Below are 57,671 nucleotides of genomic sequence, written 5' to 3'. Positions count from 1 at the left end.
ATGAATTTCTTATCTGATGCACTATACATATTTGTACTTCTGCTTTGGGAAATACACTATTTATAGCCGCAGGAAAACTTTTTAGACCATCAACACATGCAATCAGAATATCCTCTACCCCTCTCTCTTTTAGGTCATTTAACACTCCTAACCAGAACTTCACTTTCGGCTAAATAAAAGCCTAGTACTTCTTTTCTGCCATTTTGATCTATGCCTAATATATTATACATGCATTTACTTACGCAATGCCCGTCCTCCTTGACTTTGAAAAACATGCCATCCATGAATACTATTGGATATACAGATTGCAGTGGACGACTGCGCCATTCATTGATTAACGGCAGTAATTTGTCGGTGATATTGGATATTTCTGCTGCAGATATTTTGTGGTCATAAATTTCCTCAACGTGTGACGCTATATCTCTATAGCTCATACCACTGGCAAATGTGCTCAAAATCTTCGTTTCAAGCTCTGGATGTAAGCTTGTTTGCCTTTTTTTCACTATTTGTGGTTCAAAACTTCCTTCTCTGTCTCTTGGTGTCAATAGTTCAAATGAACCTGCGCTTGTCTTCAAAGTCTTGCCATTCCTCCCGTTTCTACGATTGTTTTCTTCACTTCCAGCAGATAAATGATGTTCTATTTCACCCTCTAGACTAGCTTCAAGCAGCCTTTTTATAAATGGCGTTAATGCTCCCTCCTTTCCTGTCAACGGTCTTCCTTCTCGTATAGACGACAGGATATTTGTTTCCAACTCTTTATAATCTACCAATCCGTTAGTTCTGTTTACTATTTTCTGACTCATTTTCAAACCTCCATTTTTTTATATCAATTTATTACTTTTTTTCGATTTGACACACTTTTTTGAACATTCCCAGTGAGAACTTTAATCTTTAATCCTCTTTAAAAAGTTATCTGAAGAAACGACTTTCACACCTCTAGCTTTTTCAAATGCCTCTCTTGCTGTGCCTGCGTTCTTACCTCCTTCCTTTGCCGCTTCTAAATTTTTATTATAGCCCTGTGCATCTTTATCTTTTATTTCATCAATGGTAGCCTGTTCTCCTAGCATGTTAAAAATTAATTCAATTGGTGTCATATGGTCTCTTAGTGGTTGTTTCCTCAAGCCTTTTATTTCCTTATGATGCTTTGTTTTTACTCCAAACGTTCCCTCAGAAATTACGTCTGTCAATATTGCGTATTCCCTACCTTCAATATACTTATTATTGTGGTCAGATATATTTCTGTTACCCCATTCTTTTGTTAGTTGATTTCTGACAGCTATCGATTCTATTCTCTTTTGTATCCATTCCTGAGGGTACCCTTTTGCAGCATAATCGGCATAGATTCGTTTGAGTGCAAGCTCAGGATTTTCATATTCTTGTAGCCTTTCATACCCGACTTTTGCAAGCCAACGTTTAAATTGTTCAACTCTTTTGGAAGGAATAGACTGCAAAATACGAAACAACCCCTCAACATTTGTACAATTAACATTCTGTTTACCACCTTTTGTTTTAATTTCAAGGGGGGTGACAAATTGTCCCCATCCTTCAGAAAGCCCTATATCTCTGCTTTTTATCTTTTTTAGATAGTCAGATGGGTTCTTACTACCTGTCAGAAAAGCTATTACTTCTGTTATTACGTACCACCATTCTCCATCGTGTAATACTCTAGTAAAATTGCTATTATCAAAAGCAGTAGTTTCAATATCTCCCTCTTTTAAAGTTAAAGTATCAGTCATAAGCAACCTCTATAAGTTAAGAATAAACATAAAAACTAAAAAGACACTATTTTAAAGTCAGAAAAACCATGACTTACAATTTAATAATTTTCCAAAATCAATTATGTGTGAAAAGTAACCACTATCTATAACATCATCACTTACATCATTAACGTGGATAAGGACTGGACGACATGAAAAGCCTTTTGGACGATTTAGTGCATCTATTTTCTTTTGTACCTCTTGTATTATTGAATGACCAATTTTATCTTTTGAAAATTTGATTTCGCAAATGTAGAGAGTGTTAAACTTCGTTTGAATCATATAATCAATTTGACAACCTGCACTATTACGTGTTCTTTTCTGAAAAAATGGATTCTCGCTTATTATTCTATCAATTCCTAAGATATTATGTATACTCTTTCTATTGTTCAGCACCAAATTTTCAAATTGAAGCCCAATAATTGTATACCACTCTGGTAAGAACCCTATAGAATAGGTGTCACGACTAATTTTTCCTAGATCTTTTTCGATATATTTTAGATAAAACCTTAAATAATTATCTTGAAGTCTGTACCTCCTGAGTCGTGAATCAGTACCAGTTTTTATACTCCAAGTATGATCCTTTGCAATAAAACCAGCAAGCTCAAGTTCATATAGATACTCAGAAATGCGTCCATGTCTTACGATATTTAAAGTAGCACAAATTTCTTCTTGTTCTTTAGCTCCAGTAGAAAGAGCTCTGACTATTTGCTTATAAAAAGCCGTTTTTCGCATGAATAAATCTGAGAATATTTGATTAAATTCTTCAACTAAAAACCCACCTTTTGTAAAACAAAGCCTTTTAATATTTTCTTCAGCGCTATGTTTAAAATTTACCTCCTCTAAATACTTTGGAATTCCGCCAGTTACTGCAAGCACCTTAAATTTTTCATATGCTGAAATATTTTTCGGCCAAAATTCATTGCAATCAGAAAGTGATAATTCTCCGAGTGTTAAAGTTAACGATATTCTCCCTACGAAACCAGTGCTGCTAAGTATATTTTTCTCGATCCAGGATGAAGCTGATCCACAAACAACGAAAATTAACTTGTTATTATTTTTTAGCTGCGTATCCCAAAAATTTTTTATTTTGCCTAAAAAGGTTGGATCTTTTGAGCCCATCCAAGAAATTTCATCAAACAGCAATAATGTTTTTCCTGATAGTAGACGTTCACCAACTGCCCATAGTAAATCGCTCCAGTCATCATACCTAGCAAAAGATGTATTAAATTGTCTAGCAACTTGTCTAGAAAATTCATTAAGTTGGTAGGACATTGTAGTATGCTTTTCTGGTGGCAAACCTATAAAGGAGTAATATTGCTCGAAGTATTTACCAAACTCTTGAATTAAACGACTTTTTCCTATACGACGCCTTCCTTTGACTACTACAAAAGATGCAGTATTTTTTTCTGTAAGCTCCAGTAGTTGTTTTAACTCAGTTTTTCTACCAATAAATAATGGAGACATAAAACACAAAATATAAATCTTTGTCTCCATTATACGAGATAAAATTAGAGACGTAAATAAATAAATTTAGATCTTTGTCTCCATCTTGAATTATTGAGAGGGTTTTGTAGCTTATGTTTATGGCAAAACTTTTTTCCTTTAGCTTCATCTACAAATTATTTATACAGATTACCTAAAAACTCAACTTAAGAATTTTAGATAAAAGTCGTTATATTTCAATAAGACCTCCAAAACCAGCTCTTGTTTCACCGAAATTACAAAAACTGTTCACTTTTTTGAAAAAATATTTTACAAGGAATAAAAAACATAATAAAATTGAACAGGGCTCTTTCTAGTAAGTGAAAGTTTAAGGTAAAAGATAATTTAGAAGTACCTCATAATCGAGTTTTAAGCTACCCTATGTGAGTAACTTGGGTCTTGGTGGTATAGTTGTACCCTGAGGTTGTAGAATCGCTTTAAAACCCAATTACGGGTATCCGTTCAGAGGTGCGGCTTAAGAGACAATAGATAAAAGGTTTTGAAATGGATTTAACTTTTTTTTGTCTCCAAGTGAGATACAGAGAAATTATCCGCTCAAGGAATCTATTCCCTCGCTCTGACTGTGCAAAATATGAATTCTTACGATAGACAACATAACGCCGTATTTGTCGTTCAACATGATTATTCGTTAATGGAATATTCTTTGGGTCATCCAAAAATGTCCACATCATTGGCTCGGATTTTATAATACCCTTTACCGTTCGTGAAGCTCCTTTTGCTTCAAGTATATAAGATATTTTTATCATGCAGTACTGCATAAATCTTCGCAACTCTTTAGATTGCTTAGTGAACTTTGAAATACTAATTTCATTTTCTGACAAAGCATTTTTTAATGCAAATAATCCATTAGCTGCATCTTTTAAACAATTGCCAAGTCTCATTACTTCACTATTCCAGCTATGAGATAACCTCTCGAAATTTCTCAACAAGTGAGCCCAACAAATTTGTCGTTTTTCATCACTGAAGTAGTTGTAAACTGCATATCTGTCGGTAATTACACGATTTTTGTAATCACAAAATGCACTATTCTTTAAAAACCTCATTCCTCTTGTATCTGCTAACTTCATAAGACTTGCGTTATTGTTGGCAAACATCCAGCACCATCCCAACTTGCCTTTGTTGTAGTGACTGATTTCATCAATATGCAAAATTTCGCTTGCTTTCATTTCTTCCTCTATTTGTTCATAGACTTCTTTACATTTTGATGAGACCCTTGCTTCGCTGTTGGACACACTACCAACACTTATACTCATGTTAATGCTGGGGTTATAACATTTCTCATAATAGTCCGAACAGGTCATAGGAAGGCAGAATCAACAGCACGACGAAAGGATTCGAATAGAGGAATGTTTTTCCTGGCTCTGTTTTTTATAGCAAACCAATAATGCTCAATTTTGTTGAAATCTGGAGAATATGGAGGAAGATATAAAATTTCTGCACCAACTCCTTTAGCAAATCTTATTAGACTTATGAAAAGTAGCATTATCAAGGATAACAGTTTGTCCAGGTTCCAAAATCGGTGTCAGAAACTGCTCAAACCATTTATTAAAGATATCCATATTGCAGTGGCCTTTAAAGGTTAACGGAGCAATTATTTTTCTTCCACTTAAGGCTGCAACCATGCTAATTCGTTGAGTTTTCTTTCCAGATTTTAGGGCATAAAACCGCTGTCCTTTCTGGCAATACCCATAGGTTCAGTGTTATCAATGCCAGACTCATCTATATACACTAATTCTTTAGGTTCTTTTGTTGCTATAACCTTTGAAAATTGAGCTCGCTTTTCTTCATTTCTTTCTTGATATCCGTAGGTCTTTTTTTTCTTGTGAATCCTATATTTTTAAGTGCTCGATGAATTGTTTGTCTACTAATATTGCCCCAGCATCTCTGACTGAGTTTTGCCACCTTGCTCATTTGCAAATTCGGCAAATGCATTCCAGTCGGTAATTTTATGCCACGCTTCCAAGCTTTTTTGATTGAAAATCTCCCGTTTTCTCACGTCTTTTCTTCCACTCATATAAAGTTGTTTTTCCAATCTTAAATCTCTTGGCAACAGTTTCTCCACTCTCTCCTTCATCCAATGCTTCCATTACCTTTTTCCTTAAGTCATAACTATATGCTGCTGGCATGCTTACCATCACTACTATAAATCCATATCTTACCTTTTTTGGACTATTATGAGAAGTGCTATAACTTCTAAAGATGCTATCCTTTTTGGCTTGTTATCTCTAGCCGGAATTTCAACTTCTACTTTTCCAGTACAAGGAACCCTTTCTATAAATTGCCATAATTTTTCTTCTCGAGAATACCTAGATGTTTTATTTACGTTTCGGTTTCTACAAGCTCTTATCAAAACCGCTGAATTAAGACGGTAAGCAAGCTCAAAAAAATCATAAATATCTGCTTCTCTATCACATACCGTTATAGTTTCTGTTTGAGTTGAATCTATAATTTCATTTGTTTTCTTTAAACTTTCTAGCCACTTTATGCTTTCTTTATCTTCAATACTAACGTTTCTACAACGTCTTCTTTTTTCTAGCTCTTGGTCTTCTTTAGATATAGATGGTCTCGAGTAAAGCTTTTGGTCTAGTATTCCTAATGTCAAGCCTTCTGTACTAATCGCAAAAGCTGTGTGCATCATAATACCTTTACTTTGTTTTTTTGAAACAACTGCCAATCCTCTTATTTTTTCATGTCCCATATATGAAATGCAACTTGTATCCTGAATCACAAGAATCCTTTTATGAGTTTTTGTTCTTTCAACAGTTTTTGCAATATGCGATGTTAAGATATCACTTCCTTTTACATTCTCATTTTGAAAAAAACGATAAGCTGCTTTTGCTTCTGACCAACTTCCACATGCTTGATTGATTGAACTTTCAGGTAAACTTATTAAACTATCAGCAATATTTACTAATCGATCTGTCAGTCTTTTATCTCCAAGTGCAGCATCCCCCAATTCATTTCTAGCCCATTCATTACCCTTGTTTGCCATTTTTATACCCTCAATATTCACAAACTTTAATATTCTAATCCTTTATTTATAAGTCCATTTACATTTGTGGGTAATAGTAAGGGTATAGGGACATAGCATCGCATGTAGAGGAGATGTATGACCACAAAATATCTGCAGCAGAAATATCCAATATCACCGACAAATTACTGCCGTTAATCAATGAATGGCGCAGTCGTCCACTGCAATCTGTATATCCAATAGTATTCATGGATGGCATGTTTTTCAAAGTCAAGGAGGACGGGCATTGCGTAAGTAAATGCATGTATAATATATTAGGCATAGATCAAAATGGCAGAAAAGAAGTACTAGGCTTTTATTTAGCCGAAAGTGAAGTTCTGGTTAGGAGTGTTAAATGACCTAAAAGAGAGAGGGGTAGAGGATATTCTGATTGCATGTGTTGATGGTCTAAAAAGTTTTCCTGCGGCTATAAATAGTGTATTTCCCAAAGCAGAAGTACAAATATGTATAGTGCATCAGATAAGAAATTCATTGAAATATGTATCCAGCAAAGATGTGAAAATTTTCATGAATGATTTGAAAAAAATATATCGTGCTTCAAGTAAAGAAATCGCTGAAAATTATTTGCTTGAGCTGGAAGAAAAATGGGGTGAAAAATATCCTTTGGTCATAAAATCGTGGCAAAACAATTGGGAAAATTTGTCTGGTTATTTTAAGTATTCTGGCCCTGTTAGAAGGCTAATTTATACCACCAATCCAATTGAGGGGTTGCATAGATGAATCAGGAAATTCATTAAAACCAAGGGCTCATTTACCAGTACAAATGCCTTGTATAAGTTGGTATATTGTGCTATAAAAAAAGTGGAGCAAAAGTGGATTATGGCTCTCCCTAATTGGGCTTTAACTATGTCTCAACTTGACATCTTCTTTCCCAACAGATTGAAAATTGAGTTGAACTAAAAATGCGGCTTGACACACTTTTTTGAACATTCCCGCCTATTCGAATTTGCCTCGTAAATCCCTTACATCACACCTTCTCATTGGTAGCCATGCAACAAAGCCATCCAATATCTCCAACTAATACTGGATATCGATATTTTGTTATCCACACTATGTGATATATATACAGAGTGACTGCTTTTTCTATAATATTCCACATTCTTTGAGATTTTTCACCTTAAAATTATATTCTTAAAAGGATGGACTTTAAGTCCAGTGTTTTTCTCCTAAATTTGGGACAATAAAATCTAACGTGACTTCGCGCCAAATGTGATGCTGCTCAGCAGGTAAGCCAATTAACGGGCTACATTTATATACTGCACGCATTGCATTATCTGCTGCTGATCTAAAAAGAGGATTATTTTGATAAGAACTACTATCTGCTACGTTGGCTACAACGATCTCGCCTTTACTGGATAATAATAAGTTAATTTTTATACTAAAATTTTCTTTATAAACTATGCTCTCAGGAATGCTCCAACACTCTGTCAGTTTATCCCTTATAGAATTAATAATTTCTGTTACAGCCAATTCATCATCTTTGTTCTCAATATTTTTCTTATCTCTTATTTCATTTTTCACCTCTTTGATGTCTTCTCTTAGTTTTCTTTCTACACCCTTTTTTCTTTTGGGAATTGGAATACCCTCATCAATTTCCTGTATTTCAATAATTTGCCTCGGTTGTACTAACTCAACTAATTCTTTTTTTCTTTGTGGTATAGGAATAACTGACGAATCATCCGTTTGGGCTTTCATTGAAAAAAGCAAAAAACAACATAGAAACAAAAGAAGAGTATGATTAAAATAGAGAGGGCGCATATGTTAAGCAGCTTGTTTTACTGGTTTAAAGCTAATATTGCACATAAAGTCAATATATTTCAGTTGACTTAAACTCAAATTTGCTACACTAATTTTATTATCTCTATAATATCACATGGTCAATATACTCTGAATGAGATGGAAAGATGAAGGTGTTATTATAGCTGTTAAAAAATACGGTGATAAAAATTTAATTCTTTCTCTATTTACAAAAAATCATGGAAAGTGCAGAGGATTAACTAGGTTAACAAACAATAGCAATTATAAGTTTCAAATAAGTAATCTATTACATGCAGAATGGAGTGCTAAGCTACCTGAAAATCTAGGTTTTTTAAAGTGCGAATTGATTGAATCTCCATTTCATCATTTCTTTCAAGATAGGTTAAAAAGCATTGCTATTGTTTCTTTCTCGTCTATATTAGAAAAAGTGCTTCCAGAAAGTGAATCCTGCATCAAGTTATATGATAATTTTAGACACTTCATCGATGTAATAAAACATAATAGCCAGTTTTGGCAAAGTCATTACCTTAACTTAGAGCTTCTGCTTCTTACGCAACTTGGATTTAAGTTAGACCTATCAAAATGTGCTGTAACAGGTGTGAAAGAAAATCTACAATTTATTTCTCCAAAAACTGGTAGAGCAGTGTCAAAAAAAGTAGGTGACTGTTATGCAGATAAATTACTACCTTTTCCACAGATGTTGCATGATGTATACAATAACAACCTACAAAATAGCTACTCATATCAAGAATTCAGACTAGGGTTAAAAATTACAGGGTATTTTTTAAATAAATATCTATTTCTGCAGTTAAATGCGAAATTTCCGGAGTTGAGAAATTTTATGCTATCATTTGAATCTTAGTTACTACTTATTTGAAAGAACTTCAACCAGTAACCACTCTATTTCTACCACTGTTTTTTGCTTTATATAAATATTTGTCAGCACGTACTATAAATTTTTTAACATCATCAAGGTCAGATCTTTGCATTGCTGAAATTCCAATGCTCACAGTTACATTATGGGTTGTATTTTTACCCACAAGTATAAAAGGTTCTTTGGCAATAATTTTCCTTATTCTCTCTGCAATAGTATACGCATCTGATACATTGGTATCTGGCATTACAACAACAAATTCCTCACCACCAAACCTAGCTAATAAATCTGTCACTCTAATATTTTCAGAAATTCTTTTCTGTATTTCCTTTAAAAGTTCATCTCCAGCATTATGCCCAAAGTTATCATTCACCATCTTAAAATAATCTATATCAAGTATCATAAGAGATAAACTTCTATCTTTTTCCACAGAATCCTTAACAATATTTCTTAAGTGTGCATCAAAATATCTTCTATTATAACAGTTAGTTAATGGATCCTTTATAGACATTTCTACATTATTAAATAAATTCATTCTCAAGGCATCTTGATACCTTTTGCGTTTCACTTGCAAATTAACCCTAGCTATTAATTCACTCTCATCTAAAGGTACTGTTAAATAATCATTAGCACCTACATCAAGTGCCTTTACTAAATTGCTTTTATCATAATCTTCAGAAAGGATCAGAATTGGTGTATAACGTGTTTCTACTTTACTACGAAACTTAGAACACAACCGTAGGCCGTCAGTTTTTGAAAACTGCATGTCAGAAATAATCAGGTCGTAATTATCCTTAATACCAACCTTTAATGCTTCTTTTGGATCGTGCAGTATTTTAATTGATCTGAAGCGTTGCTTTAGAACATTGTGTATCTGCTCTGCTTGAAAGGTGTCCTCATCTACAACAAGTATGTTAGCATCAAAAATCTGATTAGAATAATCCATAATACTGCTTTCTGCTACTCCACCAATCTCAGCATTAGTTTCTCCTCTCAAGCACAACTCATCTATTATCATCTTTAAGCGCACAAGAGACTTAATTCTTGCAGATAAAGCAGTTTCATCTATCGGCTTAGTTAGAAAGTCATCCGCACCAGCATTAATTCCTTCCACTCTATCATGAGTGTCATGCAGCGCAGTTACCATAATGATTGGAATATAAGTCGTTAAGGGATCATTCTTTAGCTTCTTACAAACCTCAAAACCACTCATTTTTGGCATCATGACATCAAGTAAGATAATATCTGGCTGCTGTTCCGCTACTAAATCTATCGCCTCCTCGCCATCATAAGCTACAATAACTGTATAGTACTCTGCTTTTAGCTGAGCCTCCAAAAGCTTAACATTAGATGGTATATCATCTACTACTAGGATTTTTGCTGTCATTTTTTGTACTATCTACATTGTAAGTAGGATAAAGCTTGCCATCTTCACCAATTATGTAATTGACTTTTTCAACGTTATGCCCTTCATATAATTCTTTAATTCCGGTATCCTTCAACAATTTCCTAACTCTTGATTTTACAACCCAGAAATACCTATATATATTTTTAATAAGATTAAGAAATACAGGTACTTTACTTTTATCAAAAACAATTATACTCACTAAAGCTACAACTAAAATTTCTGAAAGACCTATATTAAACATTTTTCCTATGAAGCAAGTACTTTAATTCTCCTGATTATGAGTATTAATTTACTTAAATCAAGTTTAGAAGCAACCATCTCATCTAAAAAGCTATTGTAACGCTCTATATAATCCTTATCATTAAGAGCCCAAGTTTGAACCTTATCTATATGATTATCAGTAGCTTTTATAACTTTAACAGCTAGCTTATGATGATAATTGCTTAAATCATCTAATAAATCATTAATTAAGCTGCGATCCCAATAAGAAGAATGGCTTTTAATCTTGACAGCAATTGTTCTAATCATATCAAACCTTAGCAGCGACTTTAATTTAAAGTATATTCTACCAGCTTCAAAGATTGATAAAGATGTCTGTTCAGCAATAGATATAACGTCCAGCGCATAAATAAGAATACGTAAATCAGCAACCTTTTTTGCTAGATCTTTATTTATGTTAAGCTCTACCAAAGAGGTTAATCCATGATTATAGATCTTTAACAGGCGATCATCTAAAATATCATGGCCTAAAGTTTCAATTGCACCCCTAAATTTTGTAACACCATCTAGTTCTACAAGATTAAGCTTACCAAGATTTTTTACTAACCAAAATGATACCCTACCAATAAATTTTTGCACACTTCTCACTACTTGCAAATATGAATCAACATCAATTTTTCCATCCAATTCATCAATTTTCTGCCAAAGGCTACTTAAATTATATAGGTGATTAACAACGATATATATGTTAACTGCTTCATGTACTTTAATTCCAGTACTCTCAACCAAATTATTAATAAATATACAGCCCATCCTATTTACTACATCGTTTGTAATGCAAGTAGAAATAATTTCCCTACAAAGTTGGTGTTTCAATATGGAATCCTTGAACTCTGTTACCATCCTTTGTGGAAAGTAATTTAGTAAGTAATCACGGCACAAAAAATCTTTTTCAGGTAGCTCAGAGTGTATAACTTCATTTTTTATTGCTGTTCTTGCATAAGACATCAGAACAGAAAGCTGAGGAGAACAGAAACCTTCTCCATCAGTTAACATTCTTGCTACCTCTTCTTCAGCTGGAAGAAATTCTACATCTCGGTTTAGCAGCCCAAATTTCTCTAAACTGAGTAATAATTTATGGTGCTGCTCCAACTTTTCTTTAGCTTGCAAGCACTCAAGAAGCAATGCTTTTGTTTCAATCCTGTTATGGTTTTCAAGTACCTTAGATGCAACTTCATCTATCATGCTAGCCAGTATTTCATTCCTTTTTTCCAAGAAAATTCCCCCTTCTTTCATAATTGCAACAAAAGCAATCTTGATGTTAACTTCAAGATCAGAACATATTACTCCTGCTGAATTATCAATAAAATCTGCATTGATATACCCACCTATTTTAGCGTATTCTACCCTTCCAAGCTGCGTGCAACCAAGGTTGCCACCCTCTATAAACATAGAAGCTCTAATATCATGACCGTTTACTCTTAATTCATCATTTGCTTTATCGCCAACCATGCCATGGCTTTCACTTTTTGCCTTAACAAAGGTGCCAATTCCTCCATTCCATATGAAATCCACTTTTGCCTTGAGCAAATATCGAATCAAATCATTTGGAGATAATGTATCTTCCGTTATATCAAAGCACTTTTTCATTTCTTGAGAAATTTCTACTTGTTTGCTACTACGTTCAAATACCCCGCCACCATGAGAAATCAAATCTCTATTGTAATCCATCCAAGTGGAAAACGGTAATTCAAAGAGCCGTTTACGCTCCACGAAACTCTTTTCCGCATCAGGATTTGGATCAACAAAAATATGCATATGATTAAATGCTCCAATTAAACTCATATTTCTTGAAAGCAGCATGCCGTTCCCAAATAGATCGCCAGCCATATCTCCAATTCCAATAACAGTTGTATCCTGGTAAATATCCTTATTCATTCTCCAAAAATGGCGTTGTGCTGCAATCCATGCACCTCTTGCTGTAATACCCATCTTTTTGTGGTCATAACCTGCTGATCCACCAGATGCAAATGCATCTTCGAGCCAAAAGTTACATTCAGAGGATATTTCGTTTGCATAATCAGAAAATGAAGCAGTGCCTTTATCTGCTGCAACTACCAAATATGGATCATCTTCGTCATACCTAATCACATTTTCTGGTGGAGTTATTTTGCCATCAACTACATTATCAGTAATATCAAGCATTCCTCTGATGAAATTCTTATAGCATTCAACACCTTTCTCCCTTAAAATGTTTTTGTCTTTATAAACTTGCTTTATTACAAACCCACCCTTTGCGCCAACAGGTACAATGACCGCATTTTTTGTCATCTGGGCTTTCATGAGTCCCAAAACTTCAGTGCGAAAATCTTCCGTTCTATCCGACCATCTCAAACCACCACGAGCCAACTTCCCTCCTCTTAGATGTATTCCCTCAAAAAGGTTTGAATAAACATACAATTCACGGTATGGGCGCGGGTCAGGTAAACCATTTATTTTACTTGAATCAAATTTGATAGATAAGTATGGCTTATCATCTTGATAATAACTGGTTCTCAAAATTGCCATTATCAAGTTAAATATCGAACGCAAAACGTAATCATTTGAAACGTTGCTGATCTCTTTTAGTAGTTCTTCAATTTTTTCTATCAAAATGCTAGTAGTTTCTGCCCTATCAATATCTATTTTAGTATCAAATCTTGAATGAAATAATTCTACTAAATACCTTACTACTTTTGGATACTCTGATACTACTTTCTGGATATATTCTGGGTTATAGCTAAATGATGTCTGCTTTAGGTAGGCGCTTAGCGCTCTAATCAGAAGCACTTCCTTCCACTTGAGCCCAGCAATAATGATCAAGCTGTTAAAATAGTCATTTTTTATTTCCTTGCTGAACACTTTTACAAGTGTTACCTCAAACTGCTCTTTTAAAGTAATGTTGTCTATTAATTCATCAACTCTTGACAACACAAAATGATGTATCCATATTCCACCGTTGATTTCTATATAATAACCATTATGAGATAGAATCTTAGCCCCTAAATTCTTAGTAACCTTTAATATCTTTGACAATTCAAGGCCTCCGTTGCTTGGAGTGTAAACCTTCAATTGATAGTTGAGATTGTCACGAGTAAGCCTCAAATCAACTTCGCTGACTTTTTTCTTTCTCACTATCTCCAATTTTTTCATATCATAATACGCATCATGAGGTTCAAAATTCTCTTGATAACTTATCGGAAATGCCTTGCAATAGCGGATAAATATATCCTCAACAGTGCTAAAAGTATTATATAAATTGTCTATAAAACGATCTTCCCACTTTTCTGTAATGTTTCTTAACTTGTTTTCGATACGCAAAACTTCATCATCAAAAATGCTAGCGCTTTTGGTTCTTAGCACCACGTGTAATTTCATCAAATCATATTCATTGATAATGTGATTGTTATAAATATCTGAACTTTCTGCATTCGTTTCATCTTTCAATATATCGCGTATCTTAAACATTAGTCTTGCACTAGCATAACGCATCGGTATCAATACTATGCAACTAATAAAGTTCCCTACCTTTCTCAAAAATAATTTGACTCTTGGTCTAATCGCAAGAGACATGATCGAGGTGCAAATTTCAAATAACTCGTCTTCATTTGATTGGAATAATTCGTCACAAGAAAATGCCTGTAAAATGGAAATTAAAGCTTTATTGTTATGGCCACCAGGAACAAATCCTGCCTTTTTTTCTATTGTTGTAACCTTATCCTTTATTACCGGAATAGTTCGAATATCTTGCACTTCTGCTATAGAAGTAAATAGCCCAAAAAAATGCTGTTCCCTTATTACATCACCCTGATCATTAAATTCTTTCACTCCTATACAATTCATATAGGTACGCCGATGAACTATTGAGATTAGGTCTGATCTTAGTATGTATAAAGAATTCAAGCTTTCAGAAAAAATTGATGAATTTTGGTACTCTTCACTTGCTCTCATTAACCCGAGGCTCTCCTTACCACTTAGAGCAAGCTTCCCTTCTTTATTAGTAATGTATTCTTGATAACCTAAAAATACAAAATTGTTATTTTTCAACCAAGCTAGAAAATCTCTGCCTCCAGCATCCAATGCCGGATGCTCAAGAAGCTTCTTGAGCATCAATTGCCAGTCCTTTACAACGCAGTTAACTGCTTTTAGCGTCTTTCGTAGAGATTCTTCTAGTGTATCAACAAAGCTACCGCTTATGCCTTTAATAATTACATATATTACTGACTCTTTGATTCCATTACTTTCTTCTAAAAGATGAATTTTATCTATTAGGCTATTTTTTCTTTGAACATTAATTATGCTGTTACTATAATAGCATATAGTTAAACCGTTTGACTTAATAGTGGAAATGACAGAATCCACTAAAAAGGGCATGTCATAATTTGTGATTTTAATTATAGTGAAATTGCCTTCTATTCCTGAAATATCATTTACATTACTTACTGCCAATTTACTTTCTTCTTTTTCTTTTTTAAGAATGAAGTTGTATGCATCTTCTGCAATGTATAAAAGAAATTTATCGTTGACTTTTAGGTCACTATTATAAACAAAATTATAAAAGTACTGTATAAACTCTTTAATTTTTTCTTTCTCTTTTTTATTCCCTTGATCAACTAGCTTAAATAAAGACTCAACATTAACATTATGATTTATACACATTTTTCAAAACAAAAATACACAGCGAATCTAGATCTTTTTAACTAAGATTTCGTTACCAGAAGTATACACTATTAGCTCATCTCCTTCTACTATTTCCCCAGATAAAACTAACTTAGCTAGATTATTTTGAATGCATTCTTGTATTACCCTTTTCAGAGGCCGCGCTCCATATTCAGGGTCATATCCAGTTTGTGCTATTAGTTCTTTAGCTTCTTGCGATAAACTAATACTCAGTTTACGCTTAGCAAGCATCTTTTGTAAATAAGAGAATTGAACATCTATAATTTTATCAATGTCATCTTTGGTTAAGCTGTGGAATATAATAATTTCATCCAGTCTATTTAAAAATTCTGGACGAAACGCTGACTTAACTATTTTCATCACCTCATCTTTCACAGATTCGGTAGCTCCTCTTAGCATCATCTCAGCTCCAAGGTTAGAAGTTAAAATTAGTATGGTATTACGAAAATCAATTAATTTGCCATGGCTATCGGTTAGTCTACCTTCATCCAAAATCTGCAGTAGTATATTAAATATATCTGGATTTGCCTTTTCTATCTCATCAAACAAAATTACCTGATATGGTCTTCTCCTTACTGCTTCGGTTAATCTGCCACCTTGTTCATAACCAACATATCCTGGAGGCGCACCAATTAACTTTGAAACGGAGTGTTTTTCCATATACTCTGACATATCAAAGCGTAGAAGTGCTGATTGATCATCAAACAAAAATTCGGCAAGAGATTTTGCTAACTCTGTTTTTCCAACTCCGGTTGGACCTAAGAATAAAAATGAACCAAAAGGTCGATTAGTATCCTGAACACCAGAACGGGAGCGCCTTACTGCATTACTTATCGCTTCAATTGCATCTCTCTGCCCTATTACTCTTTTTCCTATTTCATTTTCCATGTTAAGGAGCTTTTCCTTTTCACTATGCATCATGTTATCAACTGGAATGCCTGTCCATTTTGAAACAATATTTGCAATATCACTCTCAGTAACTTCTTTCTTTAGGAAACTATCAGTAACTTTTTCCTGATTTTTTAACTCATTTTCAAGTTGAGGAATCACACCATACATCAATTCCCCTGCCCTTCCTAAATTTCCATTCCGCTGAGCCAATTCTAGCTCTTTCCTCGCATTATCCAATTTTTCAGCAGTTTCTTGTATTTTAGCTATTTTATTCTTTTCCATCTGCCATTTACTGCTTAAGTCAGCAAATTTACTGTTTAGACTCTCAATTTCCTCATTTATCTTTTTTAAACGTTGCTTAGAGTTTTCATCACTTTCTTTTTTCAAAGCCTCTGACTCAATTTTCAGCTGTATAATCTTTCTTTCAAGCTCATCAACAACCTCAGGCTTGCTGTCCATTTCAATTCTAACCCTACTTGCTGCTTCATCAATTAAATCGATCGCTTTATCAGGTAAAAACCTATCTGTTATATATCTATTAGAAAGCGTTGCAGCAGCGATTATTGCACCATCTGTGATTCTAATACCATGGTGCACCTCATACCTCTCCTTCAAACCCCTCAGTATTGAAATAGTATCAGTCTCAGTCGGTTGAGAAATAAACACAGGCTGAAAACGCCTTGCAAGCGCAGGGTCTTTCTCTATATGTTGACGATACTCATCCAAAGTTGTAGCCCCTATACAGCGAATTTCTCCACGCGCAAGAGCAGGCTTGAGCAAATTTGAAGCATCCATCGCACCACTTGTCGCTCCTGCTCCCACTAAAGTATGAAGCTCATCTATAAACAAAATAACTTTGCCCTCTGCTTTTAAAATCTCATTAATCACTGCTTTTAGTCTCTCTTCAAACTCCCCTCTAAATTTTGTTCCAGCAATTAATGCACCAAGATCCAAAGCTAAAACTTTTGCATCACGCAAACCAAGTGGTACATCATTTGCAACAATTCTGTTTGCTAAACCTTCAACTATTGCAGTTTTTCCAACACCAGGTTCACCTATCAGTACTGGATTATTTTTTGTTCGCCTCAACGATACCTGCATAGTTCTTCTGATTTCCTCATCACGACCAATTACAGGATCAAGCTTACCTTGCATAGCAAGCTCTGTAATATCTTTTGTATACCTCTTTGCCGCATTTAATTTTTCCTCGCTATTTGGAGAGTCTGCACTGCCACCTTTTCTCATTTCTGCAATAACTGAATTTAATTTTTGCGGTGTTACACCACCTTCTGCTAAAATTTTACCTACAATTTCATCTTTTTGTGCAGCAAGGCCCTGCAACAACCGCTCAACAGTAACAAATGTGTCTTTATTTCTCCTCGCAATACCAATTGAATCATCAAAAACTTTTGCTACCTCTCTTGAAAGCTGAAGTCCAACACTACCTGGTCCTCCAACCACTGGAAACTTTTTAATTGTACTACTCACAGCATCAGAAATATTCTGAACATTTCCATCACAGGTGCCTATCAAATCCTGAACTAAACCTGACTCATCTTCAAGCATTACTTTAAGTAAATGTTCAGGCATAAAAATCTGATGCCCAGCTCCCAATGCTTTCATTTGAGCGCTCTGGATTAGGCTTTTTGCTTTTTCGGTAAATTTATTCAAGTCCATAATACAAATTTAACTCATACTTGCTGATATATATAACAACTACTTTCTCAATTTTAAACTTAAAGTCATTCAGCATTCAACCACTATGGATTAAAATCCATAGTGGTTGAATATTTGATCGTAGGGCTTATCTTTGTTATGCCTTGACCTTAACACAGCTACATTTCTAGGTTTTTCCATCATCGTTTATAATGTTAGGATTAGCGCCTTTTTCTAGCAAAAATTTGATAATCCTTAAATCACCATAATATGCAATATTATGTAGTGCTGTGCTTACATACTTGTTAATAATGTTTACGTTAACTCCCTCATCTATTAAAAACCTAACTATCTCTAAATATCCCCTTCTGCAGCATAATGTAACGCAGTTAACTTAGGCATGTGTGTATCAGTATCTAATAAATTTTTTACTGAGAATTTTACAGTTTCTAAGTTACAATTTTGAGAAGCAATGCGTAATATCGTTTTATAATTATCTGCAGCTTTTGACTTCATGTAGTAATAGGTAGCAATAATACATACTATTAATGTTATAAGCCACCAAAAATGCAGCTTTTTTTTTGTATCTTGACTCAATTTATCCATATTCAACATCTTTTTAATATTAAATAGATCATTTACTCATTTTTTATTAACATTACTTACTCAAAGATGATGACAACATAGTAAGGTAACCTGAGTTGGCTTTGTTGCATAGCGAGTAGAGATGGGAGAAAAAAGGGAGAAAATCTAAAGAAAGTGGTTACTTTATTAAGAAATGAACATTGTGTAGAGTATATGCCAAAGAAGATGAAGGTCAGTAATCATTAAAGAGTATAATCAATTTTTAGAAAAAAGAGGAAATGTCTTTCATTTTATCGATGAAGCTATAGAAAACTGGTACGAAAGTTCAGAAAAAATTCCTGGAGATTTATAGCGATAAGGTTGTTATTGCAGTACGTATAGTCGTTAATCTATTTGGAATAGGCTTAAGGCAAGCAGTTGGATTTATAAAAGGATATTTACAAAGTATAGTGAAGAATCTCCAAGTATTCACAAGCTTCTCGTCAAACTTAATTTGAAACTATGTGACCACAGAACAGATAAAAATGACATAGAGAATATTGAAATTGCTATAGATAGTACTGTAATGCATATTTATAGTAACAGTACTCAACATAACAAAGATAACGCCAAGATAAGGAAGTATAATGGTACAGATCAAATAAGAAAGCTATATGTTGCTTTGGACGTAAACAGCAAAAAGGCAATAGCAGTTCGATATACTAATTTTCTTTCACATGATAGCATCTAAAATACTAAAGGAAATGGGTGATATCTATAAGATTAAGTCTCTGCGTGCAGATGGAACTTATGATACAGATAATTTATATAAGTTGTGCAATCAATACAATTTGAAACCCATCATAAAGCCAAGAAAAAATGCAAAAATCTGCAGCAATATAGATTATCTATCAGAAAGAAACAACAACATTAGTATAAGGAAAACTTACCCACTGGAAAAAGAAGACAAGGTATGAAATACGTTCACGTATCGAGAGTTTTTTCCTGAGGCTCAAAAAAACATTTGGATTTAGTTTTAAGAATAAATCTGAGGTAAATCGCTCTCAAGAGGTGCTTTTAAAATGCTATTTTATTAATAACTTTACTGATATAGGTATGCCTATTTTCAAATTTGCCTCGTAAATTCCTTTCATTACTCCTCCTTATTCCTTGCCATTCAACAAAACCTGGGAAGGGCTATACTTGGCAGTGGCTACACTTCTTACGGCAGAGCGATAAATGATTGCTGGTTAACCAAATGCTAGGAGAGGGTATGGGTAGTTTGATTTTTTATGTTGTTCTGAAAAGAAGATGTACTATATTTAGTATAAAATTCATAGTTACATGTTAATATTATACTAGTTTTTTAATTAAGGAGAATATTATGAAAAGTAATACAAAAAGTGCTGCTGCGTATAATACTAGAGAAGAAGCGTATGAACAATATTACCATTGCATACGCGCATGTCCTAAAAGTCATCAGGATAATAACGAACTACGTAGTGCATGCATTAGTAAATGTAGGGAAAGTGATTGGAGCTTTGAACAGGATGTAAAATTTAGTGATCAATTAAATTCTATTACGTCTCAGCTCCAGGAAGGGCTGAACGATTTATCTGAGTTGTCATCAGATCTAAATCTAATGAAACTATAAAAAAGAAGATACTTAGTATCTTCTTTGCTATGCAAGCTACTCTTATAGTTGAGTGTCACTAATTAGAGAAGTTTAAGCAGCGCATAACCTTGCTTATATTTTGCATAATATACATTTACGTATATTATAATAGGTATATAGATATTTTTTATTAAAAAGGAAGGGGAGGTGCCTTCGTGTGTTGACATCCTCCCCGCCCTAAAGGGCAAGGATTCCTACCACGTTCAGACCGAAGTCTGAATCATCTCGGTGGGTTCCTGCTTCATCGGGAGGCTAAATGCACTATCCCCTCCACAGGCACAACACGGCATGCCCTGCCGCTAAATCTATTATGCTTTTGTGCATATTCGGTGTCAACACCCGCTTCCGCCTTATATCCCCGCCCTGAAGGATGGGGTTTTACGGTGTTTTTTTGATAAGAAAAAGTCTTTTTCGGTGGTTACACCTATATTCTTTATTTCAGCTTTAAAACTGTTAAAATATAGCCCTTCCCATAATAGTCCAAAAAAATCATAAGAAGTAAGAATCGACAGCATGACGAAAAGATGTGAATAGAGGAATGTTTTTCCTAATTCTATTTTCTATAGCAAACCAATTATGCTCAATTTTGTTAAAATCTGGAGAATAAGGAGGTAGATATAAAATTTCTGCACCAACTCCTTTAGCAAGTTCAGTAATCTTATTAACCCCAGTTATGGATTAGAAAGTAGAATTAATAAAGAGAGGAATAGGGGGAGAGTAGACCAGTGGAACTTCCCCTACCAGTCTCTCGCAGAACTGTACATAAACCTCTCAGCTTATACAGCTCCCATTATTTAGCCTTTTTGACCCTAAACCTAGTGTCCAATGATAGAAAATATTTGGAGACCTATCTCTCACCTTTCCTAGAAATTGTCTTGCTAGTCTTCCGTGACTCCTGAGTCTCTTATATTTCCTTTTGACCCACTTTTCTAGATGCCGCTCTACATTCTTTAGAGATTTGTAGACCTCAGTTCTGTAAAATTTGCCATAGTACTGATACCAGCCTCTGACTATTGGATTTACTTTTCCTGATATCTCCTCTAATGTTATATGCGTATTTCGTAGCATTTTCCATGATCTTATGGTTGTAGTAATCTTTTTCTTGGCCTTGTTGCTAATTGCTGGGAGAAATGAAACAAAATGCTTCCCTATTTTATTTCTTGCTAACCTGGGTCTGAATGTGTAACCCAGAAAATCAAAACTTTGTTTAGGAAATTCATCTCTCCTATTGTCATCCTTACAGTACACTATCTGTGTCTTTTTAGGATGTAATTTCAACCTATACTCAGCCAATCTTTCTTCGATCATTACTTTCACAAATCTTGTCTGTTTCTCTGTTCTGCAGTGCACTATCGCATCGTCCACATATCTCTCAAATGGTACCGTCGGATAGTTCTTTTTCATCCATATATCAAACACATGATGCATGAATATATTAGAGATGATTGGGCTAACTGAACCTCCTTGCGGAACTCCTTTATCCCTAACTACTTTACTGCCATCTGCAAGTTGTATAGGGGATTTCATCCACCTTTCAACATATAGTATGACCCATTTGCAGTCTGTGTGTTTCTTGATAGCCTGAAGTGCTAAGTCGTGATCCAGATTGTCGAAGAACCCTGATATATCAAGGTCTACCACCCAATCGTACTTCCAGCATCTCTTACGCGCTGTATCTACCGCATCCAATGCTGATTTATTCGATCTATAACCATATGAATCCTCATGGAATTTTGGCTCCACTAACGGTTCGAGATACATTGTTGCTGCTGTTTGCGCTATCCTATCTGATACTGAAGGAACACATAAAATTCTTTGTCCTCCTCCCATATCTTTCGGTATTGCTACAGCTTTTACAGGCTCTGGAAAATAACTTCCGGATGTCATACGATTCCATAGTTTGTATAGATTATCTTTTAGATTTTCCTCAAACTTTGTTATCGAAACCCCATCTACACCAGCAGCACCTCTATTTTTCGATACTTGTTTATAAGCTCTCCAAATAAGTTGCTTTGGTATATCAAAAGACTTTGTTTTATTCATTAACTCCTCCCTTTCGGTTGATAAATAACTAAAACTAAATAACTCAGCTCCTTCGCTCCATTTCCATTACAGAAACTTCTTCACTACTACGAGCTGATCCGCCCCTGTTTTCCGCATCGGTACTCTCATCCTCAGAGATCAGCTCCTTGGATTTCTCCCTTATCATCGAAACGACAGGTTCCCGCAGTTCCACGCAATAGCCCAAAATAGATTCATGCCACCTCTATGCCGGACGCCATCTATCCAGTAAACAAGCTCCCGATAGATTTATCCCAGGTTAAGTCTAACCCCTGGTTTTGACATCATCCAATTCCTTTCGACACTTTATCAGTGGTTCATTTTCATTCATCTCTCTATTTTACACATGACGCATATTTGCGCCTTTTCCATAACGCTCACTACCTTAGCTTTTTACCAAAGCAGCTTATGGTTGTTTGAAGCCTGCTCTTGTAAGCCGGCTCCGAGGGGCCCACCCCCATCTATTGCGTAGCTTTTGCACTTAGTTTGCTCTTACTTGAACATTCCTTGTGTCTCTACGGCACACTAAACTCAGGTATTTTAGCAAAAATTAAGAGGTTATCCATGAAGAAAGATATTTTACTGTTTTATAGAAGATTTTTGTCACATTGCTGATGAAAAACTTTCAGAAAAGCTTCTATCAAGTGGCAAAAAAACAAAAAGAATACCTGAAATTACCGTGCCAGAAATACTTACTATAATCTTACTTTACCACAATCGCTGTGCAAAAATTTCAAGTTTTTTTACTTGAGTTATCTTAAATTATTGTACAGTTCTGAGTTTTCAAAACTCCCTTCGTATCATAGATTTGTTGCTCTAAAACTCAGGGTTTTATGGTATTTGGCAATGCTTTTGCAGTGGTTCTGCGAGCAAGCAAAAATCACTCTATATTGATACAACTGCAATCGCTGTTTGCCACACAAAAAGGATCGCAAAAAATAAAGTTTTCAAAGAGTTGGCAAATATAGGAAAGACTACCTATGTTCGGTTTTAAATTGCATCTGGTAATCAATGAAATAGTCGAAGTTCAAGTTATTACGCTAACTAAAGGCAGCGTTGACGACAGAAAACCTACACCAAATTTGACTAAAAAATTGACAGGACTTTTGTTCAGAGATAAAGAAGAAGGACCTCTTTGAGAAACTCTTCGATAGAGGTCTAAAACTCGTCACTCAAGTGAAAAAAGGCATGAAAAACGCACTGATTTCTTTAAAAGAGAAGATTCTATTGAGAAAAATTGATTATTGAGACAGTTTTTGGTTGTTTGAAAAATAAATTTGAGCTTCGGCACAGATCCCCCATAAATTTTTTGGTACATACTTTTTCAACATTAGTTTCGTATTCCATGCAGTCGAAAAAGTCCTCTATTTCTAAGCTTTATTGACTCGGATAATCCATAACTGGGGTTTGTAGCTTTTTGTCCACTGTTGTGTTATTAAAATAGCTTCTAGGTTTATTATCAGCAATGTCATTAGGTTGATATCCACCATTAACTATCTGCTGCTTATCAAACATCTTTTCAATATTGCCTTTTAAAATACTCAAAAACTTCTCATTTTCCGGATAGGCTTCTTCTGCGGCTGAATATAATGTACTTGGTATTTTAGAATATCTTTCGTTCCTTACATGACCTGCTATATCTGAATACACTTTAAAAAAGTCAAAACCTTTCACTGATACACCAGATTGTTTAGCTGTTTTTTTAAGTGTCTTTTTAAATTCTTCCATTATATTAAGTGTATCAGCCAGCACTTCTTCATGAGTAGCAGAACAAAACTTAGGAAGAGGATATTTTTTATCTAGGAAACTTTGTAATAAGAAGAATCCTAAACCAAAATTGTTACTGATACAAACTTCACTACTAAATTGGCTAGTACCAGATGTATTAGAATAATTTGCTGAAGTTTCAGGTAGAGCAGCTCTCGAATCTAATAACCCACTCACAGAGCTTTTTACCCAACCAAATAAATGATTTATCCACGAAGATGGTTTTGCACTGCTACTCACCATTCTACGGTTTCTAATGTGCTGCCTATGTCTATGAGGTTGATCAGATAACATGACTTCTGTAAACACATCATCGTACACTTGATCCTTATATTCTTTTTTCACAACATTAACGTCTCTTGCTGTACTTATTTCTTTCTCATAATCTTTTAACACTATCTCTTTATCAGTAAATTTTATTGATAACGTTTTCATCTTAGGTGTTTTATAGAATTTACTAAGTGTAATACTGCAAAAATCATCTTTAGTAATAGTCGAATCAAAAGCATTAGTTATTATTAGATCATGACCATTACTACGAACAAACGTATTGTTTCCTCCTTTTCTAGGCGTGATAAGCTCAGCATCTTTCTCCACATCTTGACCCGTTACCACAATAATTTCTTTATCCTTTTCAAAGATCAAAGGTAGTGGCTTTAATTCTAATTCAGAACTTATTTTCATAGGCGCACTATCTGAGATAATATGAAGATTTTCATACCAATCCAAACCGTCTTTTAATCTTACTGTTAGCACTTCTAATAAAAAACTTTGTCCCATTTCTGCTTCTAACCTAACTAGCAAATCATTTCCATCTTGAAAAATTCTTGGCAGATTAATATGTATTTTCAAATCATCTTGTATTATTTTTATCACGTTACGTAAATCTAACGTATCTATAGAACTTGCTTGATCAGGATTGTAGATGTTTATTTGTGGCATAGAAAAAATATTATGTTCATATCTTTGCTCACCTGAGGCTATAGTAATTACGTATATGTTTTTACCACCATTTCCAATTAAGTGACTGTTATAGATTGGATTATTGTAAATTACCTCACACTTCCCATAGCCAACAAGTATAGATTCATCACCATCTTGAACAGCGATAGTCATATTGAGTTTATTTGCTATAGCTGGGTAACTTTCTATAATTTCATCAATAGTTTTATTAGTATTCTGTATTGCATACAAGTTTCTTTCCTTACCTACTTTTATTTCAGCACTGTCTTTTAATTGATAGATTATATTGTTCATTATGTTATATGAGATAGATATACTAAAGTTACTATTTGCAACTTTTGAGGAAAAATCGAACTTTATACTATTGTGATCTTTAATATCAATACTCTGAATATCAGCAAGCAAGTAGTCGAATATAAACCTATGGTTATTTTCGAAATTAGCAAGTAATTTAACAGATGCACTACCTTTTTGAAATGGTACAATATAGTTAAAGTTACCTTTGAGTGCTAGATTATTTACTTCAGTGTAATTTCTAACTATTACTTGTATATCATAGACACAGTTATTATCTTTTATTTCCAAATAATCAAGTTGATCTTCCTTACCACCATTACCATCCAAGAATTTAGTTTCACATGCACTAAATATATGATCTGCCTTAGCTTTTCTACCAAGCACTCTTTCTACTGAATTAATTTGAAATCCAGAATAACCATATCTGTTGTACACAATAGTGCCAATATTTGTATTTAAATACACATTCACACTCACAGCTTCTTGAGCAAATCCAGTCAGATCTAAGGTATCAATTCCATCTTCTCCGTACAAGGACCCTTCTATCAGATCTCCCTGTAAAACAAAGATATCATTCTTATTTCCCCCATAATATTCTTTAGACCCATCATTCACTACAAATACGTTCGGACTATCCTTAAATCCCCTGGCATAATCTTCACCTTCTCCTAAATTAATTAGATTATATCCTTCTATCTTGTTATTAGATAAACCAATCGCATTTTCGCATAAATATGACCCATAATTTGGAGCAGGTTCGTCATTTCCCTGCGAGAAACAAAACAATTTTCCACCACTTGGATTATTCGGCCTTGCTCTACTCCATTTTATATCGGTTCCTTTTCCATCAAGCAGTACTTTACTGTCTAAGTCTATCTTAAACTTAACTTTGCATTCTTCAGTGTAAAGTGTAACATTAATTCTTCTCATGCATAATTCTCCAAATCCAGCACCACCACACTGCCTTACTTGGTGTGGCACTGTACGACAAGAATTCACAACTGATTTACCAGTAGGGAATACATAGCTTTGAATATCACTATACTCCTTTAAATACTCAAATCCTTGCTTAACTAATTGGTTATAAAGTTGTTTTTCTTCCATTAACTCTTCTATATATTGTTCAGGTTGCATACCTATAAATACACGTAAACCTTCAATAAATTTTTCTCCTCTAGTTAAGTGAATAATTTCATCAGTTTTATCAACTCTCTTTACTGCCATATAAATATCAGTGTAAATAAATACTGCAGTGCCGACTCCTGCTCCAATAGGTCCAGTAATAGATGAAACTCCTTCTAATACTTCAAAACCTTCAGCAACTTCAATCCCAATCTCTGCAGCGTCAACTCCCAGGTAAATGCTATCTCCTACTACGCCAACCAATGCTCCTTCTGTACCATTTTTAAATGCTTTTACCTGATTTACTAAATCATAAATAATAAAGGCAGAAGTACCTCGAGCAAGAAAAGGTGATGCAACTCTTAAAGACCTACCAAGTAATACCTTTTCTTCTGAGAGCAAATTTAATCCTTTACGAGATGCAACTTCAGCAACTTTAGCAAACCCTTGACCACCGGCAATAAAGCCAACATTAATCGCTACACCTTGATAATCTCTGTTTAAAAAGTCAGCTAAAATATTTTTAGCTATCATTCCATGCATAGTTATGCTAGAGATTTTCTTTACTCTATTTAAATGATTCATGACCTTCTGATTACTGGTAAGCCTATTGACCAAATTGCTAAACCTACCCTTAACTTGCACTTTATCTGCTAGCTCAATTAGCTGAGAACGTTTTTCTTCTGGTATATCTTTTATATAGTCAATAAACTTTTTACTATCTATTTTAATTTTACTAAAATCTCTTTTCTCATCTTTTTCTGTATTGAATTCATCTACGTCTTCCCAAGACAGTTCACATTTCCCAATTTTTGCTTCTCTTCTGTTCCTTAATGAACTCGTACTCGGCAAACATTCTTCAACTTTACTCCTTTGATATATTGCAGAAGCCCTTTCTAGTAAATCTTTTGCTCTCTGAACATTACCTAAAGCTCCATCGGCAATAGCTAAATCTTCTAAGGTTATAGCTACTTCAAAATGATTTTCTCCATAATGCTTCTCTAAAATAGGTAAAGCCCTTTCTAGCAACTTTTTTACTCCCTGAGTATCACCTAAACCTCTATAGGCGATACTCAAATTTACTAATATTTTACTTACTTCAACATGATCTCTTTCATGATATTTCTCTAAAATAGATAAAGCTCTTTCTAGCACCTCTTTTGCTTCCTGATTATCACCTAAGGCTATATAATCAGTGCCTAAACTTTCCAGAATCATACCTATTTCAAAATGCTCTTCCCCATAGTGCTTCTCTAAAATAGGTAAAGCTCTCTCTAGCAACTCTTTTGCTCCTTGATAATTATCAAAGTATCTATAGATGGTACTTAAATTTACTAATATTTTAGCTACTTCAACATGATTTTCTCCATAATGCTTCTCTAAAATAGGCAAAGCTCTTTCTAGCAACTCTTCTGCTCTTCCATAATCATCTAAAGCTATATAAGTGATACCTTGATTTGTTTTAGCTATAGCTACCTGAAAATGATCTTCTCCATAATAATTTTCTAAAATAGGTAGTGCCCTTTCTAGTAACTCTTTTGCTGTCTGATAATCACCAAAACCTCTACAAGCAATACTAAGATTTACTAACATTTTAGCTGACTCAAAGTGCTCTTCTTCATAATTGTCACCTAAAATAGAGAATACTCTTTCTATTGACTTTTTCGCTCTTTCATAATCACCTAAAGATCCATAAGCAATACTCAGGTTTATTAGTACTTGAGCTAATGAAGAATGATCCTCCCGATAATGATTCTCTAAAATGGGAAAGGCCCTTTCTAGTAACTCTTTCGCTGTCTGATAATCATCTAAAGCTCGATAGCTGATACTCAGATTTACCAGTGTTCTAACTAATTGAAAACGCTCTTCTTCATAATCTTGCTTTTCAATTTTTAAAGCTCTTTCTAGCAAATCTTTTGCTCTTTGGTAATCACCTAAAACTAGATAACTGTTGCTTAGATTTACTAGTCTTTTAAATACTTCAAAATGATCTTCTCCGTAATGCTTTTCTAAAATAGGCAAAACCCTTTCTAGCAACTCCTTTTCTCTTTTGGGATTACCCAAATTAAAATACCCATCACTCATCCATGTCAACAAATTTTCAAGATAATCCTTTTCTATTTTTTCTTTATCTTGAGGGTTCTTTTTTAACCAACTATCTATACGTGATAAAAATGCCTCTAAGTGCGGTAATAATTCTCGTTTTTTTAAATAGTCTTCTAGTTTATCACTACCATAAGGGAAACTTGCTCTGAGTAGCTCGAAAGTCTCTTTCATAACTTCTTCGCTTTTACCCTCTTCTTCTAACGCTATTTTTGTCACTTCTTGAACTAATTTATGAATACTCAACACACCTTGCTCTTGTTCACCATTAACCATAGAATATTTTATAAGTAAACGAACAGCAGACCTTAATTCCTCTTCATTATTTCCTGTCAAATCTAAAAAGAATTCTCTACTAATATTGTCAGGTGCAAGATAAGACATAACATCAAGAATCCTTAAAGCTAATTTTCCATACTTTTCATTGCTTGCTATCTTATCGGTTGTAATCTTCCAAGCTGTGAAAGTTGTTTTTGCATAGTTATTATCAATTCCTCTAAATCCTTCATAATTAAGCAAATCTTTCGCTTTTTTCTCATATTCCTTTAGGTAATCATCTATATCAAATTTTCTAGTAACTCTTTGATCTTCAATATATGATATTACTTGCTGTATAGCTAAAGGAAAGTGTTGTAATTTCTCTACCAAAGCTTTTATCTTTTCATTTTGAGATTCATCTTCTATAATCAAGCCCTTTTTTACAAATTCTATCGCTTCTTCTGACTTTAATTCGTTCAGATTAATAACTTCTATCCCCCTTTCCCACTCTCGATTACGAGAAGTAATTAAAATATAAGGTCCATTACCACCCGGTAATGAATCATGAATTGGTAAAAACTTATTCAAATAATTACTTTTCTCGGCATCATCAAAAATAAACAAGCTTTTACTATTACTAAAAAAATTGTAAACTTCTTCTACGATAGATCTTATATCCTTTTCTTTTCCATTTGCATCTTTTGTATCAATTTTTAGCTTATCCTTCGCTAATCGAGTAAATGATTCAACAAGAGCTATCTCACTTTCAGCATTGATCCATATAACGTTGTCATAACAATCTTTACTATATTCTTGAACATATTGTCTAGCTAACTCAGTTTTTCCTATTCCTCCTAAACCGCTAATTGAGGTTATTTGTGATATTACTGTTACTTTTTCTGAATTAAGTTGTATCTTATTATGTAGGTCAATTAACTCTTCCCTTCTTCCAGCAAACAAAATTACTGGCTTTTTCACATTAAACCAAATAGGCTTTCTTACTTGCTCTCTTGCTACAACTGCATCATATATCTTATCAAGCTTTTTATCTATTTTCTCGAAACTTTTTTCACTTTCTTTCCTTCCTTCTACAATAGAATCTGCTATCTTGTGACGTTGCCTACTGGCTTCCTGATATTGACTCATTAATTCATCAAAGACTCCCTTAATCTCATTTTGATTACTTTCTATGTAACCTGATAACTCATTAAAATTCTTACCTATATAATCCTCTAATTCATTGAAGTTTTTTTCAGCTTCCTGTTCCATTTCTCCTTTGAATTTGCTTAGTAACCTCTCTTCGACTAACTTCGGATCTTGCTTATTAATCTCATTCAATAATTCATCTTCCCATTCTTCATTTGTTTTCCCATCTGACTTTAAAACATACCTATACTCTTCTCTGGGAGGATTTTCTTCACTGTATTCTTTCATGAATTTTTTTATTTTATTTTCCAACTCCCACTTCAAAAGAAGACGATAGCCATATTTGCTAGTATCACTCTTTCCGTCTATTCTCCTATAGTATTTATCAGCACGACCATCGCTCTTTATCGTTACTAATCCCGCTTTATCAAATATTTCTGCAGTATTCCATGAATTTTTACTTTCTAAAGTATGTCCTAGCTTAATATGAGGAACACCAGTGTAGGTTTGTTTATATCTTTTTGATTTTCCAAAAATAATACCCTCAGTAATTGAGGAAGCACAAAGCTCTTTTTCAGTATTTTTTCTATAGTAATCAACCACTCTATTCACAGCATCTTCTGCTAATTTTGTCATTGCTCTCCGCCAACTTCCTTCTGCTGTTACTTGTATAAATTGGCTCTCAAAACTTTGAAAGATTTCAATACCAGATTTTACTAACTCTTCCCTGACTTTGATTGGATCCTTTTTAAATATATACAATTGATCTATCAGCTTTTTAAGCTCTGCTCTATTATAACTACTACCAATGCTGGATATTGTTGCTCGAAGAATGTTAATTCCAATAAGAGGAATTACTTTTGATTCCGCTTCTCCTTGTTCTGTTCCACCTTTTCCTATATATATTATCATATTAACAAAATCAGCCCATTTACCTTGCTTTCCTCTTTGATTTTCTAGTCTCTTATAGTACTCTGATAAAGAGCGTTCATAAATAAAAACAAAATCTTCAACAAACTTTCTTAGCTTTTCATGTACTTCCTCCTCCTGTGCAGAAAGTCCTTTTACTTGATCAGAAAATTTTTTTAAATGTTCTTCTAGAGTCCTAATAATCTCTCCCTTATTTTGTTGCTTAGCAATATCTAGTGGAGTTTTACCTTGATTATTTTTAATATTTGGGTCTATACCAGACACATTCAAAAGAAGTTCAACAATGTCTTGATGATTTTTGCTTACAGCAACATGTAGTGGTGTATTACCACCATCATTGAGATCAATATCATTAATATTTTCTACTTGAGTAAGTAACCCTTCAATTTCACTAATCTTATTTAGCTGAGGATTATCCGTTCTATGCTCACGTATCGCAAGAAACAACTTGGCAATATTAATATCATTAGGGTTATATTGACGTCTTATTCTATTTTTAAATTGAAAAGATTTTTCTTCCCTATCTAACTTAACTGCTTGTGAATCTGTCCTGAGATAATCTATTACCTTCACCATAAAGTTAATTACTTATTTTATATTTAAATTTAAGATCATATTAGATTTTATTATATATTAGTAAATGAAATCGATAATACAAGTAACTTTTATAGATATTGTATCTTTAGGCTATTTTATTGTCCCAAGTTTGGGACAATAAAATAACCATTTCCAGCGCTCAAAATCAAGAGACGTGAGAAGTGTTTTTCTTGGAATGTGTTGATCTAGCGCCATTCTGTTAAATGAAGGTACGGATACCTTATCACTTATGCTCCTTCATTTTATTGCATGCACCAGTACCTATTGTCAACTAACTGCTGTGAGTCACTATTTTCCAATTGACTATTAACTTTTTCCTCTAACTTATTACAAATGTCACCTTGCATTCTATGATCAAGATCTTCAAATTGCATTGATGTGTCTGATACGTTATCTTGAAGCAGTTGTATATTCGGCGTATTTTCCTTAGATATTGCACTTGTATTTTCTAATCTTCTTTTCTTAGACTTACCTAAATGTATAGTTGTCTTCTGTTGTTTTCTATGTGATTGCACTTTTAAGTCTGAAGAACAAGGGCCTGAGGACATAATTGATTGCGCTTTAACATTTTGGTCATGAATAGCAATACAATAACGCAAAAGATCTTTGTATTCTAGATTCATAGTAGCCCCTTGCTCTAAAAGGTATTCAATAATATCTAAGCGACCAGCGATAACAGCGTATTGTAGAGGACTAACACCATTTCTATCCTGTAGATTTACATTAGCTCCTTTTTCTACAAAGTATTTAACAATATTTAGGTGACCAGCAATAACAGCATAGTGCAGAACCCCCCTACCACGCTTATCTTGTAGATTTATGCAAGCTCCTCGCTCTAAAAGGCTAGGAATAATATTTAAGAGACTACTGAATTTTAGATTCATATTAGCCCATTTATCTGTAAGGTATTCAATAATATCTGAGCTAGCAGTGACAACATAGTGTAAAAAGCTTATACTGTTTCTACAATATAGATTTACACTATCTTCATATAAAGTATTACCAACAGCAAAATCAATTACTTTGGATTGTGGAAGAAATGATTTTTTCTCTATTTCCTTTTCTAAACATTTTTTTCTTTCACTTTCAGTAGACATTTTTTGTGTAGTACCAAGATGATTTAACCCTATTCTTCTCTCCTGTAACTCTTGCATGTTTTTAAGTTCTTGTGATGCCCCTTTTTTTCCAAGATAGGCATACCCAACAGATAATTGTATAAGATTTTTATAAAAACCTATATGATTGCTTTCATACAACTCACCTGAGCTAATCAAGTTGTTGAACTCCGTTAACACTTCATCTAATAGATTTCTTTTATCTTTCATACTTATCATTTTTTCAATAAAAGGACTTCTAAGTATGAAAGGACTTTGCTTTTGGTATTTTAGAATATCAATTCAACCACTATGGATTAAAATCCAAAGATTGAGAGAGAGCATAGAATGCTAACTTTCGACTTGAAAGTCACCAAATTTATCTTCTTTTTTAGAGTGATTTTCAATATAATTTTTTATCATTTCGTCAGTTACATTTCCGCTAGTCCTGACAAACTAGCCTACTGCCCACAACCCAGTATCTCTTTTTTAGCTCTGGAAAGTTTTGCTGGATTTTTCTGGAACTTTTTCCTTTTATTAACTGCACTAACTTACTAATACTTAAGTATGGGGGTACAGAAACGTATACGTGTACATGACTTGACGCAACTCTACCTCTGATAATTTCTACTTGATTATTTGCACATACTTCTTGTACAACTTCTTTAGCTTTCTTTCCAATATCTCCAACTAGTACTGGATATCGATATTTTGTTATCCACACTATGTGATATATATACAGAGTGACTGCTTTTTCTATAATATTCCACATTCTTTCAGATTTTTCACCTTAAAATTATATTCTTAAAAGGATGGACTTCAAGTCCAGGGTTTTTCTCCCAAATTTGGGACAATAAAACTATATTTTCTTTGCTTAATAACTTTATCAGTTTTACGTTATTTGTTGTTATTGCGTACTGAAAAACATCTGTAGCATCTGCTCTTTTCTTTAGCAGTAATTTTACTATATTAAAATGTCTATTTATTGCTGCAAGATATATCGCTGATTCTCCTTTATTGTTTAAAATATCTACTTCAACTCCCTCTTCTAAAATCTCTTCTAGGAACTCCTCATATCCTTTTTTTGCAGCTAAATGAAGTAAACTGTTTTTATCTTCTCCATATTTACTACTCATTAAAATTTCCACTATATCTTGTTTATTCCTTTCTCTTGCATAACAAAATGGTGTTTTGCCTTTATCATCTCTAATCAAAGGATCTATATCTTCTCGCGTTAGTAAAACCTCTATTGTTTTAAGTCTTTCAGCATAATGTAATGGTGTTTTATTTTCATAATCTTGTAAGTTATAGCACTTCTCATAATAGTCCAAAAAAGGTAAGATATGGATTTATAGTAGTGATGGTAAGCATGCCAGCAGCATATAGTTATGACTTAAGGAAAAAGGTAATGGAAGCATTGGATGAAGGAGAGAGTGGAGAAACTGTTGCCAAGAGATTTAAGATTGGAAAAACAACTTTATATGAGTGGAAGAAAAGACGTGAGAAAACGGGAGATTTTCAATCAAAAAAGCTTGGAAGCGTGGCATAAAATTACCGACTGGAATGCATTTGCCGAATTTGCAAATGAGCAAGGTGGCAAAACTCAGTCAGAGATGCTGGGGCAATATTAGTAGACAAACAATTCATCGAGCACTTAAAAATATAGGATTCACAAGAAAAAAAAGACCTACGGATATCAAGAAAGAAATGAAGAAAAGCGAGCTCAATTTTCAAAGGTTATAGCAACAAAAGAACCTAAAGAATTAGTGTATATAGATGAGTCTGGCATTGATAACACTGAACCTATGGGTATTGCCAGAAAGGACAGCGGTTTTATGCCCTAAAATCTGGAAAGAAAACTCAACGAATTAGCATGGTTGCAGCCTTAAGTGGAAGAAAAATAATTGCTCCGTTAACCTTTAAAGGCCACTGCAATATGGATATCTTTAATAAATGGTTTGAGCAGTTTCTGACACCGATTTTGGAACCTGGACAAACTGTTATCCTTGATAATGCTACTTTTCATAAGTCTAATAAGATTTGCTAAAGGAGTTGGTGCAGAAATTTTATATCTTCCTCCATATTCTCCAGATTTCAACAAAATTGAGCATTATTGGTTTGCTATAAAAAACAGAGCCAGGAAAAACATTCCTCTATTCGAATCCTTTCGTCGTGCTGTTGATTCTGCCTTCCTATGACCTGTTCGGACTATTATGAGAAATGCTATAGATTTGGAAAATTTACTATGAACCCAGATAGAGGCAATATAAGATTAAGACATAAAGAAGAGCTACCTGACCTACCGCTCTATGTAGTTCAAGTTATTGAGAAAAATCCTCCTCCTGAATCAACACCACTAGAGTGGATGCTTTTAACGAATCTTTCAGTTAATACTTTTGATGAAGCTATTGAAAAAGTTAATTGGTATTGTCTTAGGTGGAAAATAGAAGTCTTACATAAAATTTTAAAATCTGGCCTTAAAGTTGAAGAATGTAGACTGGTAACAGCAGAAAGATTAATGCGATATCTAACAGTCATGAGTATTATTGCTTGGAGAATTTTCTTTATTACAACAATTGCAAGAACTGATTCAACACTACCATGTACTACATTATTAGCTGAAGAAGAATGGAAAGTTTTATACGTCAAAATACATAAAGTAAAGTCATACCCAAATATAACCCCTACTATAAAAGAAGCTGTTTCATGGATCGCCCAACTTGGAGGTCATTTAGCCAGGAAAAATGATCCAGAACCAGGTCCCATTACTCTTTGGAAAGGGTGGAGACGTCTTTTTGATTTAGCAGAAGGATGGAGACTTGCTACTGAACTTTATATTTGTGGGTAATAGTAAGCCCTATACCCCATGCCACTAGCGTATGTGCTTAAAACCTTTGCTTCAAGTTCCGGATGTAAGCTTGTTTGCCTTTTTTTCACTATTTGTGGTTCAAAACTTCCTTCTCTGTCTTTTGGTGTCAATAGTTCAAATGAACCTGCGCTTGTCTTCAAAGTCTTGCCATTCCTCCCGTTTCTACGATTGTTTTCTTCACTTCCAGCAGATAAATGATGTTCTATTTCACCCTCTAGACTAGCTTCAAGCAGCCTTTTTATAAATGGCGTTAATGCTCCCTCCTTTCCTGTCAACGGTCTTCCTTCTCGTATAGACGACAGGATATTTGTTTCCAACTCTTTATAATCTACCAATCCGTTAGTTCTGTTTACTATTTTCTGACTCATTTTCAAACCTCCATTTTTTTATATCAATTTATTACTTTTTTTCGATTTGACACACTTTTTTGAACATTACCTAGTGCATCAAATAAGGAACTCTCTGAAATACGTATCGAGCAAAAGTTTTCATGAATGATTTGAAAAAAATATACCGTGCTACAAGTAAAGAAATTGCAGAAAATTATTTGCTTGAGCTAGAGGAAAAATGGAGCGAAAAGTATCCATTAGTTGTGAAATCTTGGCAGAACAATTGGGAAAGTTTATCCGGTTACTTCAAGTATTCAGGTCCTGTTAGAAGGCTAATTTATACCACTAATCCCATCGAGGGGCTACACAGGCAAATTAGGAAATTTACCAAGAACAAGGGCGCATTCACCAGCATAAATGCCTTGTACAAGCTGGTATATTGTGCTATAAGAAAGGTGGAGGAAAAATGGACGATGCCTGTACATGATTGGGCATTATCTATATCTCAACTCTATATTTTTTTCCCTAGTAGATTAAAAATTGAGTTGAACTAAAAATTCGGTTTGACACACTTTTTTGAACATTCCCTTTTTCTATCAAATTTTTCGTCCTTGCAGATTTATAAAAGCTCGCATTGTCGAGAACAATAGTCTGTCCAGGTTTAAATACAGGAACAAGTACATTTATCTACATAAGCATCAAAAATCTCGCTGTTGCAGTAGCCATCAATTATCCATGGTGCTTTAACTTTTCCTTCATTCAGTGCTCCAATCATGCTTACCCTCTTTCTTTTAAACCCTGGGCAAATAACCTCTTGACTCTTTGAGACTACCCATATTCATAAAATTCATTGTCCTCTATTCCAGACTCATCTATGTATATCAAGTTTTCTTTCTTCTACTTTTTTTATGAACTCTTTGCGTTTCTCTTTCTCGATAAAGAAAAGTTTTTTTATATGTATAGTTTACTTTGCTAAGGTAGTTATATACTGTGCTTCTACACATATTACCAAATTCTTCAATTATCTTTTCAATTCTAATATCCATCCAGAAATTTGATAAATCTATCCATATCTTTAATCTTATGGCCATATCCTTTGTGATAGCCTGAAGATGGTTTCTGTTTCTTCTTTCCTTTTCCTCCACAAATATATTGTTTTTATGCTCACTTTGAATATTTGACTGATTTTTTTATCGTCATTGTTTTTTTATCGACTACTTTGAAAACACGTTCTTTCAGATCCTCACTATATGGACTTGGCATCTTCTTCTTTCTCATTACTTATTATACCATTATAACCAATTTTGCCATATAGCTAAACCTTTCTTGGGTTAGCTATAGATGATAAAATATTTGATTCTAGTTCTTTATAGTCTACTAATCCGGTAGTTCTATTTGCTTGACTCATTTCAAACCTTCATTTTTTATATCAATTTATTACTTTTCTTTTCGGCTTGACACACTTTTTTGAACGTTCCCCACTTTTTCTATCAACTTTTCAAATTCTTCTACAGTTAAGCCTGTTATATTACGAAAATTTCTTGGGTGTTTCTTTATATTGTAGTAACTAAAGCTCATTTTTTTACCTTACTCTATCTGCTTATTCCTCTTCTACCTCTCTCCCATCATTTTATCATTACCTTTTGCAGCAGGTCTATTGATGCATGAGTCTGGAATCTAGGAATTCTGATTATATATTAAGTTAGTAAGTATAAAAGTTATGTAAAAATACAACGTTTTTAGTGAGATTACGGAAAGCCAGCGTCACACGCTGGAATGACATCTTTCTTGGTGGACTCAAACCATAATGTTTGTACGGTTGTGGACTTATAACTAAAGCAATCTAGAAAATTAATGATATTTTATTCCCCGGAGAACGCTCTATTTTGTTTTCCAACTCTAGTTCTAAAAGAGCCATTAGAGCTATGTTGGCAGAAAGTCCGCTTGCTAATATAAGTTCATCTATATCAACAGGTACAGAGTTAATATGATCAACTATAACATATTTTGCCTGTTGCAATTTTTCTTGTTTTTGGTTAACAGCATAGTGCTCAACATTAAATAGGTTTTTTTGCTGCGGAGGTAAACTAAACCTAATACTCTCTATTATGTCATCAGCGGATTCGATAAGCTTAGCACCGTTTTTAATTAAATAATTACTACCACTACAGCGTGAATCTAGAGGGAAACCAGAAACTGCAAATACCTCTCTCCCTTGATTTAAAGCAAAATCTGCTGTTATTAGAGAGCCAGAACGTTTCGATGCTTCAATCACTACAACACCCAGCGATAGACCAGATATAATTCGATTCCTTTGAGGAAAATACTGAGGTTTTGGTTTAGTAGCAAATGGAAGCTCAGTCATTACTAATCCGCCATTTTCAGTAATTTTTTTGTATAGATCAAAATTTTCTCTTGGGTATACTACGTCAATTCCGCTTGCTGTAACAGCAATAGTGGGGTAATTTTTGTATATTACACTGTTTGCTGCAGTATCAATCCCTCTTGCAAGCCCAGAAATTATGATGAAACCAGCTTGGCTTAAATCGAGTGCCAACTTATTGGCAAAATTTCTTCCATTCATTGAAGAATTACGTCCACCGATTATTGCAATTATCTCACGACTTAATAATGATACATCACCAAGTGTAGTTATTACAGGAGGAAAACCAGAGATATTCCTTAAAATGTCAGGGTAATCTGGATCACATGCTGGTGTTATTTTAGCTCCAATTTTTTCTGCATTCTTAATTTCTTCTCGTGCATTTTGAATTCCATAATCCTTGTTAGTCAACTTATTAAGATATTTAAGCACTTCATATAGCGACCCACATGCTCTAAGTATACTAAAGAACTTTACTGGTCCCACAGTTCTAGCCAAGCTTAGCCATATTTCTAATTCTTCGTTATTTAATTTATTTATCTTCATAAAAGGCTTGAATTTCTTATCAATTTAGTGTACCCAAGATAATGTAAATATACAGTGTTTTATGACGCATTTTGTTACAGATAAATGCATAAAATGTAAATATACAGACTGTGTGGAAGTATGTCCAGTTGACTGCTTTTATGAAGGTGAAAATATGCTCGTGATTAACCCAGATGAGTGTATTGATTGTGGAGTGTGTATACCTGAATGTCCAGTAGATGCAATTGTAACTGATGATTCCATAAGAGATATTCTAGAGCTAGATGAAGGCTTACTGAATAATGAACAAAAAATCTTTAAATCATTTTACAATATAAACGTAGAATATTCGCAAAAATGGCCAAACATTACAGCTAAAAAGCAATCCCTAGATACAGCAGAAGAGTATAAAGAAAAAAAGGATAAGACAGCTTATTTTGATGAAAATTTAGGGTCATAGAGTACAAAAATAGACTTACATTTTTTTGATTAAATAGACATTGAATTGTAAGCGTCTATTTCATCTGCCATAGACGATAATTGTGCACTCTCAAAACGGAGATTGTTTGCAATATCTATTAATTTCTCACTAATTTGTGAACGAGGTTCAGGCACTGGAAAGAAAACGTCACATCTAGCCTTGCATAGAGGTTTGTCTGTTTCATTGAACGCCTCTTCACAGTTTTTGTGGCAAATATGAGATAGGTTACGTGCCTGAAACGTTAATGAATTCGAGTTTTGTGTAGGTATAACCATAATATACTCCTAAATTAAAAAACTAACGCCACGGTAGCATTTATGTGTTAATAAAATTGTAATATTTATATCAGCATAATTACTTTCCAGATAAGTTTACTTTATTGAAAATTTCAGGAAAATATTGTACAATTACTCATGAACTTTGGTAAAACTTACGGCAAACGCTAATGTATCTTTCAGTAAAAAAACCTTACAGCATTTTGCTAAGCTAGTTGAGTTTACTAAGCAGCCCACTCAAGAATTAGCAGAAAGACTATTTAATAGATCATGAAATGGAACTATCTGTAGTTGCTGATCAATATGACATTGAAGGTGTAGAAACAGTTGATTACAAAGATGTAAAGTGGAAATCAAGTGGATTACAAAATTAAATTTTTAAAGAATATTACTGAAAAAGATCTTCCAGTTTTACTTGCAATCTGGTGTCTGATCATAAAGGAACCAGTTTGCATGACACCATCTGCAAGTTTCAATATCTGTACAGCTGTGGAATTTTTCAAAGCGTTTTTTCTATTGAAGATAAAAGTATCTTTTATATATGATATATAGCAAAATATTAGGGTGCTTATGGTTCCAAATATAGCAATTTTAAGTGGTGGATTTTCTTGCGAAAGAGAAATATCGCTTATGAGCGGAAAAGCAGTAAAGAAGGCGCTTGATAGCCTTTCATATAATGCAATAGAAATAGATGTTGATAGCAATATTGCTCAAAAGCTTAAAAAAACTAATCCCGCTCTTGCTTTTATTGCTCTACATGGACCTTATGGTGAAGATGGCTGTATTCAAGGTTTACTGGAGATTTTAGGTATAAAATATACACACTCAGAAGTTATGGCTTCGGCTGTTGCTATGAATAAAGTGATGTCAAAGCATATATTCCATTCTCTTAATATCGACACTCCAAGAGGTTATGTAATTAGTCGAGAAGATGTGCTAAAAAATAATATTAAAGTTGATTATCCGTACGTCTTAAAACCGATTAACGAAGGCTCAAGCATTGGAGTACACATGATTTTCTCACATGAGGATTACTTAGAGCTGAAAAATAACAGTTCTACTATAATGGAAAAGATGATCATAGAAGAATACATACCGGGTATAGAGTTACATACTGCTGTGTTGCTGAATGAAGCAATTGGCACTATGGAAATACGACCAAAAAATAAATTCTATGATTATGAAGCAAAGTATACAGATGGATTTGCAGAACATATATTTCCTGCTAAAATTCCTGACAACATATATAGAATGACCTTGGAACACGCACTAAAAGTTCATCAATTTTTAGGATGCAAAACTGTTTCCCGCTCAGACTTCCGTTATAATCCCCAAAATAACACTTTAAAAATGCTTGAGATTAATACACATCCTGGCTTTACTGAATTATCGTTAGTACCAGAAATTGCAAAATTGACAAAAGGAATTGATTTTAATGAATTAATTAAAATTATTGTCAAAGACAGTTTACACCACAAGAATATTAGAGATCAAGCCGATGTTGAACAATGTTACTAGAAGCCAAAGGAGTTTTTTGCGCAAGTGTGCTTTCATGATTATAACTGCACTTTTCCTTACACTAGTACTTTATAGTTCACTTGATAAAATAACAAATCGATTCAATTACTACTTTACTTGGTGTAACGATCGCTTATCGAGCTTATTAATTAGCAATGGATTTTCAATCGACAAAGTAACCGTTACTGGAAACAAATTTACAAATGAACAGGACATTCTAAGTTTAGTAGATAGAACACAACCTATCATGTATGTATCACTCTCAAAACTAACAGATAATATACAATCTGTAAGCGAATGGATAAAACATGTAAGAATTTATAGGATTTTACCCAACACCTTACGCATTGATGTAAATGAACACAAACCTTTTGCTCTTTGGAAAGATGATAACAGGACTTCAGTAATTGACTCTGAAGGTAAAGTAATCGTAGATGATTACCAGATAGATAACCTCGTTATAATCAAAGGACAAAATTCGTTATCAAATCTAAAATTCATTAAAGATATACTAGAGAGAAAAACTCAATTAAGTGATCATATTTCTTCTTGTATTTATGTAGGAAATAGAAGATGGAATATCATACTCGATGACAGTTCCACAGTAAAATTGCCTGAAGATAATCCTTATAGCGCATGGGATTATTTAAGCCACTTGCAAAATACAACCGACTTTACTTTTAGCAATTGGAGCATAATTGATATGCGTGTTGCTGATAAGATCTTTGTGAAGAAGTGATCTGCTCGGTGCTCCTTTTCATTTCATGCAAGTAGCCCTTTCTCTGTCATCCGAGTAGCTTAAAACTGGAATCCAGATTGCAAGTAATTGATTGGGTTGGGTGAGTATGGGTTTTGCATTATAGAAGGAAGCATTAACCATTACTAAACAAAAAGCCTTGATCTGGAGTAGAATGTTTTAAAACAGAAACATCACAAAGATCTCTCTTAGACTGAGAGTTTTCTTTAGCATGTTTGAGTCGTTTAAATATTTCAGTGTCTGTACCTATATTCTTCTTAGCATAAGCATATAAAAGATCTAATAACTTTCCACCAGCTTGAATAGCAATTTCAATAGTCGTATTTTCATTATTACCATCTGGAGAGTAGTTTAAGCTTGGTTTGAAACCATGTTTATTTTTTGATTCCAGTAATTCTTCTATCTCTACAAGCAATTCATCTAGCTTACCCTTATCCTTTTCATTTGATGCTTCTTTTACCTTTTGAAACAAATTATAATCCTGTCGCAATTTTTGAGAAAATTTTTCTTTGCCTTCTTTATTTTCCTTGTTAATAGATGCAGCTTTTATAGAACCAACATTAATATTTGGGTCAGCAAGCAGAAGATCAACTATATCTGTGTGACCCTTTTCTGCTGCAGAATGTAAAGAAGTAAGACCTTTTTGAGTCATAGCATTAACATCAGCTCCATGATTCAGAAGCAGTTTAACTACATTCCTCTTACCTCTATACGATGCAATATGTAAAGAAGTCATATTGTGCATGCACTTAGCGTTGACATCAGCTTTCTTGGACTCTAGAAGATCTTTTACTATCTCAGCTCGACCATTTGCTGCTGCCAAATATAAAGGAGTCATCTTTGCCAGATCCTTAGCGTTAACATCAGTTTTATCGAAATCTAGAAGAATTGTAATTATAGTTTGATGATTTTCTCGCACCGCCAAATGTAAAGGAGTATACTCCATATCATTCCGAGTATTAACATCAGCTCCATGCTTTAGAAGAAATTTTACTAGACTTGTACAACCTTTTTCTACTGCTTGTAAGAAAATAATATTTTCCTTTCCAGCCAAAAAGTTAGAGTTTTTCGAAGCATCTTTATTTTTGATTAATAACTCAATTATTTTAAAACTATTTTTTTCTAAAGCTAAAATGAATATTTCTTCTTCACTATATTGGGATATATCCATTCTTTTAAATTGTGTTATATTATCTTTACATATTACATTCAGTAACTCCTTATTTTTCTTTAATGGTTCCTTCTCCTGATCATTACCTTGGTTCTGTTCACGCTTTTCATTATGAGGCTTTTTGCTATTGTGTTTTCTATTAGTACTATCTTCTAAAGAAAGCTGTGGTTTTACCCCTTGAACTTGATGATATTTTTTAGCTTTCTTCTTTTTATTTTGATTATTTTCATTCTGAAGCTTGATAATATCATCATCTTTTCCTTCATGTTCTGAGCTTTGTGAAGACCTAGAACTTATATCACTCTCTAACACTGAATTTGTATACTTGTTCTTATCTAAGATCTGATTCTCTTCATGATACCCCTTAGCTCTCAATACATTCATAATCTCTTCAGCATACTCTTTTTTTCCTTCGTTTTGCAATTTTCTTGCTATAAGTTCTGCTTGTTGCTCTATGTTTCCTTTCTCTATTAACTCTAGTGCCTTATTTCTCCATTCTTCAGGACTAGATTCTTCTTGCTCAATATTTACATTACCTTCTTCCCTTGGCTCTATTATTTTCAATAAATTACTCTCATCATCTATAATATATACACTATCAACAGCACGAGTAACTCCAACATACAGAGCGTTCATATAAAATTTATATTTCTCCAAAGACTTATCTTTCTTATCCTTATTTCTTGAAGTGTTAACTTCCCTTTCGTTATATGAATCACGAATTCTATTAATAGTATTATCTATCTCCCCCTCACTTTTATTTGGACATGCTATATTCCATATTTCATTATAAGCTTTACATGATGTAAACTTGTAAAGAATCACATTTTTAAATTCCAAGCCTTTGGCTTCATGTATATTAAACACAAGTGGAGTATCAAATAACTGACGTGCACTTTTTTTACTTTCATCATCCAGAGCTAAAACAGCACAATTTATAGATTCATTTACTTTTTTTGCTATTTCTTCTTTTTTATCATCAATAATAAAGCCAACGTTCCCTTTGTTCTTAGTCTCACTCTTCATGAGAAAAGCGTTGTCTACTGTTATTTTATCTTCTGAAGCAAAACAATAATTCTTAAGATGTAGTATACGATTGGCAAATTCAATAACTTGCTCGCTATTACGATAATTTTTCTCAAGGGTATAAAAAACTTCTGACCCTTGGTCAACTATATATCTATTTTGACAAAGAAAAGATTTTAACTTGGATAAAGAGAAAAAACTAGGATGTATTACTTGATTAACATCACCACATAGTAAAAAGTTACTCTTATTCTCATCTTTTAAACTCTTTAACACCAGATCTAATGTGCTCTCAGTTAAATCCTGAACTTCATCTACAACAATCGCATCATACATTCCTTCTGTAATGCACTTATTAGTAACAAGATTAGGATCATAATACTCTGAATCTTTTTCTATAAACTTCCTGTACTCTTTAAAAAAATCATAAACACTGTTCCTTTCGTCTACAGAAAACATAGATTGTCTGTCTCCTAATTTAGCATACCTATCTTTTCCATCTTCTCCTAATAAGCTTCTTCCACCTATCACAGCTGTAAATTCTTCGAATATTTTATCTCCGTCTTTTTTATACTTTTTAAATTTATCTTTTTTGCATATTTCGTTGAACCATAAAAAAAACTTACTTCTATTGATTGGCTTCTTTCTTTTTATATCTTCTGCTTGCTTTTCAAGAAACTCATGAAGAGATAAGAAATCAATTTCTTCTGGAGCAGCAATCTTGAACTCATCATCGTAGTATTCGTATTCAAGTAACTTTTTCGATTCTTTTACAAGATTTTCGGATTTGGTAATATATAGAATTTTTCCTCCCTCAAACTTCTCTTTTATCCTTTTTAGGCTCTCTAAAGCCACTGATGTCTTTCCACTTCCAGCAGCTCCATTGATAACTAAAGGTAATTTAACCCTTTCAACTATATCTTCTTGCTTTGCACTAAAAGTAATAAATTTACCGAGATAACTAACTTGTGGAGCATCTTCAATCTCCAATGTACTTACATTATCAGAAATTTCTTCATTGTTTTTATCTACTATTTCTATGTTTTTTATTTTTTCTCTATTTGTTAAAAATTTAGACTTATGATAATCATGATTCAGAATTACTTCTAAAATAACAAAAGCATCTTTGTTATCAATCTTTATACCTGTAAAGAGTAATCTGTCACTATCACTTAATTTAGCTCGAAAATATTCAATATTCCCATCACCTTTTATTAACTTTATATTCCCTTGGCTTGTACTGTTATTTTCCTCTAAATCTTTAATTATTTCATTAAACTTTCCCCTTAAAGGAGTTTTACCATTATCTAAAGCCTCATCATTAAACTTCTCATAAAACAATACAATACTCATAACTTCTCTTAATTACTTAATTATATTAAGAGTATAATAATATTATTAATATGTCAATATTTCTATTATTATATTAACCTATATTATTTATTAATACGTAATTCTTATCTCATCATTAAATAAGTAATACTGCAAAGTTGTGGAATAAAAGTTAATGAATTTACTTTTTAGGCAGAGCTCTAATATTATAGATCTTTAGTAGTATAATCTTCCCATTTGTCCACTCTGGGCCATGTACGATTAGTAGAAGAAAATAAATTTATACTCATTCAGTATTAAACAACTTAAGTAATTTGGTCACTTCCAGCACCCAAAACCAGTTAGTGTGAAAACATTTTTTTTAGAATCAATTGGTGTACCATATAAACTTTTCAATATAGTGATTTTGCTATACCATGAAATCAGCTATATTGGTTTACTTTCACTAAATTTACATATGAACCAATTTGCCTAACTTTGTTGCAATGATTTTAGGCTTCCATTTTTACAACCATATTTTTATAGGCTTGTTTTCATAAAGGTAGGTACTTTTTTTGCGTTTTTGGAAAAATGAACATTAAAGATTTTTATGATTCTAATTTGCAGTATGTTTCTGAAACTAAAGTGAATATTAATAATCCTATATAAAATATAAAAAAATACATAATTCTTGATTTTCTCATAGATATAGTTAATAATTAAGCTATATTATTTTATTCAACCACTATGGATTAAAATCCAAAGATTGAGAGAGAGCATAGAATGCTAACTTTCGACTTGAAAGTCACCAAATTTATCTTCTTTTTTAGAGTGATTTTCAATATAATTTTTTATCATTTCGTCAGTTACATTTCCGCTAGTCCTGACAAAGTAGCCTACTGCCCACAACCCAGTATCTCTTTTTTAGCTCTGGAAAGTTTTGCTGGATTTTTCTGGAACTTTTTCCTTTTATTAACTGCACTAACTTACTAATACTTAAGTATGGGGGTACAGAAACGTATACGTGTACATGACTTGACGCAACTCTACCTCTGATAATTTCTACTTGATTATTTGCACATACTTCTTGTACAACTTCTTTAGCTTTCTTTCCAATATCTCCAACTAGTACTGGATATCGATATTTTGTTATCCACACTATGTGATATATATACAGAGTGACTGCTTTTTCTATAATATTCCACATTCTTTCAGATTTTTCACCTTAAAATTATATTCTTAAAAGGATGGACTTCAAGTCCAGGGTTTTTCTCCCAAATTTGGGACAATAAAATAGAAAAACAAGAAAAATCTGCTAAATATAAGTGGTGGGTGGAGCTGAAAAAATATCTTGCAAAGCTGAACAAGCATTATCCAGAAGAAAGAATTATTCAATATTCCAATCAAGAGCTAAATGATTTACAAAAATTAAAAGAAATAGTAAATAAGTTTATTGAAGCTTCTGATTATCAGAATAAGCTGTGCCAAGATGAAAATTATCCAGCTCTTTCTTATTATAATACAGAAATAGACTTGGAAAGGTTAGAGCAAATAACACGTAAGTTTATTAACGATTCTGGTCACATATCAGAAAAGGAGGTGTTAAAGCAAAAAAAGCTTCAAATACCTTTACCAGGGGAAAAGCAATTGGTAGAAAATTTGAGAAAATTAGAAAAAAGAATATCTACTTTCATTCAATCTGTTTATGAAAAAACTGCACATGATGAGCAATATCCAGGCTTTGTTCGGTCCCCTAAAAAGAAAGACTTTATGATACTAGCACAAATAATACATGAGTTGTTTCTTGAGAAAGATGATTTCGAATCTGTAGATAAGGAAGAATTACCTAGTCCATATTTAGAAAAAGTTAAAGAGAAATCATATATTAGAGGGGTGCTTAGCTATTTAACTTGCTTTGTTGCATAACTGTTTATAAAGAGCAAGGAGTGTTCAATTGTATTAAATAAGAGTCTGATATTAGTTTTCAATTCTTCTATCAGTTAATTCATTCCCGTCAGATTAAGTTGTGTTTAGCACAATCTGTTCCACTGTTCTTCATCTAAAATTTCCACACCCAATTCCATTGCTTTTTTATATTTTGAACCTGGATCTTCTCCTGCAATTAAATAGTCAGTTTTAGTAGAAAGGCTTGAACTGATCTTTGCCCCTAAAACTTTAGCTCTTACTTTTGCCTCCCCTCTACTCATAGCACGTAGCTTACCAGTAAACACTATAATTTTGTTATTCAAAAAAGAATCGCTAGAGTTGGAGCTCACAGGAAGAATTTGCAGATATGCAGTAAGATCATTTAACATTTTAATGTTACGTTCCTGAGAAAAAAACGATTTTAAAGATTCAGCTACTTTTTCTCCTATACCATCTATACCTACCAACTCAACATCATTTGATGACATCGAATTATACCAGTTATCATAAGATACATAATAATTTGCGAGCAATTCTGCTACAACTTGGCCGATAAATCTGATACCCAAAGAAAATATGAACCTATCTAGAGAGATTACTCTTCTGCTTTGTATAGCACTTAATAGATTAGCTATTGACTTCTCGCCCCAACCATGATGCTCTTTTAAGGAAAACTCTTTTAATCTTTCCTCTAAAATAAAAATGTCTGGAATTTGTCTTATTAGTTCCAGATCATAAAAAAACTTTATTTGTTTTTCACCAAGGCCAACAATGTCAAATGCATCTTTTGACACAAAATGTTTTAGTTTTTCTACTATTTGAGCCTTGCAATTAAATTCTTCAGGACATCTTACTGCCACTCCTTCAATCTGCACTTTACTACCACATTCAGGACATATGTCAGGAAAAACAAATTCAGGCATATTTGTATGACGAGAACCTTCATCTACTTTGACAATTTGAGGAATTACATCTCCAGCTCTTTTAATTGTTACAACATCTCCTTCTCTTATATCTTTACGTTTTATCTCATCTTGGTTATGTAGACTTGCTCTGCTAACTAGCACTCCGCCAATATTAACTGGTACCAAATCTGCAACTGGAGTTAAAACCCCCGTTCTACCCACCTGTATAAATATTTTATTTAACTTTGTCTTCGCATAAATCGCAGAAAACTTATATGCAAGCGCTGAGCGTGGCGCTTTGTGTGTACTTCCCAGACGACTTTGTAGCACCAAATCATTCACTTTATAGACTATCCCATCGATATCATAATCCAAGTTATAACGACAATCATAGATCTCGTTATAGAACTTTAGCATTCCATTCAAACTACTTGTTAAGGAACGATGCTCATTTACGCAAAAACCAAGTTTCTCAAGTTTTTCTAGTACTTCACTTTGACTTTTCTCTATTCCACCAATTAAAGAATAAGCAAAATATCTAAGAGGCCTTTTTGCTGTAATGTTCGCATTCAATTGCTTTAAAGAACCAGCAGCTGCATTTCGAGGATTAGCGAATTCATTATTTTCATTTAACTTTAAAAAGTCGCTGTTACTGATATATATTTCACCCCTTACTTCTAGTCTTCCTTGCACATCTTGTAAAAACTTAGGAAAGCCTTTTATTGTTGCAACATTGTGAGTTACATCCTCTCCTACAAAACCGTCACCTCGAGTTGCAGCTTTAACAAATTTCCCATCTTCATAAATTGCAGAAAATGACAATCCATCAATTTTTGGCTCACATAATATCTCTATTTCATCTGCAATTAAAAATCTCTTTATTTTAGACAAAAATTTTTCTACACCTTGTTCATCATAAGCATTCTCAAGAGAAAGCATAGGTTCTTGATGTTCCACCTTAGAAAATCTCTCATCAGGCGGAGCACCAACACTATCTTGTGTTGCATAAGCTTCTGGCTCTATTGCAGCTAACTTTTTTTTCAGTTCATCATATTCAGCATCACTTATCTCTGGCTTACTTTTTTGATAATATAAGATATTATGATAATTAATTTGATTTTGCAGTTTTTCTCTCATCTTTTCCAAGTCAGTCATGATACCAATATAATGCTCTTTGCCGTCAAGTCATGAATTTTTTCAAAAGGTACTATAAATTTATACTACTGCCCTGAAAAGCAATACTAATATTAATATAATTTTTGTACTTGTATATTAATGTTAGTATAGTTTTTAAATTAAGGAGTACATTATGAAAGAATACAATTACAAAAATTTGGCTGACGAATCAAACTTCGGCTCTCAAGTGTATCGTGCAGGAATGTTTGATAAAATTCTTGGTATAAGCAAAACAGCAAAAGAAGCTGCGAATCAAGTAATATCTAAAATGGGTAACGATTTAAAACTAGAAGCTAGAAAAGCAGCTCAAGATGAAGTAAAAAAAATAGAAGGAAAAATGCTAACTTTAGCTGAAGAGAAAGCTATTCAACCACTATGGATTAAAATCCAAAGATTGAGAGAGAGCATAGAATGCTAACTTTCGACTTGAAAGTCACCAAATTTATCTTCTTTTTTAGAGTGATTTTCAATATAATTTTTTATCATTTCGTCAGTTACATTTCCGCTAGTCCTGACAAACTAGCCTACTGCCCACAACCCAGTATCTCTTTTTTAGCTCTGGAAAGTTTTGCTGGATTTTTCTGGAACTTTTTCCTTTTATTAACTGCATTAACTTACTAATACTTAAGTATGGGGGTACAGAAACGTATACGTGTACATGACTTGACGCAACTCTACCTCTGATAATTTCTACTTGATTATTTGCACATACTTCTTGTACAACTTCTTTAGCTTTCTTTCCAATATCTCCAACTAGTACTGGATATCGATATTTTGTTATCCACACTATGTGATATATATACAGAGTGACTGCTTTTTCTATAATATTCCACATTCTTTCAGATTTTTCACCTTAAAATTATATTCTTAAAAGGATGGACTTCAAGTCCAGGGTTTTTCTCCCAAATTTGGGACAATAAATTACATTAACTTAATATTATATACTATTAATAAATTAAATAGTATAGTCATTTCCAGAACCCAAAACTAGCTAGTGAGAGAAGAGTTTGTTTTGGGATGCGTTGGACTACCGCTAGATCCGTGCGAACTTTTCTTTATATCAATTTATTATATAGTAAAAGCAGCTATATTAGCCTACTTCAGCCATATTTACATGCGAACCAATTTACTTGGCTTTGTTGCAAAAATTTCAAGCTTCTATTTTCATAACGCAGCTTTTGCTTAAATTGTTCTCACAAATATACGATCTTTTTATGTTTTTTGGAGAAAGTAAATAATTCAATTCCTTATAACACTAATTAGTATGGTCTTTTCATTAAATTTATCCTTTCAAAAAGACTATGCTTTATTCACCTGCTTTAATGGTATTATAATATTTTACACCTAAACCTACTCTATAAAAATTCACAATACGAATTAGTAAATAGATTATATTCAAATTGATTGTATTTATGATATATAGCGCATACAATATATTACTTGTTTATTTTAGTAGGGGGTATAGGTATGTTTAGTTTTAAGCAGGTAGTACAATATAATTTATTTGGTAGTAACGACCTTGAAGGCAATTCATCTTGTGAATTTGAAGATTTTCCTGAAGAGGTATTTGAGAGGTTCTGTCGCATCTATAAATTGTGGTACAAGAAGATCGTTAAACTGGGATTATGGGAGTTATAGAGCAATTAGCATAGCAAAATTCTCAAAAGTAGAAACATTATCATTAGCCCCGATAATTTGTCTTTTTTGAATCATACGAATATTTTCTATGCCGGTAATGGTAATCTTTGCGGAGTGGAAGCTCTTAAAACCAAGCATTGGCTTTATTCGTTTTTTGATAAATCTATGATCTTGTTCGACAATATTATTTAGATATTTTATTTGAAAAACCATGATTCTACAATCTTCAGAAATTTCTGTATTCAAATCATCAAGAGCAGCAGTATTACTGCCGCTTTTATCAATTACTACTTTCCCAGGAAGGTTATTCTCTCTAAAGGCTTTACGAAAGAACGCAAGTGCCGCAGACTTGTCTCTACGAGCACACAACAGAAAGTCTACAGTATTACCAATAGTGCTCTGTATAGATAAACCCATTTGCCGTTTAATTTAACGTAGGTCTCTCCAGCTACTGCCAACCTGCTTCTTCCTTTTCCTTACCGCTTCATCTATCAGTGGTGATAACCCACCTTTGTAACGTAGCATGATCAATTTTTGCTCCCCTTATACTCAGCATTTCTTCCAAATCTCGATAGCTCAAAGAGAATCTACATTTCATATATACAGATAACATTATTATCTCTGCTGAAAAGCTAAATCCTTTGAAATATGGCAATAATTTTGAACTAATACGAAACATCTTTGCTTTTTTTTTAGATGATCATATCACTTCTTTTCTACTTTCCTACAAATGTTACATACCAGGATTTATAGATGCGACAGAACCCTTTTTCTTACCTCCTATAAACCTCTCGAAGTGTCTTTCAATTTTGCTATAGGATTAATAAACTCAGTGCTTGGTGAAATAATTTCTTCAGTAGTAAAAGGCTTAACGTTTTTCTCAAGATCATTTTTAACTTCATTTGCTTTATCAACAACACTATTGATAATTTTTTTATCTTCTTCTGAGCTTTGCTTATTTTTTGCTGCACGAGAAGAGTCACCAAGCAGTGGAGAGATAACATAATCTGCAGCTTCTTTTGCCAATTTTATATTTTCTCTTTGTGACAAAACCTTTAGCTCATTTAAGTCATTTTTACAAACACTTTTAGCTCTACCTTTTTGCCACTTTAAGTATAGATTTCTCCTACTTTGTAACTTCTCGTCCTCTATAACGTCAAATCTACTATTAACCCTATAATCCAATAACTTAGCAGGAATAATATCACCTTTGTACTCTTCTACTCTATAATAATGATTATTATACATTCCAATTCTTTCAATTATACTCTGCAAATAAGATTGCACCTGTTTTATGTCTCCTAAGTCATCTTTTGTGAATTGAAAAGATTTGTCTTTTAAATTTTTCCTGAATTTTTTCAAATTCTCCACTTTATTTTGATTGTTTTCTCCTGGATAAATCTGATCAAGTAACTTGAGTAAATAATCGCCTTTCATCAATGGTGATATTATTTTATCAAACAATTTAAGATGCACTGGATGTTTCAAACATGCATTAATATGCTCTAAGTAATTATTGAAGCTTTTAGTGTCAGCTTCGTCCTGTGTTTTTTCTTTCTGTTGATAAACTTCATTAAATTTCTGATTTAACAAATTAATCTCTTTAACATTTTTAACGCTATATTCTGCTATAATATGAGCATAAGTATCCACATTAGGATCACTTTTTAATCCATTAACTTTCTTTAAAAAACCATTATAAGTACTCCTTGTTTCCAAGTAATACTCGAAACGGATCAAAAGATACTTAGCTGTGATAAGAGCCTTATATAGTATTTTAATTATTTTTACGCCCAAAGTATCACTTCTTTTGTATGGAAAGAACAGTAGTTCATGTTCATCTAAATTTGGAGTGGCATCTTCTTCATTATCCCTTAACTCTTTTTCATAGTTATTAAGCTTTCTTCGTGCATGTTTTAATACACCAATAAATTCCTTCTTACTTTTATTTAAGTCATGCCCATTGGTATTATAAACTTCTATAAACAAATTTAAGGCAATTTGAATACTTTTATCAGCCAGATCGTCAATTCTTTTCAAGTTCTTTATTTCCTGATTAATATAATCTATTATCTCTGTTGCAAGCTTGTTTCCATAACCTTGTTGATTTGATAATCTTACTACTGATTTATTGTAAGCCTCAATATAATCTCCTTCTTTGAGTAGGTTTATGTCAAAGCTCAATTCACCACTCGAATAGCAAAAGAATGTAGAGTGCCTATTAGAATTTAGGCATCTAAGTCTACCTGGAGCTTGAATAAGTTGTGCAGGCTTGTTCAAGTCAGTAGATATTGGGTCTACTAGCATTCCAACATGTTGTAAATTGATATCATTGTATCCCTGTACCTTGGTAGGATTTACATCATTACCAACTAATCCCATGCGGCACAAAGCATGATAATAATTTTCTTCTTCTAATAGATTTTGATATAAATCTCCTAGCTCAGCTTCTGATAAATAGTCAATTGCTAACTGAGCCAACTGTTCCTGGTTTAAGTCTTTTAAAATTCCTTTTTTATGATGACTGATAGACCGATTATCCTTCTGAGTTCTTGCTTTCTTGAGTTTCTTAGCATGGTATGTATCTAGCTTCATTAGATCTTCATATATGCTTTGATTATCACTCGAGCACAATTTCTCTCTTACAAGCTCTAATTCTTCTAATGGTTGGCCACTTATATAGTCTGAAAGCTTACTCTTAAGATCTTCTACAGATAAATTGCCTGAGCGATTTAAATTTTCTAATTTTACTTTGTGCTTATTTTCGTAACAAAAATCTTGTAGTGCTATTAATGGATGTTCTCTTTCATTACAAGAATACGAAGGTGTGGGCCACCAATCATAAAACAACTTACTACCATTTTCTAATGTCATTCCAAGCACTGCACCAAGATCTTCAAGTAGTTTTTTCTCATTTCCTCCTAGAGGTGTAGATCTTGCGAGCTCATCTTGTTCTTTATCACTCAACCCTCTTAAAGAATTCATAAACTTTCTTCTTTCAGCAGATGCTTCTTTTCCCAGTTCACATAAGTCATCTATTTTACTTTCTTCTACTCCATAATATTCAAGATAATCTCTCACTACAGAGTAATTGCCTCTACTTAGCAAAGCTACCAGCTTTTCAGGAATTTGTTCTAATTCTTTAGATGACATCAAGAGGTGAAGTTTTTTATCTTGGTTCCAATTTCTTATTAACCTTATAAACAAATCAGAGCCTTTATTTTCCTTTAGAACATTAATTACAGATTGCATTTGCTGAACAAGCTCTTTCTTTAATTTATCGCTTTGAACACCTTGATCTTTAACATATATTTCTAAATCATGAGTATTATCTAACGCCGCTTTAACTTCTCCAGCTAAGCCTTTCAAATCTGCACACCTCTTTTCATCAAGCTCGTGTCTGTTTAGACCAGTTAAGCATGAAAGTGTATTCTCAATTATTCCATGCATTACGCGAAATACAGAATAATCTGCAATGCCACTGAAATCATAATATTCTTTCACAATTTTTTCTGCTTTTTCTTTTGTAATATTGAACTGCTTAGCAACTTGCTCTGTTATGAGAGCAAACTTTTTTGACTGGGTTACTAACTTATAGCCCGGTTTAGGTTCGAACATTCGCTCTAAGAAATCATAAATCTTCGATTTACTAAACTTTGGTAAGGTTTCGTTTCTACCATATTGCAATATTTCTTTCAGGTTATCTATCTGCTTATTTGACTCAGCTAAAATCAACGCTGGTTCACCAATTACGCTTTGAACATTTCTATACAGATAATTCTCTACTTCTTCTTTTAACTCACCTTCTGTTAAAATTTTATCGCTATATTTATCTTTTTCTTCCTTCTTGAAATCTACATACTCTTCAACGCCATTAGAGTATTCCTTTGCTAGATTTTTACTTTTTACTTTTGTATGAACTTGTAGATTTAAATCTCCATACACACCTGACTTCATTTTATCTGTCAAAGAAAGAGTTTTAAGTAAACCATCATTTTCTCTAATATATTTATGAGTGCTTATTGAAGGCGTTGCACTTAAAAACAGCGTAGGCACAAGTGCAGACAAAAGCCCCATACGATATTTATACAACTCCTGCTCTGCCACTCGGTGCTCTTCATCAAAGGACAGAGATATAGATTTTTCAATATTTAGCTCAAATTCTTGACCATTAATTGTAACTTTACCACCTTGAATTTTATATTCTTTGTTATCAAACTGAATTTTATCCGCAAGAATCACAAAATCCTTACCATCTATATTTATTTTTCCATTTCTTATTTCAAATCTTTTGTCTCCAATGTTGAGAGCTTTTATAATACCAGGAAGCTGTCCAAGACCTATTGCCTCTAGAAATTGATTCCAATTTTTCATCAAGCTTTCGCTGCTCAATATAGAGCACCCTTTATCACCGCTTATCTCTTTCAACTCAATATCTTCAATATCGGAGTCAGATAATACTTTTTTCCAGTCATCGCGTTTCTGTGTTACAAGATCTTCATTAGGTGCTAGAGATATGTAAGGTACATCCATTAGCCTAGCAGGCAAATATTCAACAAGTAGTTCTATAAATGTTTTTCCAGTTCCTGTTGCAAGTGCAAACTCTTTAGTTGGACTCTTACCTTCTTTTAAGTGGTCTATTGTTTCTTTGATGTAAGATAAATGTTGTGGAAATATTACAATTTTACCAAGCCCACCTATTGTTGCACTTTTTTCTTTACCTTTGATTGTTACACTATAATGGTGATTACCTTTCTTATCTCTGCTGATTGTCGACTCATGCTGTGTGCACAAAGTAAGTAGATCTTTGTCAGTGTAATCTTTCGTATCTTTAATATCTACCGAAGAAGAAGCACTTTCATCAAATTTAACATTGTATGTACCTTCTTCCTTCTTCGTTAAAGTTACACCAATTTCTCTTTCACCTATTGTTACTTTATCATGTATTTCACCTTCATTGCTACTCAACAGACTTTCTATTTTTTCTTTAATGTCCTTTGCAACTTGAGAGGTTTTTCTATTTAATTCAATTGACAGCAAGACTCCCAAGTAAGTCTTTTCTAGCCCTTCTATATTTCTCTTTTTTGAATCGTTATCAAACTTTGTGAATATTTGCGCAGATGAATGTACCATGTTTTTACCTTTAAAATACAGTGTTAATATTCTAATAATATACGAGATTAGATAATTTATCAAGATATTTAATTAATAAATTACAAAATAATCATAAATTTTTCTATTATTTTTAAATGAATTAGTATTAACTCTTTAATGTACATTAGTAAAAACCAAAGATCGTGAAAATTGTTTTTCTTTGAATCTGCAGGTCTAGTTTATTAATTAATTTAAAGTATTGCATTATATATTTATTTATATTATTATTAAAATAATAAGTTAACTATATAGAGGTATATAATGAAAAATATATTTAATAAAGCTAATGCACCTTATCTTGTGAGTGGTGCTTTGGCTACTTCGGCTTTATTGGCATCAGGAGTGTTTACTGTGGCTCCTTACATTGGTTTTTTAGCTCCAGTTGCAGCTTTGAGTGTTGGTCTTCCACTTATTGTTGTTGCTGCTGTGTTTTCTTTTGTAACTATTGCATTTTCATGTGCTGCAATTAGTAAAAACAACACTATTGCTGAGAAAAAAGATCAACTTAATCAACAAAGTAATGAGATTGCTAGACTAAAAAAGCAACTTGATGAGAAAGAAATTGACGTACGAAATTACAAAAACTCAGAAGAAGGTAATTCTGCTTCTAGGTTAGCAAAAGCAGCAGTAGCAGGAACAATGGCAACAGGAGGAATAGTAGGAGTGATGTTAGGAGGAATAACAGGAGGGATTTTAGGAGCAATAGTAGGACAATCAATATTAGGAGTATATGTTGACAATTCTAAAGAAGGAGAAGCACGGAGAAAAGCGACTGTTGATAATGCTGTACATGTTTGGGATGTATCGCAATCGGCGTTTGGCGTTGTTAAAAGTAGTGTGAAATATACTTGTGGTAGCATTATTGAGTGTTCAAAAAGTAGCATTAACAGTGTAGGAACCGTCTTGAAAAGTGTTTGTAATGTCATTCCTCATTCCACAGCGAATTTAAATTTCTCTTCAATGATTGACTGATAAAAGTTAACTCTATTAGGGGAGAATGGCTGAAATTATTTTTTCCTTTGATGTTAAATCTCAAAAAAAACTGGCGTAAGTTTAGGCGGTGTTGTGTCTGAGCTTACGCACATGCTATATAATATTCTAAATCATATTATCCTTTTGGAATGCATGTAGGCTCCAGGTTATAACAAATGATCTCACCATTCCAAACAAATTATATTAACTTAATATTATTTATCATTAAAAACTCAAATAATATGATCACTTCCGGCAACCAAAACCAAGGACGGTGAGAAGTGTTTTTCTTGGAATCAATTGGTCTACCAAGTGTACCATACGAACTTTTTAATATAGTGATTTCATTATACGCTAAAACTAGCCACATTAGCACATTTCATCCATATCTACATACGAACTGTTTTGCCTAAGATTATGGAAATAATTTAAATTTTCTATTTTTATAACCCTATTTTACGTGGCTTGTTCTCGCAAATGTATGACCTTTTTTGAAGGAGTAAATAATTGAAATCCTTATGACACTAAGTTGAGTGTTTTTCTATCCAATTTGAAATAAAAGATATTTTTCTACACCTATATACAACAAATTTGCTGTTCTAAAAAATAAACTCTTGCTAATTATATCAAGTGTATAATAATCAAAACATGGATTTTTAGAGTGAGGTAAATTATGTATCCTAATGTACACGAAAGTAATGGTAATACTGAGTTACATTGTGCTGCTAAAGATGACAACTTAGAAGCAGTTCAAGCTTTACTAAACAAAGGTGCTGATGTTGAGGTACAAAACGACAATGGCGATACTGCTTTACATATAGCTGCTCAAGAAGGCCACTTAGAAGTAGTTCAATTTCTG

29 protein-coding genes and 18 pseudogenes (2 of these 47 only partly in view) are annotated in these 57,671 nt (G+C 33.3%); 17 read left to right on the top strand and 30 right to left on the bottom strand.

What is annotated here, in order from left to right:
* The 6 genes and pseudogenes from AB3210_RS03200 to AB3210_RS03175 all read right to left on the bottom strand — a co-directional run.
* Positions 1 to 803, bottom strand: a pseudogene (locus tag AB3210_RS03200) (IS256 family transposase); it reaches 428 nt to the left of the window's first position.
* An 81-nt stretch (positions 804 to 884) separates the two neighbouring features.
* On the bottom strand, positions 885 to 1,736 hold the full coding sequence (locus AB3210_RS03195) for a Bro-N domain-containing protein (protein ID WP_007302946.1): 852 nt from the start codon (positions 1,734 to 1,736) through the stop codon (positions 885 to 887).
* 57 nt (positions 1,737 to 1,793) lie between these two features.
* A complete protein-coding gene (locus tag AB3210_RS03190; RefSeq protein ID WP_052264913.1) occupies positions 1,794 to 3,224 on the bottom strand; it encodes an AAA family ATPase in 1,431 nt (476 codons plus the stop codon).
* Positions 3,225 to 3,717: 493 nt separating this feature from the next.
* A pseudogene (tnpC, locus tag AB3210_RS03185) lies at positions 3,718 to 4,519 on the bottom strand (IS66 family transposase); the annotation flags it as partial.
* Positions 4,520 to 4,560: 41 nt separating this feature from the next.
* Positions 4,561 to 5,389 (bottom strand): annotated as a pseudogene (locus AB3210_RS03180) (IS630 family transposase).
* A 62-nt stretch (positions 5,390 to 5,451) separates the two neighbouring features.
* Positions 5,452 to 6,255, bottom strand: a pseudogene (locus tag AB3210_RS03175) (IS4 family transposase); the annotation flags it as partial.
* A gap of 80 nt (positions 6,256 to 6,335) precedes the next feature.
* On the opposite strand from AB3210_RS03175, the pseudogene AB3210_RS03170 reads away from it, so the two are divergent.
* Positions 6,336 to 7,194: pseudogene (locus tag AB3210_RS03170) on the top strand (IS256 family transposase); the annotation flags it as partial.
* A 103-nt stretch (positions 7,195 to 7,297) separates the two neighbouring features.
* Here AB3210_RS03170 and AB3210_RS03165 read toward each other — a convergent pair.
* Positions 7,298 to 7,391, bottom strand: a pseudogene (locus AB3210_RS03165) (IS200/IS605 family transposase); the annotation flags it as partial.
* A gap of 49 nt (positions 7,392 to 7,440) precedes the next feature.
* A complete protein-coding gene (locus AB3210_RS03160) occupies positions 7,441 to 7,989 on the bottom strand; it encodes a hypothetical protein (RefSeq protein WP_052265027.1) in 549 nt (182 codons plus the stop codon).
* A 196-nt stretch (positions 7,990 to 8,185) separates the two neighbouring features.
* Here AB3210_RS03160 and recO point away from each other — a divergent pair, with 196 nt between their 5' ends.
* Positions 8,186 to 8,914 carry a DNA repair protein RecO gene (recO, locus tag AB3210_RS03155; RefSeq protein WP_007302913.1) on the top strand — a complete coding sequence of 243 codons (729 nt, stop codon included), beginning with the start codon at positions 8,186 to 8,188 and terminating at the stop codon, positions 8,912 to 8,914.
* 22 nt (positions 8,915 to 8,936) lie between these two features.
* On the opposite strand, the gene AB3210_RS03150 is transcribed toward recO, so the two are convergent.
* The 5 genes and pseudogenes from AB3210_RS03150 to AB3210_RS03130 all read right to left on the bottom strand — a co-directional run bounded on the left by AB3210_RS03150 (position 8,937) and on the right by AB3210_RS03130 (position 18,425).
* Positions 8,937 to 10,313 (bottom strand): PleD family two-component system response regulator, encoded by a 1,377-nt coding sequence (locus AB3210_RS03150; RefSeq protein WP_007302914.1) that lies wholly within the window; start codon positions 10,311 to 10,313, stop codon positions 8,937 to 8,939.
* Positions 10,285 to 10,575: a twin-arginine translocase TatA/TatE family subunit gene (locus AB3210_RS03145; protein ID WP_007302915.1), complete on the bottom strand. Its 291-nt coding sequence runs from the start codon at positions 10,573 to 10,575 to the stop codon at positions 10,285 to 10,287. The genes AB3210_RS03150 and AB3210_RS03145 overlap by 29 nt, the downstream gene beginning before the upstream one ends.
* A gap of 5 nt (positions 10,576 to 10,580) precedes the next feature.
* Complete coding sequence (locus AB3210_RS03140) at positions 10,581 to 15,251, bottom strand: NAD-glutamate dehydrogenase (RefSeq protein ID WP_052264805.1); 4,671 nt, start codon at positions 15,249 to 15,251, stop codon at positions 10,581 to 10,583.
* 27 nt (positions 15,252 to 15,278) lie between these two features.
* Positions 15,279 to 17,840 carry an ATP-dependent chaperone ClpB gene (gene clpB / locus AB3210_RS03135; RefSeq protein ID WP_052264804.1) on the bottom strand — a complete coding sequence of 854 codons (2,562 nt, stop codon included), beginning with the start codon at positions 17,838 to 17,840 and terminating at the stop codon, positions 15,279 to 15,281.
* Positions 17,841 to 17,930: 90 nt separating this feature from the next.
* A pseudogene (locus tag AB3210_RS03130) lies at positions 17,931 to 18,425 on the bottom strand (ankyrin repeat domain-containing protein).
* A 472-nt stretch (positions 18,426 to 18,897) separates the two neighbouring features.
* Here AB3210_RS03130 and AB3210_RS03125 point away from each other — a divergent pair.
* The 3 genes from AB3210_RS03125 (at position 18,898) to AB3210_RS03115 (ending at position 20,037) form a co-directional block, all read left to right on the top strand.
* Positions 18,898 to 19,134 (top strand): hypothetical protein, encoded by a 237-nt coding sequence (locus AB3210_RS03125; protein ID WP_213863745.1) that lies wholly within the window; start codon positions 18,898 to 18,900, stop codon positions 19,132 to 19,134.
* Entirely contained in the window at positions 19,121 to 19,360 is a 240-nt protein-coding gene (locus AB3210_RS03120; protein WP_019236516.1) for a transposase, read from the top strand. The genes AB3210_RS03125 and AB3210_RS03120 overlap by 14 nt, the downstream gene beginning before the upstream one ends.
* A gap of 407 nt (positions 19,361 to 19,767) precedes the next feature.
* A complete protein-coding gene (locus AB3210_RS03115) occupies positions 19,768 to 20,037 on the top strand; it encodes a hypothetical protein (RefSeq protein ID WP_019236515.1) in 270 nt (89 codons plus the stop codon).
* 510 nt (positions 20,038 to 20,547) lie between these two features.
* Here the strand turns inward: AB3210_RS03115 and AB3210_RS03110 are convergent.
* Positions 20,548 to 20,721: pseudogene (locus tag AB3210_RS03110) on the bottom strand (transposase); the annotation flags it as partial.
* A 108-nt stretch (positions 20,722 to 20,829) separates the two neighbouring features.
* Complete coding sequence (gene ltrA, locus AB3210_RS03105) at positions 20,830 to 22,101, bottom strand: group II intron reverse transcriptase/maturase (protein WP_264377358.1); 1,272 nt, start codon at positions 22,099 to 22,101, stop codon at positions 20,830 to 20,832.
* Between the two features lie 592 nt (positions 22,102 to 22,693).
* On the opposite strand from ltrA, the pseudogene AB3210_RS03100 reads away from it, so the two are divergent.
* A pseudogene (locus AB3210_RS03100) lies at positions 22,694 to 23,503 on the top strand (IS982 family transposase).
* Here the strand turns inward: AB3210_RS03100 and AB3210_RS03095 are convergent.
* The 4 genes and pseudogenes from AB3210_RS03095 to AB3210_RS03080 all read right to left on the bottom strand — a co-directional run.
* Entirely contained in the window at positions 23,497 to 31,281 is a 7,785-nt protein-coding gene (locus tag AB3210_RS03095) for a tetratricopeptide repeat protein (RefSeq protein ID WP_367363652.1), read from the bottom strand. The pseudogene AB3210_RS03100 and the gene AB3210_RS03095 overlap by 7 nt on opposite strands.
* A 263-nt stretch (positions 31,282 to 31,544) precedes the next feature.
* A complete protein-coding gene (locus AB3210_RS03090) occupies positions 31,545 to 32,636 on the bottom strand; it encodes an ankyrin repeat domain-containing protein (protein ID WP_230609089.1) in 1,092 nt (363 codons plus the stop codon).
* A 111-nt stretch (positions 32,637 to 32,747) separates the two neighbouring features.
* Positions 32,748 to 33,166, bottom strand: a pseudogene (gene tnpA / locus AB3210_RS03085) (IS200/IS605 family transposase).
* 81 nt (positions 33,167 to 33,247) lie between these two features.
* A pseudogene (locus AB3210_RS03080) lies at positions 33,248 to 33,703 on the bottom strand (ankyrin repeat domain-containing protein); the annotation flags it as partial.
* 62 nt (positions 33,704 to 33,765) lie between these two features.
* Here AB3210_RS03080 and AB3210_RS03075 point away from each other — a divergent pair.
* Both AB3210_RS03075 and AB3210_RS03070 read left to right on the top strand, forming a co-directional pair.
* Positions 33,766 to 34,594 (top strand): annotated as a pseudogene (locus AB3210_RS03075) (IS630 family transposase).
* Positions 34,595 to 34,623: 29 nt separating this feature from the next.
* Positions 34,624 to 35,244 (top strand): annotated as a pseudogene (locus AB3210_RS03070) (IS4 family transposase); the annotation flags it as partial.
* An 8-nt stretch (positions 35,245 to 35,252) separates the two neighbouring features.
* On the opposite strand, the pseudogene AB3210_RS03065 reads toward AB3210_RS03070, so the two are convergent.
* Positions 35,253 to 35,633 (bottom strand): annotated as a pseudogene (locus AB3210_RS03065) (transposase); the annotation flags it as partial.
* Between the two features lie 70 nt (positions 35,634 to 35,703).
* On the opposite strand from AB3210_RS03065, the pseudogene AB3210_RS03060 reads away from it, so the two are divergent.
* Positions 35,704 to 36,148, top strand: a pseudogene (locus tag AB3210_RS03060) (transposase); the annotation flags it as partial.
* 327 nt (positions 36,149 to 36,475) lie between these two features.
* Here AB3210_RS03060 and AB3210_RS03055 read toward each other — a convergent pair.
* From AB3210_RS03055 to dprA, 3 genes are all read right to left on the bottom strand, one after another.
* Positions 36,476 to 36,739, bottom strand: coding sequence for a hypothetical protein (locus AB3210_RS03055; protein WP_052264846.1), 264 nt, complete (start codon positions 36,737 to 36,739; stop codon positions 36,476 to 36,478).
* Positions 36,740 to 37,031: 292 nt separating this feature from the next.
* A complete protein-coding gene (locus tag AB3210_RS03050; RefSeq protein WP_019078789.1) occupies positions 37,032 to 37,172 on the bottom strand; it encodes a hypothetical protein in 141 nt (46 codons plus the stop codon).
* A gap of 265 nt (positions 37,173 to 37,437) precedes the next feature.
* Positions 37,438 to 38,523, bottom strand: coding sequence for a DNA-processing protein DprA (gene dprA / locus AB3210_RS03045; protein WP_007302781.1), 1,086 nt, complete (start codon positions 38,521 to 38,523; stop codon positions 37,438 to 37,440).
* 61 nt (positions 38,524 to 38,584) lie between these two features.
* Between dprA and AB3210_RS03040 the strand changes: the two genes are divergently transcribed.
* Positions 38,585 to 38,962, top strand: a complete 378-nt coding sequence (locus AB3210_RS03040; RefSeq protein WP_052264847.1) for a ferredoxin family protein — start codon at positions 38,585 to 38,587, stop codon at positions 38,960 to 38,962.
* Positions 38,963 to 38,991: 29 nt separating this feature from the next.
* Here the strand turns inward: AB3210_RS03040 and AB3210_RS03035 are convergent, their stop codons facing one another.
* Positions 38,992 to 39,258, bottom strand: coding sequence for a hypothetical protein (locus AB3210_RS03035; protein WP_007302779.1), 267 nt, complete (start codon positions 39,256 to 39,258; stop codon positions 38,992 to 38,994).
* A 564-nt stretch (positions 39,259 to 39,822) separates the two neighbouring features.
* On the opposite strand from AB3210_RS03035, the gene AB3210_RS03030 reads away from it, so the two are divergent.
* On the top strand, positions 39,823 to 40,776 hold the full coding sequence (locus AB3210_RS03030) for a D-alanine--D-alanine ligase (RefSeq protein ID WP_052264848.1): 954 nt from the start codon (positions 39,823 to 39,825) through the stop codon (positions 40,774 to 40,776).
* Complete coding sequence (locus tag AB3210_RS03025; RefSeq protein ID WP_096097266.1) at positions 40,757 to 41,515, top strand: cell division protein FtsQ/DivIB; 759 nt, start codon at positions 40,757 to 40,759, stop codon at positions 41,513 to 41,515. Before AB3210_RS03030 ends, AB3210_RS03025 begins: the two co-directional genes overlap by 20 nt.
* A 133-nt stretch (positions 41,516 to 41,648) precedes the next feature.
* Here AB3210_RS03025 and AB3210_RS03020 read toward each other — a convergent pair whose 3' ends face one another.
* Entirely contained in the window at positions 41,649 to 45,083 is a 3,435-nt protein-coding gene (locus AB3210_RS03020) for an ankyrin repeat domain-containing protein (RefSeq protein WP_230609088.1), read from the bottom strand.
* A gap of 744 nt (positions 45,084 to 45,827) precedes the next feature.
* A pseudogene (tnpA, locus tag AB3210_RS03015) lies at positions 45,828 to 46,246 on the bottom strand (IS200/IS605 family transposase).
* Positions 46,247 to 46,373: 127 nt separating this feature from the next.
* Between tnpA (AB3210_RS03015) and AB3210_RS03010 the strand changes: the two are divergent.
* Positions 46,374 to 46,967 (top strand): hypothetical protein, encoded by a 594-nt coding sequence (locus AB3210_RS03010; protein ID WP_230609086.1) that lies wholly within the window; start codon positions 46,374 to 46,376, stop codon positions 46,965 to 46,967.
* Positions 46,968 to 47,071: 104 nt separating this feature from the next.
* Here the strand turns inward: AB3210_RS03010 and ligA are convergent, their stop codons facing one another.
* Positions 47,072 to 49,027, bottom strand: a complete 1,956-nt coding sequence (ligA, locus tag AB3210_RS03005; RefSeq protein WP_007301909.1) for an NAD-dependent DNA ligase LigA — start codon at positions 49,025 to 49,027, stop codon at positions 47,072 to 47,074.
* Positions 49,028 to 49,181: 154 nt separating this feature from the next.
* Here ligA and AB3210_RS03000 point away from each other — a divergent pair, with 154 nt between their 5' ends.
* Entirely contained in the window at positions 49,182 to 49,466 is a 285-nt protein-coding gene (locus AB3210_RS03000) for a hypothetical protein (RefSeq protein WP_096097260.1), read from the top strand.
* Here AB3210_RS03000 and tnpA (AB3210_RS02995) read toward each other — a convergent pair.
* Positions 49,463 to 49,881 (bottom strand): annotated as a pseudogene (tnpA, locus tag AB3210_RS02995) (IS200/IS605 family transposase). The gene AB3210_RS03000 and the pseudogene tnpA (AB3210_RS02995) sit on opposite strands and share 4 nt — an antisense overlap.
* 634 nt (positions 49,882 to 50,515) lie before the next feature.
* On the opposite strand from tnpA (AB3210_RS02995), the gene AB3210_RS02990 reads away from it, so the two are divergent.
* Positions 50,516 to 50,686, top strand: a complete 171-nt coding sequence (locus AB3210_RS02990) for a hypothetical protein (protein WP_264953188.1) — start codon at positions 50,516 to 50,518, stop codon at positions 50,684 to 50,686.
* Here AB3210_RS02990 and AB3210_RS02985 read toward each other — a convergent pair.
* Together AB3210_RS02985 and AB3210_RS02980 are read right to left on the bottom strand one after the other, a co-directional pair.
* Positions 50,681 to 51,365 (bottom strand): annotated as a pseudogene (locus tag AB3210_RS02985) (IS6 family transposase). The gene AB3210_RS02990 and the pseudogene AB3210_RS02985 sit on opposite strands and share 6 nt — an antisense overlap.
* Positions 51,366 to 51,466: 101 nt before the next feature.
* Positions 51,467 to 55,819, bottom strand: coding sequence for a DEAD/DEAH box helicase family protein (locus AB3210_RS02980; RefSeq protein ID WP_264953190.1), 4,353 nt, complete (start codon positions 55,817 to 55,819; stop codon positions 51,467 to 51,469).
* Between the two features lie 282 nt (positions 55,820 to 56,101).
* Between AB3210_RS02980 and AB3210_RS02975 the strand changes: the two genes are divergently transcribed.
* Entirely contained in the window at positions 56,102 to 56,812 is a 711-nt protein-coding gene (locus AB3210_RS02975; RefSeq protein WP_264953192.1) for a hypothetical protein, read from the top strand.
* Between the two features lie 673 nt (positions 56,813 to 57,485).
* Positions 57,486 to 57,671, top strand: partial view of an ankyrin repeat domain-containing protein gene (locus AB3210_RS02970; RefSeq protein WP_211908113.1) — the 5' end (the start) only. It continues 1,350 nt past the right edge of the window; 186 of the gene's 1,536 nt are visible here — the first part of the coding sequence; it begins with the start codon at positions 57,486 to 57,488; its stop codon lies beyond the right edge, outside the window.

The organism is Wolbachia endosymbiont (group B) of Scrobipalpa ocellatella (genome assembly GCF_964188425.1).
Classification (GTDB): Bacteria; Pseudomonadota; Alphaproteobacteria; order Rickettsiales; family Anaplasmataceae; genus Wolbachia.
The sequence above is the reverse complement of the archived record's forward strand: the minus strand, read 5'-3'. Positions and strand labels throughout refer to the sequence as shown.

Coding starts and splice junctions, on each gene's coding strand:
- AB3210_RS03195 (WP_007302946.1), bottom strand. CDS start 1,736: ATGACTGATACTTTAACTTTAAAAGAGGGAGATATTGAAACTACTGCT.
- AB3210_RS03190 (WP_052264913.1), bottom strand. CDS start 3,224: ATGTCTCCATTATTTATTGGTAGAAAAACTGAGTTAAAACAACTACTG.
- AB3210_RS03160 (WP_052265027.1), bottom strand. CDS start 7,989: ATGAAAGCCCAAACGGATGATTCGTCAGTTATTCCTATACCACAAAGA.
- recO (WP_007302913.1), top strand. CDS start 8,186: ATGAGATGGAAAGATGAAGGTGTTATTATAGCTGTTAAAAAATACGGT.
- AB3210_RS03150 (WP_007302914.1), bottom strand. CDS start 10,313: ATGACAGCAAAAATCCTAGTAGTAGATGATATACCATCTAATGTTAAG.
- AB3210_RS03145 (WP_007302915.1), bottom strand. CDS start 10,575: ATGTTTAATATAGGTCTTTCAGAAATTTTAGTTGTAGCTTTAGTGAGT.
- AB3210_RS03140 (WP_052264805.1), bottom strand. CDS start 15,251: ATGTGTATAAATCATAATGTTAATGTTGAGTCTTTATTTAAGCTAGTT.
- clpB (WP_052264804.1), bottom strand. CDS start 17,840: ATGGACTTGAATAAATTTACCGAAAAAGCAAAAAGCCTAATCCAGAGC.
- AB3210_RS03120 (WP_019236516.1), top strand. CDS start 19,121: ATGATAGCATCTAAAATACTAAAGGAAATGGGTGATATCTATAAGATT.
- AB3210_RS03115 (WP_019236515.1), top strand. CDS start 19,768: ATGAAAAGTAATACAAAAAGTGCTGCTGCGTATAATACTAGAGAAGAA.
- ltrA (WP_264377358.1), bottom strand. CDS start 22,101: ATGAATAAAACAAAGTCTTTTGATATACCAAAGCAACTTATTTGGAGA.
- AB3210_RS03095 (WP_367363652.1), bottom strand. CDS start 31,281: ATGGTGAAGGTAATAGATTATCTCAGGACAGATTCACAAGCAGTTAAG.
- AB3210_RS03090 (WP_230609089.1), bottom strand. CDS start 32,636: ATGATAAGTATGAAAGATAAAAGAAATCTATTAGATGAAGTGTTAACG.
- AB3210_RS03050 (WP_019078789.1), bottom strand. CDS start 37,172: ATGAGCTTTAGTTACTACAATATAAAGAAACACCCAAGAAATTTTCGT.
- dprA (WP_007302781.1), bottom strand. CDS start 38,523: ATGAAGATAAATAAATTAAATAACGAAGAATTAGAAATATGGCTAAGC.
- AB3210_RS03040 (WP_052264847.1), top strand. CDS start 38,585: ATGACGCATTTTGTTACAGATAAATGCATAAAATGTAAATATACAGAC.
- AB3210_RS03035 (WP_007302779.1), bottom strand. CDS start 39,258: ATGGTTATACCTACACAAAACTCGAATTCATTAACGTTTCAGGCACGT.
- AB3210_RS03025 (WP_096097266.1), top strand. CDS start 40,757: ATGTTGAACAATGTTACTAGAAGCCAAAGGAGTTTTTTGCGCAAGTGT.
- AB3210_RS03020 (WP_230609088.1), bottom strand. CDS start 45,083: ATGAGTATTGTATTGTTTTATGAGAAGTTTAATGATGAGGCTTTAGAT.
- ligA (WP_007301909.1), bottom strand. CDS start 49,027: ATGACTGACTTGGAAAAGATGAGAGAAAAACTGCAAAATCAAATTAAT.
- AB3210_RS03000 (WP_096097260.1), top strand. CDS start 49,182: ATGAAAGAATACAATTACAAAAATTTGGCTGACGAATCAAACTTCGGC.
- AB3210_RS02990 (WP_264953188.1), top strand. CDS start 50,516: ATGTTTAGTTTTAAGCAGGTAGTACAATATAATTTATTTGGTAGTAAC.
- AB3210_RS02980 (WP_264953190.1), bottom strand. CDS start 55,819: ATGGTACATTCATCTGCGCAAATATTCACAAAGTTTGATAACGATTCA.
- AB3210_RS02975 (WP_264953192.1), top strand. CDS start 56,102: ATGAAAAATATATTTAATAAAGCTAATGCACCTTATCTTGTGAGTGGT.